58 protein-coding genes (1 of these 58 cut by a window edge) are annotated in these 56,308 nt (G+C 71.5%); 38 read left to right on the top strand and 20 right to left on the bottom strand.

Going from position 1 to position 56,308, the window contains the following annotated elements; genetic code table 11:
- From whiA to IF22_RS0128595, 6 genes are all read left to right on the top strand, one after another.
- On the top strand, positions 1-145 hold the end of the coding sequence (gene whiA, locus IF22_RS0128620; protein ID WP_030337350.1) for a DNA-binding protein WhiA. The gene continues 836 nt to the left of window position 1, outside the view; 145 of the gene's 981 nt are visible here — the last part of the coding sequence; its start codon lies off the left edge, out of view; its stop codon occupies positions 143-145.
- Between the two features lie 267 nt (positions 146-412).
- A complete protein-coding gene (gap, locus tag IF22_RS0128615) occupies positions 413-1,417 on the top strand; it encodes a type I glyceraldehyde-3-phosphate dehydrogenase (RefSeq protein ID WP_030337349.1) in 1,005 nt (334 codons plus the stop codon).
- Positions 1,414-2,613 (top strand): phosphoglycerate kinase, encoded by a 1,200-nt coding sequence (locus IF22_RS0128610; protein WP_030337348.1) that lies wholly within the window; start codon positions 1,414-1,416, stop codon positions 2,611-2,613. The genes gap and IF22_RS0128610 overlap by 4 nt, the downstream gene beginning before the upstream one ends.
- On the top strand, positions 2,614-3,405 hold the full coding sequence (tpiA, locus tag IF22_RS0128605) for a triose-phosphate isomerase (RefSeq protein WP_030337346.1): 792 nt from the start codon (positions 2,614-2,616) through the stop codon (positions 3,403-3,405).
- 96 nt (positions 3,406-3,501) lie between these two features.
- Entirely contained in the window at positions 3,502-3,762 is a 261-nt protein-coding gene (secG, locus tag IF22_RS0128600) for a preprotein translocase subunit SecG (protein WP_030337344.1), read from the top strand.
- Between the two features lie 140 nt (positions 3,763-3,902).
- On the top strand, positions 3,903-4,244 hold the full coding sequence (locus tag IF22_RS0128595) for an RNA polymerase-binding protein RbpA (protein ID WP_030337342.1): 342 nt from the start codon (positions 3,903-3,905) through the stop codon (positions 4,242-4,244).
- Positions 4,245-4,254: 10 nt separating this feature from the next.
- Here the strand turns inward: IF22_RS0128595 and pgl are convergent, their stop codons facing one another.
- From pgl to tkt, 6 genes are all read right to left on the bottom strand, one after another.
- On the bottom strand, positions 4,255-5,025 hold the full coding sequence (gene pgl / locus IF22_RS0128590) for a 6-phosphogluconolactonase (protein ID WP_030337340.1): 771 nt from the start codon (positions 5,023-5,025) through the stop codon (positions 4,255-4,257).
- A gap of 144 nt (positions 5,026-5,169) precedes the next feature.
- A complete protein-coding gene (locus tag IF22_RS0128585; RefSeq protein ID WP_030337338.1) occupies positions 5,170-6,186 on the bottom strand; it encodes a glucose-6-phosphate dehydrogenase assembly protein OpcA in 1,017 nt (338 codons plus the stop codon).
- Positions 6,183-7,697 (bottom strand): glucose-6-phosphate dehydrogenase, encoded by a 1,515-nt coding sequence (gene zwf / locus IF22_RS0128580; RefSeq protein WP_030337336.1) that lies wholly within the window; start codon positions 7,695-7,697, stop codon positions 6,183-6,185. The genes IF22_RS0128585 and zwf overlap by 4 nt, the downstream gene beginning before the upstream one ends.
- A gap of 101 nt (positions 7,698-7,798) precedes the next feature.
- On the bottom strand, positions 7,799-9,448 hold the full coding sequence (locus IF22_RS0128575) for a glucose-6-phosphate isomerase (protein WP_030337335.1): 1,650 nt from the start codon (positions 9,446-9,448) through the stop codon (positions 7,799-7,801).
- Between the two features lie 147 nt (positions 9,449-9,595).
- The gene (gene tal, locus IF22_RS0128570) at positions 9,596-10,771 is read right to left on the bottom strand and encodes a transaldolase (RefSeq protein WP_030337334.1); all 1,176 of its coding nucleotides are present in this window, start codon (positions 10,769-10,771) and stop codon (positions 9,596-9,598) included.
- A gap of 15 nt (positions 10,772-10,786) precedes the next feature.
- Positions 10,787-12,925, bottom strand: coding sequence for a transketolase (tkt, locus tag IF22_RS0128565; RefSeq protein ID WP_030337332.1), 2,139 nt, complete (start codon positions 12,923-12,925; stop codon positions 10,787-10,789).
- 266 nt (positions 12,926-13,191) lie between these two features.
- Here tkt and IF22_RS0128560 point away from each other — a divergent pair, with 266 nt between their 5' ends.
- The 3 genes from IF22_RS0128560 (at position 13,192) to IF22_RS0128550 (ending at position 15,705) form a co-directional block, all read left to right on the top strand.
- A complete protein-coding gene (locus tag IF22_RS0128560; protein WP_030337330.1) occupies positions 13,192-14,145 on the top strand; it encodes a heme o synthase in 954 nt (317 codons plus the stop codon).
- A 290-nt stretch (positions 14,146-14,435) separates the two neighbouring features.
- A complete protein-coding gene (locus IF22_RS0128555; protein ID WP_030337329.1) occupies positions 14,436-14,771 on the top strand; it encodes a hypothetical protein in 336 nt (111 codons plus the stop codon).
- Between the two features lie 13 nt (positions 14,772-14,784).
- Entirely contained in the window at positions 14,785-15,705 is a 921-nt protein-coding gene (locus IF22_RS0128550) for an ATP-grasp domain-containing protein (RefSeq protein WP_030337326.1), read from the top strand.
- Positions 15,706-15,894: 189 nt separating this feature from the next.
- Here IF22_RS0128550 and IF22_RS0128545 read toward each other — a convergent pair whose 3' ends face one another.
- Positions 15,895-16,860, bottom strand: a complete 966-nt coding sequence (locus IF22_RS0128545) for a COX15/CtaA family protein (RefSeq protein WP_167337351.1) — start codon at positions 16,858-16,860, stop codon at positions 15,895-15,897.
- A gap of 98 nt (positions 16,861-16,958) precedes the next feature.
- On the opposite strand from IF22_RS0128545, the gene IF22_RS0128540 reads away from it, so the two are divergent.
- The 12 genes from IF22_RS0128540 (at position 16,959) to IF22_RS0128485 (ending at position 26,736) form a co-directional block, all read left to right on the top strand.
- Complete coding sequence (locus IF22_RS0128540; protein ID WP_374224336.1) at positions 16,959-17,759, top strand: helix-turn-helix transcriptional regulator; 801 nt, start codon at positions 16,959-16,961, stop codon at positions 17,757-17,759.
- Positions 17,756-19,186, top strand: coding sequence for a Fe-S cluster assembly protein SufB (gene sufB, locus IF22_RS0128535; RefSeq protein WP_030337321.1), 1,431 nt, complete (start codon positions 17,756-17,758; stop codon positions 19,184-19,186). The genes IF22_RS0128540 and sufB overlap by 4 nt, the downstream gene beginning before the upstream one ends.
- Before the next feature lie 57 nt (positions 19,187-19,243).
- Complete coding sequence (gene sufD / locus IF22_RS0128530; RefSeq protein ID WP_030337320.1) at positions 19,244-20,389, top strand: Fe-S cluster assembly protein SufD; 1,146 nt, start codon at positions 19,244-19,246, stop codon at positions 20,387-20,389.
- Positions 20,389-20,715 (top strand): non-heme iron oxygenase ferredoxin subunit, encoded by a 327-nt coding sequence (locus IF22_RS0128525; protein ID WP_030337319.1) that lies wholly within the window; start codon positions 20,389-20,391, stop codon positions 20,713-20,715. The genes sufD and IF22_RS0128525 overlap by 1 nt, the downstream gene beginning before the upstream one ends.
- Entirely contained in the window at positions 20,715-21,488 is a 774-nt protein-coding gene (gene sufC / locus IF22_RS0128520) for a Fe-S cluster assembly ATPase SufC (protein WP_030337317.1), read from the top strand. The genes IF22_RS0128525 and sufC overlap by 1 nt, the downstream gene beginning before the upstream one ends.
- Before the next feature lie 20 nt (positions 21,489-21,508).
- Complete coding sequence (locus IF22_RS0128515) at positions 21,509-22,813, top strand: cysteine desulfurase (protein ID WP_030337315.1); 1,305 nt, start codon at positions 21,509-21,511, stop codon at positions 22,811-22,813.
- Positions 22,813-23,286: a Fe-S cluster assembly sulfur transfer protein SufU gene (gene sufU / locus IF22_RS0128510; RefSeq protein ID WP_030337314.1), complete on the top strand. Its 474-nt coding sequence runs from the start codon at positions 22,813-22,815 to the stop codon at positions 23,284-23,286. Before IF22_RS0128515 ends, sufU begins: the two co-directional genes overlap by 1 nt.
- 67 nt (positions 23,287-23,353) lie before the next feature.
- A complete protein-coding gene (locus IF22_RS0128505; protein WP_030337313.1) occupies positions 23,354-23,800 on the top strand; it encodes a metal-sulfur cluster assembly factor in 447 nt (148 codons plus the stop codon).
- 479 nt (positions 23,801-24,279) lie between these two features.
- Positions 24,280-24,912, top strand: coding sequence for a LysE family transporter (locus tag IF22_RS0128500; RefSeq protein ID WP_030337312.1), 633 nt, complete (start codon positions 24,280-24,282; stop codon positions 24,910-24,912).
- Positions 24,913-25,256: 344 nt separating this feature from the next.
- Positions 25,257-25,904 (top strand): acVLRF1 family peptidyl-tRNA hydrolase, encoded by a 648-nt coding sequence (locus tag IF22_RS0128495; RefSeq protein WP_030337310.1) that lies wholly within the window; start codon positions 25,257-25,259, stop codon positions 25,902-25,904.
- A 95-nt stretch (positions 25,905-25,999) separates the two neighbouring features.
- Positions 26,000-26,299: a muconolactone Delta-isomerase family protein gene (locus IF22_RS0128490; protein WP_030337308.1), complete on the top strand. Its 300-nt coding sequence runs from the start codon at positions 26,000-26,002 to the stop codon at positions 26,297-26,299.
- Positions 26,300-26,376: 77 nt separating this feature from the next.
- Positions 26,377-26,736, top strand: a complete 360-nt coding sequence (locus tag IF22_RS0128485; protein ID WP_030337306.1) for a YybH family protein — start codon at positions 26,377-26,379, stop codon at positions 26,734-26,736.
- 89 nt (positions 26,737-26,825) lie between these two features.
- Here IF22_RS0128485 and ypfJ read toward each other — a convergent pair whose 3' ends face one another.
- Positions 26,826-27,746, bottom strand: coding sequence for a KPN_02809 family neutral zinc metallopeptidase (gene ypfJ / locus IF22_RS0128480; protein WP_030337304.1), 921 nt, complete (start codon positions 27,744-27,746; stop codon positions 26,826-26,828).
- Positions 27,747-28,009: 263 nt separating this feature from the next.
- On the opposite strand from ypfJ, the gene IF22_RS0128475 reads away from it, so the two are divergent.
- On the top strand, positions 28,010-29,614 hold the full coding sequence (locus tag IF22_RS0128475) for an ABC-F family ATP-binding cassette domain-containing protein (RefSeq protein ID WP_030337302.1): 1,605 nt from the start codon (positions 28,010-28,012) through the stop codon (positions 29,612-29,614).
- 73 nt (positions 29,615-29,687) lie between these two features.
- Here IF22_RS0128475 and IF22_RS0128470 read toward each other — a convergent pair whose 3' ends face one another.
- On the bottom strand, positions 29,688-30,287 hold the full coding sequence (locus tag IF22_RS0128470) for a cadmium resistance transporter (RefSeq protein ID WP_081884132.1): 600 nt from the start codon (positions 30,285-30,287) through the stop codon (positions 29,688-29,690).
- Positions 30,288-30,503: 216 nt separating this feature from the next.
- On the opposite strand from IF22_RS0128470, the gene IF22_RS0128465 reads away from it, so the two are divergent.
- The 3 genes from IF22_RS0128465 (at position 30,504) to IF22_RS0128455 (ending at position 33,636) form a co-directional block, all read left to right on the top strand.
- Positions 30,504-30,731, top strand: a complete 228-nt coding sequence (locus IF22_RS0128465; RefSeq protein WP_007462679.1) for a helix-turn-helix domain-containing protein — start codon at positions 30,504-30,506, stop codon at positions 30,729-30,731.
- Between the two features lie 46 nt (positions 30,732-30,777).
- Complete coding sequence (locus tag IF22_RS0128460; protein ID WP_030337297.1) at positions 30,778-31,545, top strand: enoyl-CoA hydratase/isomerase family protein; 768 nt, start codon at positions 30,778-30,780, stop codon at positions 31,543-31,545.
- Between the two features lie 114 nt (positions 31,546-31,659).
- Positions 31,660-33,636, top strand: coding sequence for an ABC transporter ATP-binding protein (locus IF22_RS0128455; protein ID WP_030337295.1), 1,977 nt, complete (start codon positions 31,660-31,662; stop codon positions 33,634-33,636).
- An 87-nt stretch (positions 33,637-33,723) separates the two neighbouring features.
- On the opposite strand, the gene mug is transcribed toward IF22_RS0128455, so the two are convergent.
- From mug to IF22_RS0128425, 6 genes are all read right to left on the bottom strand, one after another.
- Entirely contained in the window at positions 33,724-34,311 is a 588-nt protein-coding gene (gene mug / locus IF22_RS0128450; RefSeq protein WP_156057954.1) for a G/U mismatch-specific DNA glycosylase, read from the bottom strand.
- A 29-nt stretch (positions 34,312-34,340) separates the two neighbouring features.
- Entirely contained in the window at positions 34,341-35,102 is a 762-nt protein-coding gene (locus tag IF22_RS0128445; protein WP_030337291.1) for an SDR family oxidoreductase, read from the bottom strand.
- Complete coding sequence (locus IF22_RS0128440) at positions 35,087-35,632, bottom strand: SCO6045 C-terminal-like domain-containing protein (protein WP_245233762.1); 546 nt, start codon at positions 35,630-35,632, stop codon at positions 35,087-35,089. Before IF22_RS0128440 ends, IF22_RS0128445 begins: the two co-directional genes overlap by 16 nt.
- Positions 35,629-36,447 (bottom strand): MbnB/TglH/ChrH family RiPP precursor modification enzyme, encoded by an 819-nt coding sequence (locus IF22_RS0128435; protein WP_030337287.1) that lies wholly within the window; start codon positions 36,445-36,447, stop codon positions 35,629-35,631. Before IF22_RS0128435 ends, IF22_RS0128440 begins: the two co-directional genes overlap by 4 nt.
- Complete coding sequence (locus IF22_RS0128430; protein ID WP_030337285.1) at positions 36,444-37,367, bottom strand: TIGR04222 domain-containing membrane protein; 924 nt, start codon at positions 37,365-37,367, stop codon at positions 36,444-36,446. Before IF22_RS0128430 ends, IF22_RS0128435 begins: the two co-directional genes overlap by 4 nt.
- A gap of 82 nt (positions 37,368-37,449) precedes the next feature.
- Positions 37,450-38,022, bottom strand: a complete 573-nt coding sequence (locus IF22_RS0128425) for a TetR/AcrR family transcriptional regulator (RefSeq protein WP_030337284.1) — start codon at positions 38,020-38,022, stop codon at positions 37,450-37,452.
- Between the two features lie 77 nt (positions 38,023-38,099).
- Here IF22_RS0128425 and IF22_RS0128420 point away from each other — a divergent pair, with 77 nt between their 5' ends.
- From IF22_RS0128420 to IF22_RS0128410, 3 genes are all read left to right on the top strand, one after another.
- Positions 38,100-38,960, top strand: a complete 861-nt coding sequence (locus IF22_RS0128420) for a carbon-nitrogen hydrolase family protein (protein ID WP_030337283.1) — start codon at positions 38,100-38,102, stop codon at positions 38,958-38,960.
- A 65-nt stretch (positions 38,961-39,025) separates the two neighbouring features.
- The gene (locus IF22_RS0128415) at positions 39,026-39,670 is read left to right on the top strand and encodes an HAD family hydrolase (protein WP_030337281.1); all 645 of its coding nucleotides are present in this window, start codon (positions 39,026-39,028) and stop codon (positions 39,668-39,670) included.
- Between the two features lie 178 nt (positions 39,671-39,848).
- Positions 39,849-40,781, top strand: coding sequence for a serine protein kinase RIO (locus IF22_RS0128410; RefSeq protein ID WP_030337279.1), 933 nt, complete (start codon positions 39,849-39,851; stop codon positions 40,779-40,781).
- Positions 40,782-40,825: 44 nt separating this feature from the next.
- On the opposite strand, the gene IF22_RS0128405 is transcribed toward IF22_RS0128410, so the two are convergent.
- Positions 40,826-41,074, bottom strand: coding sequence for a DUF2630 family protein (locus IF22_RS0128405; RefSeq protein WP_030337278.1), 249 nt, complete (start codon positions 41,072-41,074; stop codon positions 40,826-40,828).
- Positions 41,075-41,505: 431 nt separating this feature from the next.
- On the opposite strand from IF22_RS0128405, the gene IF22_RS0128400 reads away from it, so the two are divergent.
- From IF22_RS0128400 to IF22_RS0128360, 9 genes are all read left to right on the top strand, one after another.
- Positions 41,506-42,843: a cytochrome P450 gene (locus IF22_RS0128400; protein WP_030337276.1), complete on the top strand. Its 1,338-nt coding sequence runs from the start codon at positions 41,506-41,508 to the stop codon at positions 42,841-42,843.
- On the top strand, positions 42,840-43,757 hold the full coding sequence (locus tag IF22_RS0128395) for a terpene synthase family protein (protein ID WP_030337274.1): 918 nt from the start codon (positions 42,840-42,842) through the stop codon (positions 43,755-43,757). The genes IF22_RS0128400 and IF22_RS0128395 overlap by 4 nt, the downstream gene beginning before the upstream one ends.
- Entirely contained in the window at positions 43,750-45,366 is a 1,617-nt protein-coding gene (locus IF22_RS0128390) for a prenyltransferase/squalene oxidase repeat-containing protein (protein ID WP_051708842.1), read from the top strand. The genes IF22_RS0128395 and IF22_RS0128390 overlap by 8 nt, the downstream gene beginning before the upstream one ends.
- A gap of 124 nt (positions 45,367-45,490) precedes the next feature.
- Positions 45,491-48,049 (top strand): nitrate- and nitrite sensing domain-containing protein, encoded by a 2,559-nt coding sequence (locus IF22_RS0128385; protein WP_030337270.1) that lies wholly within the window; start codon positions 45,491-45,493, stop codon positions 48,047-48,049.
- Between the two features lie 90 nt (positions 48,050-48,139).
- Positions 48,140-48,562, top strand: coding sequence for a roadblock/LC7 domain-containing protein (locus IF22_RS0128380; protein ID WP_030337269.1), 423 nt, complete (start codon positions 48,140-48,142; stop codon positions 48,560-48,562).
- A 5-nt stretch (positions 48,563-48,567) separates the two neighbouring features.
- Positions 48,568-48,954 carry a DUF742 domain-containing protein gene (locus IF22_RS0128375; protein WP_030337267.1) on the top strand — a complete coding sequence of 129 codons (387 nt, stop codon included), beginning with the start codon at positions 48,568-48,570 and terminating at the stop codon, positions 48,952-48,954.
- Positions 48,935-49,546, top strand: coding sequence for a GTP-binding protein (locus IF22_RS0128370; protein ID WP_030337265.1), 612 nt, complete (start codon positions 48,935-48,937; stop codon positions 49,544-49,546). The genes IF22_RS0128375 and IF22_RS0128370 overlap by 20 nt, the downstream gene beginning before the upstream one ends.
- An 86-nt stretch (positions 49,547-49,632) precedes the next feature.
- Complete coding sequence (locus IF22_RS0128365; RefSeq protein ID WP_030337264.1) at positions 49,633-49,968, top strand: YciI family protein; 336 nt, start codon at positions 49,633-49,635, stop codon at positions 49,966-49,968.
- A gap of 5 nt (positions 49,969-49,973) precedes the next feature.
- Positions 49,974-51,227 carry an RNA polymerase sigma factor gene (locus IF22_RS0128360; protein ID WP_245233761.1) on the top strand — a complete coding sequence of 418 codons (1,254 nt, stop codon included), beginning with the start codon at positions 49,974-49,976 and terminating at the stop codon, positions 51,225-51,227.
- A 100-nt stretch (positions 51,228-51,327) separates the two neighbouring features.
- Here IF22_RS0128360 and IF22_RS0128355 read toward each other — a convergent pair whose 3' ends face one another.
- The 3 genes from IF22_RS0128355 to IF22_RS0128345 form a co-directional block, all read right to left on the bottom strand.
- Positions 51,328-51,702 (bottom strand): type II toxin-antitoxin system VapC family toxin, encoded by a 375-nt coding sequence (locus IF22_RS0128355; RefSeq protein WP_030337260.1) that lies wholly within the window; start codon positions 51,700-51,702, stop codon positions 51,328-51,330.
- Positions 51,699-51,956 carry a type II toxin-antitoxin system Phd/YefM family antitoxin gene (locus IF22_RS0128350; RefSeq protein WP_030337257.1) on the bottom strand — a complete coding sequence of 86 codons (258 nt, stop codon included), beginning with the start codon at positions 51,954-51,956 and terminating at the stop codon, positions 51,699-51,701. The genes IF22_RS0128355 and IF22_RS0128350 overlap by 4 nt, the downstream gene beginning before the upstream one ends.
- Before the next feature lie 106 nt (positions 51,957-52,062).
- Positions 52,063-54,915, bottom strand: a complete 2,853-nt coding sequence (locus IF22_RS0128345; RefSeq protein WP_030337255.1) for an aconitate hydratase — start codon at positions 54,913-54,915, stop codon at positions 52,063-52,065.
- 212 nt (positions 54,916-55,127) lie between these two features.
- On the opposite strand from IF22_RS0128345, the gene IF22_RS0128340 reads away from it, so the two are divergent.
- Positions 55,128-55,952: a DedA family protein gene (locus IF22_RS0128340; RefSeq protein WP_081884130.1), complete on the top strand. Its 825-nt coding sequence runs from the start codon at positions 55,128-55,130 to the stop codon at positions 55,950-55,952.
- Positions 55,953-56,040: 88 nt separating this feature from the next.
- Here IF22_RS0128340 and IF22_RS0128335 read toward each other — a convergent pair.
- The coding region (locus IF22_RS0128335; RefSeq protein ID WP_030337251.1) for a C39 family peptidase at positions 56,041-56,308 on the bottom strand (268 nt) is incomplete at its 5' end.

Below are 56,308 nucleotides of genomic sequence, written 5' to 3'. Positions count from 1 at the left end.
GGGGGCGCTGGCCGACCCCCCGCTGACCAAGGACGCCATCGCCGGGCGGATCCGCCGGCTCCTGGCGCTGGCCGACAAGCGGGCCCGGGACCTCGGCATCCCGGATACGGAAGCAGCCGTCACGCCCGACATGCTCGTGGTCTGATAGGACGGTGGGGCCGCACGGTGCGTCCGGGAGCACGACCCGGCGCAGCGTGGTCTCGCACGCTCGGATAGGGTCGCTGCGTACGGCAAGGGGGCCGACACCGGCACTCCTCGTCGTGCCCCACCGCCTCGGGCGGTCAGGTCCTCAGACCGCGCGGCGGGGTGGCCGAGATGAACCGTCGACGGCCGGCTCCAACGGTCGGCGCACACCATTCCCGCCGGCCCGTTGTGTGAAGCCGGCGGACCAGAACGCGAGGAGATGGGACCTGTGACCATCCGGGTTGGCATCAACGGCTTTGGCCGAATCGGCCGTAACTTCTTCCGGGCAGTGCTGGCGTCTGACGCCGACATCGAGGTCGTGGCGGTCAACGACCTGACCGACAACGGCACGCTCGCCCACCTGCTCAAGTACGACAGCATCCTCGGTCGTCTGCCCTACGAGGTCAAGGCCACCGCCGACGAGATCACCGTCGGTGGCAGGACCATCAAGGCGTACGCCGAGAAGGACCCGTCGAAGCTGCCGTGGGGCGAGGTCGGCGCCGACGTCGTCATCGAGTCGACCGGCTTCTTCACCGACGCCACCAAGGCCAAGGCGCACGTCGACGGCGGGGCCAAGAAGGTCATCATCTCCGCACCGGCGAAGAACGAGGACGTCACCGTCGTCATGGGTGTCAACCACGACACCTACGACCCGGCGAAGCACACCATCATCTCCAACGCCTCGTGCACCACCAACTGCCTCGCCCCGATGGCGAAGGTCCTGCACGACACGTTCGGCATCCAGCACGGTCTGATGACGACGATCCACGCGTACACCCAGGACCAGAACCTCCAGGACGCGCCGCACTCGGACCTGCGTCGGGCCCGGGCCGCCGCGCTGAACATCGTGCCGACCTCCACCGGCGCCGCCAAGGCGATCGGCCTGGTCCTGCCGGACCTCAAGGGCAAGCTCGACGGGTACGCCCTGCGGGTGCCGATCCCGACCGGCTCCGTCACCGACCTCACCGTCAACGTGGGTCGCGAGACCACCGTCGACGAGGTCAACGCCGCGCTGAAGGCCGCCGCGGACGGCCCGCTCAAGGGCATCCTGGTCTACAACGAGGACCCGATCGTCTCCACCGACATCGTGACCGACCCGGCGTCGTGCATCTTCGACGCGCCGCTGACCAAGGTGGTCGGCAACCAGGTCAAGGTCGTCGGCTGGTACGACAACGAGTGGGGCTACTCCAACCGCCTGGTCGACCTCGTCAAGCTGGTCGGTAGCTCGCTGTGAGCATCCGGACCCTCGACGATCTGCTCGCCGAGGGGGTGTCGGGTCGGCGCGTGCTGGTGCGCGCCGACCTGAACGTCCCGCTCGACAAGCAGACCGGTGCCATCACCGATGACGGCCGGATCCGTGCGGTGCTGCCGACCCTCGGCGCGCTGGTCGAGGCCGGCGCGAAGGTGGTCGTCTGCTCGCACCTGGGCCGTCCGAAGGGCGCTCCGGACCCGCAGTTCAGCCTGGGCCCGGTCGCCGGGCGCCTCGGTGAGCTGCTCGGCGCGCCGGTGCACTTCGCCACCGACACCGTCGGCGACTCCGCCCGTTCCACAGTGGCCGGCCTGGCCGACGGTCAGGTCGCCCTCCTGGAGAACCTGCGCTTCAACGCCGGTGAGACCAGCAAGGACGAGGCCGAGCGGGGTGCCTTCGCCGACCAGCTCGCCGCGTTCGGCGACGCCTACGTGGACGACGCGTTCGGTGCCGTGCACCGCAAGCACGCCAGCGTCTTCGACGTGCCGGCCCGGTTGCCGCACGTCGCGGGCCGGCTGGTGCTGCGTGAGGTCGAGGTCCTCTCCAAGCTCACCGGTGAGCCCGAGCGGCCGTACGTGGTGGTGCTCGGTGGGTCGAAGGTGTCCGACAAGCTCGCCGTGATCGAGGCGCTGCTGCCCACCGTCGACCGGCTGCTCATCGGTGGCGGGATGTGCTTCACCTTCCTCAAGGCCCAGGGCCTGGAGGTGGGCACCTCGCTGCTGGAGAAGGACATGGTCGAGACCTGCCGTAACCTGCTGGAGCGGTCCGGCGGCAAGATCATGCTTCCGGTCGACGTGGTGGTCGCGGACGCGTTCGCCCCGGACGCGGCGCACGACACGGTGCGGGTCGACGGCATCCCGAGCCACCGGCTCGGCCTGGATGTCGGCCCGGAGACGGTGGCTGGCTTCAGCGCCGCGCTGTCCCAGGCGAAGACGATCTTCTGGAACGGCCCGATGGGCGTGTTCGAGATGCCGGCCTTCGCGGCGGGCACCCGGGGGGTCGCGGAGGCGATCACCAAGGCCGACGCGTTCAGCGTCGTCGGCGGCGGTGACTCGGCAGCCGCGGTCCGTGCGTTGCGGCTGGACGAGACTGATTTCAATCACATCTCCACCGGTGGTGGCGCCTCCCTGGAATACCTCGAGGGCAAGACCCTCCCCGGCATCGCGGCCCTGGAGAACTGAATGTCGAGCACCACCCGCCGGCCGTTGATGGCCGGCAACTGGAAGATGAACCTCAACCACCTCGAGGCCAACCTGCTGGTGCAGAAGTTGGCGGCGAGCCTCACCGAGAAGCAGCTCACCGACGTCGAGACGGTCGTGCTGCCGCCCTTCACCGACCTGCGAACCGTGCAGACCGCGGTGGACGGCGACAAGCTGCTGATCGGCTACGGCGCGCAGGACCTCTCCCCGCACGCGTCCGGCGCGTACACCGGGGAGATCTCCGGGCCGATGCTGGCCAAGCTCGGCTGCACGTACGTCGTGGTGGGGCACTCCGAGCGGCGGGCCTACCACCACGAGGACGACGCGTTGGTCAACGCCAAGGTCAAGGCGGCGCTGACGCACGGCCTGACGCCGATCCTCTGCGTGGGGGAGGGGCTGGACGTCCGCGAGCAGGGCACCCACGTGGCGCACTGCTCCGACCAGCTCGACGGGGGCCTCGCCGGGCTCACCCCCGAGCAGGTGCGGCAGGTAGTGGTCGCGTACGAGCCGGTCTGGGCGATCGGCACCGGCAAGACCGCGACCCCTGACGACGCTCAGGAGGTCTGCGGGGCGGTGCGTCAGCGGCTGGCGGCCCGCTTCGACCAGGAGACCGCCGACCAGGTCCGGGTCCTCTACGGCGGCTCGGTCAAGGCGTCCAACATCGCCTCGATCATGGGTCAGGCGGACGTGGACGGGGGCCTGGTGGGGGGCGCCAGCCTGGACGCCGAGGAATTCGCTCAGATCTGCCGGTTCCCGGAGCACCTCGCTCGCTGATCGCTCGGTATCCTTGACACCGCCCGTCCGCCGGTCGGTGCCGCCGTGCCCGATCAGACCGGGCGAGGATCGCTACGAGAGGAACTGACCCCAGCCATGCCGATCTGGTTCGCATACACGTTGATCGTGTTGCTGGTCATCACGAGCATTCTGCTCACCCTGCTGATCCTGCTGCACCGCGGCAAGGGCGGCGGTCTGTCGAGCATGTTCGGCGGTGGCGTCAGCTCCAGCCTCGCGGGCTCCTCGGTCGCGGAGAAGAACCTGGACCGCTACACCGTGCTGGTGAGCGTCGTCTGGTTCGCCGCGATCGTCGGGCTCGGGCTCTGGCTGCGCCTCCAGATGAACAGCGGCGCCTGAGCAGGCCCAGTAAGTCGTACAATCTGCGCGCGGTTCGTCACTCGACGGACCGCGCGCAGGCTTTTCCCCGCTGCACCGCGTCGCCCGCCGCTCCACCCCCGAAGACGGCGGGTCCCCTCCGACGACAGGAGCGAGCAGCCGTGCCGAGTGGCAACGTTATCCGGGGAGCCCGGGTCGGGTCCGCACCCATGCGCCCGGACGAGCGGCACCAACCCGCCCCCCGACAGGACGTCACCTACTGGTGCCGTAACGACCACCGGGTCGACATCCGGATCGCCGCGGACGTCGAGCCGCCGGCCCAGTGGGACTGCCCCCGCTGCGGCCTGCCCGCCGGCCCGGACGCCCAGAACCCGCCGGGCCGGGCCCGCGCCGAACCGTACAAGAGCCACCTGGCGTACGTGAAGGAGCGGCGCACCGCCGAGGAGGGCGAGGCCCTGCTGAACGAGGCGCTCGCCGCTCTGCGGCGCCGACGCGGCGAGTAGCGGGCCGCGCTCAGCGCAGGCTGCGCAGCCGGGCGGGCACGTCGGCGGCCGCCGCCCGGTCCAACAGCCAGCGGGTGCGGCCCACACCGCGCACGCCGGCCGCCGGCAACTGCACCGGGCCCGCGCCGGCCAACGCCATACCCACCGCGCGAGCCTTGTCGGCGCCGGCGGCCACCAGCCAGACCTCTTCGGCGGTGTTGATCGCCGGCAGGGTGAGGGTGGTCCGCGTCGGCGGCGGCTTCGGGCTGCCCCGCACCGCGCTGACCGGCCGCGTCTCGTAGCCGACCGGGTGCTCGGGGAAGACCGACGCCACGTGGCCGTCCTCGCCGACGCCCAGCATCAGCACGTCGAAGTGCGGCAGGGTGGCGTGCCCGGGCCGGGCGGCGCGGGCCAGCTCCTCCGCGTACCCGGCAGCCGCCGCCTCGGGGTCGTTGCCGGCCGGGCCGTCCGAGGCCGGCATCGCGTGCACCCGGGCCGGGTCCAGCGGCACCACGTCCAGCAGGGCGGCGCGAGCCTGGGTCTCGTTGCGGTCCGGATCACCGGCGGGCAGGAACCGTTCGTCGCCCCACCACACGTCGACCCGGGACCAGTCCACCGCGTCGCGGGCCGGCAGCGCCGCCACCGCCCGGTACACGGCGGCGGCGACCCGACCGCCGGTGAGCACCACCGAGGCTTCGCCCCGGTCGGCCTGGGCGTCGAGCAGCTTCACCAGCAACCGGGCCGCCACGGCCTGCGCCAGCAGGTCGGCGTCGGCGTGGACGGCGACACTCGCCTCACTCATGGTTGCGCCTTCGTTTCCCGACCGCCCGGCGGTCGCTGTCGTGCCCGGGACGGTCCGCCCGAGGTGGTTGGGGCGAAAACCCCAGAGGTTGCGGGGCAGGGCCGGTGGGTACTGGCCCTGCCCGACGTCGTACCCCGGCTGGGCTCAGCCCTCGCCGCTGGTGCCGGCGTGCGCGGTGACCCCGGCCTCGGCGCGCTGCGCGGTGGCCGGATCCTTCCAGACGTGGACCCGCTGCGGCGGGCGCTGCTCCAGCCCGCGCAGGCCGGCCGTCGCGCCCAGCGCCTCCGCGTACACCTGGTCGGCGTCCAGCCGGCGCAGTTCCTCGGCCAGTTCGTCGCCGAGCGGGCGGCGGACCAGCGGCAGAGCCCGGTCTTCCTGACCCGTGCGCCGGAAGACGGCCATGCTGTCCTCGCGGGTCAGCGTCAGCTGGTCGCCGTTGGCGCAGCTGAGCTGCACCTCCCGCATGCGGGGGAACTCGTTGCTGTCCACCCGGTGCGGGGTGATGCCGAGCCGGCTGGACAGCCAACCGGCCATCAGCGCCGCCGTCGGGTCGCTGGGCGGCGCGACGATTCTCGCCTCGGTGACCTGGGCGCTGGTGGTGTCGAACGCCCCGGCGACCAGGGTGCGCCACGGGGTGATGCGGGTCCACGCCAGGTCGGTGTCGCCCGGTGCGTAGTCCCGGGCACGCTGCCGCAGCGCCTCCACCGGGTCGGCGGCCTGCGCGCAGTCGGTGATCCTCCGGTCGGCCACCACCCCGAGGAAGTCGGTGGCGATCTCCGCCGGCGGCTCGCCGTGCCACCAGGTGACCACCGGCACGTCGGGCACGAGCAGCGGCATCACGACCGACTCGGCGTGCAGCGACAAGCGGCCGTACATCCGGGTGACCACCGCCTCGCACGGGCCGAGCCGGCCACCGACCACGATCTCCGCGTCCAGTCGGTTGCGGTCCCGCTCGATCTCCGAGCGCACCACCACCAGGAGCCGGCACGGGTGGGCGGCGGCGGCGATCGTCGCCGCCGCCTCCGCCTCCCGGACCCGCTTCTCGTCCACGACCACGATGAGGGTGAGCGCCATGCCGCTGGCCACCCCGCCGGCGCTGCGCCGCTCGGCGGCGAGCGCCTTGACCACCTCGTTGCCGGTGGTGTCCCACAGCCCGATCATGCTCGTCTCCAGGCGCGGCCCTCGCGGGCCAGCATCTCGTCGGAGGCCCGTGGGCCCCACTCACCGGCCCGGTACGGCTCCGGGGTGGTGCCCGCCCAGGCGTGCTCCAGGGGGTCGATCACCTGCCAGCTCTGTTCGACCTCGGCCGCGTCCGGGAACAGGGTGCGGTCACCGATCAGCACGTCCAGCACCAGCCGCTCGTACGCCTCGGGGCTGGACTCGGTGAACGCCTCGCCGTACTGGAAGTCCATCGCGATGTCGCGGACCTCCATGGTGGTGCCCGGCACCTTCGAGCCGAACTTGAGCACCACGCCCTCGTCCGGCTGCACCCGGATGACCAGCTGGTTGTTGCCCAACGACTCCATGTCGGCGTCGTTGAACGGCAGGTGCGGCGCCTTCTTGAACATGATGGCGACCTCGGTGACCCGCCGGGGCAGCCGCTTGCCGGCCCGGATGTAGAACGGCACCTCCGCCCACCGGCGGTTCTGGATGCCCAGCCGCACCGCCACGTACGTCTCCGTGGTGGAGTCGGCGGGGACGTCCTGCTCGTCCCGGTAACCGACAGCGCGTTCGCCGCCCACCCAGCCGGGCAGGTACTGGCCGCGGACGGTGTCGCGGGTGACGTCCTTGGGCAGGGTGATGGCCTTGAGCACCTTCAGCTTCTCGGCCCGGATCTCGTCGGCGTCGAAGCTGGTCGGCTCCTCCATCGCCACCAGGGCGAGGAGTTGCAGGAGGTGGTTCTGCAGCACGTCACGGGCGGTGCCGACGGTGTCGTAGAAGCCGGCGCGGGTGCCGATGCCGACGTCCTCCGCCATGGTGATCTGCACCGAGTCGACGTACTTGGAGTTCCACAGAGGCTCGAACAGGTTGTTGGCGAACCGCAGGGCAAGGATGTTCTGAACCGTCTCCTTGCCCAGGTAGTGGTCGATCCGGAAGACGTCCTGGCGGGTGAACACGTCGTCGACGAGGTCGTTGAGCGCCTTCGCCGACGGCAGGTCGTTGCCGAAGGGCTTCTCCACCACGACCCGCCGCCAACCGCCGGACTTCTCGTTGTCGGCCATTCCGGTCCGTGCCAGCTGCTTGAGCACCACGGGGAACGCGGCCGGCGGGATGGAGAAGTAGAACGCCGCGTTGCCGGTGATGCCGTGGGTCTGACGCAGGTCGTCCAGCGTCGACGCGAGGTGGTCGAACGCGGCGTCGTCGTCGAACGACCCGCCGACGAACTTGATGTTGCCGGCCAGCCGCGCCCACACCTCGTCCCGCCACGGGGTGCGGGCGTGCTTCTTGGCCGCCTCGCACGCCAGGGTCTCGAAGTCGCCGTCACCCCAGTCGCGGCGCGCGAAACCGAGCACCACGAAGCCCGGCGGCAGCAACCCCCGGTTGGCCAGGTCGTAGACCGCGGGGAGCAGCTTCTTGCGGGCCAGGTCGCCGGTCACCCCGAAGATCACCAGAGCGCACGGCTCGGGGATCCGGGGCAACCGGCGGTCCTGCGGATCGCGCAGCGGGTTCACCGAGCCACCTTCGGTTCGCGACTCCGGGGCTCGCAACCCCGGCTCACTCCTCGCGCTCACGGAACCGCCTCCTCGCTCCGCTTCAGTCACGTCGTCCATCCTCACGCCCGCAGATCACCGACCGCGTCCAGTAGTTGGGCGACACCGGCGGCCCGGTCGGTCAGGTGCAACCGCAGGACCGGCCGGTCCCGACCGGCGAGCGCCTGCCGGTCCCCGGCGGCCTGCGCCGCCTGCAGCTCGCCGAAGGTGTACGGCTTGCCCGGCACCGCCAGGTCCTCGGCCACCGCGCCGGTCACCTGGAGGTAGCTACCCACCTGCGGACCGCCCTTGTGGTACTGGCCGGTCGAGTGCAGGAACCGCGGCCCCCAGCCGAAGGTGACCGGCCGCCCGCTCGCCTGCGCCAGCAGCGGCCGCAGCTTGGCCGTGTCGGCGTCGGCGAACCGGTCGAGGTACGCCATCACCGCGAGGTAACCGTCGTCGCCCAACCCGTCGAGCAGCCAGCGCAGCACGCCGGCCAGGTCACCCGGGGCGCCCTGCGGGGCGTACACCTCGATCGCGCCCTCGGTGAACGACGGCGTCTCCGCCGGCAGGCCCGAGGCCAGGATCTTGTTGGTGTTCTCCTTGGACTCCGTGACGTTCGGCTGGTTGAACGGGTCGATCCCGAGCACCACACCGGCCACCGCGGTGGCGTACTCCCAGGCCAGGAACTGCGCGCCCAGCGGGCCGTTGACGGCCACGTCCGGGGTGGCGCCGCCGCCCGGCACGTCACCGGGGGCCAGCGCGCCCCCGTAGCTGACGGTCAGCACGTCCGGGCCGGTGGCACCGGGGCTCTGCGGGGACTCCACCACCACCGGGAGGATGCCCACCCCGGCCTTGCCGGTCGACTCGGCGATCAACTGCTCGGCCCAGTCGCCGAGCCCGTCGATGCCGGTGCCGTCGGAAACGAGGGCGACCTTGTCCCGGGCCACAGTGGCCGCGGCGCCCAGGGCCGCGCCCAGGGCCAACGCCGGGTTGTTCTGGTCCGCGCCGAGCGACGTGGCCAGCGCGTCGGCCTGGTCGAGCAGTTCCGCGACCTCCACGCCGGCCAGCGCCGACGGCACCAGACCGAACGCGGTGAGCGCCGAGTACCGGCCGCCGACGTTCGGGTCGGCGAGCACTGTGAACGCGCCCATCTCGGTCGCGGTGGCCTCCAGCGGCGAACCCGGGTCGGTGACGATGACGAAGTGCCGGCCGGCCTCCGCCTCGGTCATCCCGGCGTCCAGGAACGCCTGCCAGTAGGCGCGCCGGTGGCTGTCGGTCTCCACCGTCGACCCGGACTTGCTGGCCACCACCACGACGGTGCGCTCCAGCCGGTCACCGAGCGCCGCCCGGACCTGGCCCGGGTCGGTGGTGTCCAGCACCGTCAGCGGACGACCCAGCGTCTGGGTGATCACCTCGGGCGCGAGCGACGAACCGCCCATGCCCGCGAGCACCACGTGATCCAGGTCGGCCAGCTCGGCGGTCAGCTCGGCCAACTGCGCGAGCAGCTCGCGGCTGCGCCGGTGGGTGTCCACCCAGCCCAGGCGGATCTTCGCCTCGGCCTCGGCGTCCGGACCCCACAGGCTCGCGTCCTTGCCCGCCAGCTTGCCCGGGACGCCGGCCTTGACCAGCGCCTCCCGGGTTGAGGCGGGCGCGGCCTTGTCGACCGCGTCCGCGCCGTACACGGAGAGCCCGGCGGCTCCCTCCACCGCCCCAGCAGGCAGGTCGCTCATGCCATCACTCCGCTTCGCTGCGTGCCGTCATGAGGCCTCATCGCACTGAGCTTGCTGATTCGCTCGCTGCGCTCGCTCATGCCGTCACTCCGCTTCGCTGCGTGCCGCCATGAGGCACCGTTGCACTGAGCTTGCTGATTCGCTCGCTCATGCGCCACCAGCCTTCTCGGCGGCCTTGGCGTTGCCCTTGGCCGCCTTGTTCGGCGAGCCCTTGCCGGTGCCCGCCGCCGCCAGCGACTTGCTGACACCGTCGAGCAGCTCCTGCCAGCTCGCCTCGAACTTCTCCACACCCTCGCGCTCCAGGGTGGCGATCACGTCGGACATGTCCACCCCGACCGACTCCAGGTCCGCGAAGACCTTCCGGGCCGCGTCGTAGGCGCCGGTCACGGTGTCGCCGCGCGTCTCGCCGTGATCGGCGTACGCGTGGATGACCGCCTCCGGCATCGTGTTGACCGTGCCGGGGGCGATCAGCTCCTCGACGTAGATCACGTCCCGGTAGTCCGGGTTCTTCGTCGAGGTGGACGCCCACAGCGGCCGCTGCGGGTGCGCGCCGGCCGCCTCGAGCGCCTTCCAGCGGTCCGAGGAGAACACCTCGGTGTAGCGCTCGTACGCCAGTTGGGCGTTGGCGACGGCGGCCTTGCCCTTGAGGCCCTTGGCCTGGTCGGAGCCGACCTTCTCCAGCCGCTTGTCGACCTCGGAGTCGACCCGGGAGACGAAGAACGACGCGACCGAGCCGATCTTCGACAGGTCGTGACCGTTGGCCTTGGCCTGCTCCAGACCGGCCAGGAACGCCTCCATGACCGCCGAGTAGCGGTCCAGACCGAAGATCAGCGTCACGTTGACGCTGATCCCCTCGGCGAGGGTGTCGGTGATCGCCGACAGGCCCTCCTCGGTGGCCGGGATCTTGATGAAGAGGTTGGGCCGGTCCACCAGCCACCACAGCGCCTTGGCCTCGGCGACGGTCTTGTCCGCGTCGTGCGCGCTGCGCGGGTCCACCTCGATCGAGACCCGGCCGTCGACACCGGCGCTGCCGTCGTACGACGGGCGCATGACGTCGCAGGCCCACCGTACGTCGTACGTGGTGAGCATCCGTACGGCCTCTTCCACGTCCACGCCACGGGTGGCGAGGTCGCGCAGCTGCCAGTTGTACTCGTCGGCGTCGCTCAGCGCCTTGGCGAAGATCGTCGGGTTGGTGGTGACGCCGGCCACGTGCTTCTCGCGGCGCAGCTGGTCCAGCCCGCCGGAGCTCAACCGCACCCGGGAAAGATCGTCGAGCCAGACCGCCACACCCGCGGCGGTGAGCTCATTCAGCTTGTCCGTCATGCCATCCACGCTCCCTCAGTTGCCGGTCGTGAAACCGGTGATGTCGCCCACCCGGGCCAGCGAGGCGTGTGCTGCCGCCACGATCCGGTCGGGGGTGAACCCGAACTGCTCGAAGAGCACGGTGTGCGGGGCGCTCGCTCCGTAGTGCTCCAGGCTGACGCTCTCGCCGAGGTCACCGACGATGCCGCGCCAGGACATCGCGATGCCCGCCTCCACGCTCACCCGTGCCTTTACCCCGCGCGGGAGCACCGACTCCCGGTACGCCTCGTCCTGCTCGTAGAACCATTCCTGGCAGGGCATCGAGACGACCCGGGTCGGGGTGCCGTCGGCCTCCAGCCGCTCCCAGGCGGTCAGGCAGAGCTGCACCTCGGAACCGGTGCCGATGATGATCACCTGAGGCTTGCCGTTGGACGCCTCGGCCAGCACGTAGCCACCGTTGGCCACGCCTTCCGCGCTGCCCAGGACGTCGCGGTCCAAGGTCGGCAGCGGCTGACGGCTCAGCGCCAGCGCGGTCGGCCGGTCGGTGTGCTCCAGCGCCTTCCGCCAGGCCCAGGCGGTCTCGTTGGCGTCCGCCGGACGGACCACGTCCAGGCCCGGGATGGCGCGCAGCGCGGTCAGGTGCTCCACCGGCTGGTGGGTCGGGCCGTCCTCGCCGAGGCCGATCGAGTCGTGCGTCCAGACGTAGGTCACCGGCAGCTTCATCAGCGCGGCCAGCCGCACCGACGGGCGCATGTAGTCGCTGAAGACCAGGAACGTGCCGCCGTACGGGCGGGTGCCGCCGTGCAGGGCGATGCCGTTGAGGATCGCGCCCATGGCGTGCTCACGGATGCCGAAGTGCAGCGTGCGGCCGTACTCGTGGCCCGGGAAGTCCTTGGTGGCGTGGGCGGCCGGGATGAACGACGGCTCGCCCTTCATCGTGGTGTTGTTGCTCTCGGCCAGGTCGGCCGAGCCACCCCACAGCTCCGGGAGCACCGGCGCGAGCGCCTCCAGCACCTTGCCGGACGCGGCCCGGGTGGCCACCCCCTTGGCGTCCGCGGGGAAGACCGGCAACGCGTCGGTCCAGCCGTCGGGGAGTACGCGGCCCGCCAACCGCTCGTAGAGCGCGGTGCGCTCCGGGTTGGCCTTCTTCCACGCGTCGAACGCGGTGGTCCACTCCTGCTGGGCGTCGGAGCCGCGTCCCATCACCGTGCGGGCGTGGCTGAGCACCTCCTCGTCGACCTGGAACGTCTGCTCCGGGTCGAAGTCGAGGATCCGCTTGGTGGCCTTCACCTCGTCGGCGCCCAGCGCCGAGCCGTGGATCTTGCCGGTGTTCTGCTTGTTGGGGGCGGGCCAGCCGATGATGGTGCGCAGCGCGATGAAGGAGGGGCGGGCGGTCTCCGCCTTGGCGGCCAGCAGCGCCGCGTAGAGCGCCTCGGCGTCCTCGTGGTAGTCGCCCTGGTCGGCGTCGCCGCTGCGCCAGTCGACGGTCTGCACGTGCCAGCCGTACGCCTCGTAGCGGGCGGCCACGTCCTCGCTCTTGGCGATCCGGGTGTCGTCCTCGATGGAGATCTCGTTGTCGTCGTAGATCACCGTGAGGTTGCCCAGCTGCTGGTGCCCGGCGAGCGCGCTGGCCTCGTGGCTGATGCCCTCTTCGATGTCACCGTCGGAGACGATGCACCAGATGTCGTGGTCGAAGACGGACGCGCCGAGCTCGGCCTCGGGGTCGAACAGGCCGCGCTCGCGGCGGGCCGCCATGGCCATGCCGACCGCGTTGCCCAGACCCTGCCCGAGCGGGCCGGTGGTGGTCTCGACGCCCGGCGTGTGCCCGTGCTCGGGGTGCCCCGGCGTCTGCGAGCCCCACTGCCGCAGCGACTTCAGGTCGTCCAGGCTCAGCGGGTAACCGGAGAGGAACAGCTGGATGTAGAGCGTCAGGCTGGAGTGCCCGGCGGAGAGGACGAACCGGTCGCGGCCGGGCCAGTTCGGGTCGGCCGGGTTGTGCCGCATGACCCGGTTGAAGAGGAGGTACGCCGCGGGCGCGAGGCTCATCGCGGTGCCCGGGTGACCGTTGCCGGATTTCTCTACGGCGTCCATGGCCAGCACGCGGACGGTATCGACGGCCCGGCGATCGAGGTCGGACCAGTTCAGTGCGGAGTGCTCGGGTCGTTTAACAGCCACGATGGTTGTGCTCCTCGGCAGATGGGCGGAACCCTCACCGATGACCTTATCGAGCGTCCCTAAACGTGCGCCCGGGGATCTGCGCATGGTGTGCGCTACGTGACCATCCGGATGCTCGGTTCAACCCGGTGGTGTGACGACCCGCACCGTTGTCGGGTCGGCCGGGCAGCCAAAACGACGACGCGTAGTGTGTGGGTCGGTATGCGGACCCTCCCGGTCCCGACCGATCCGATCTCCCCGTGCCCGATGCCGGAAGGTGGCAATCCGTGAGCATGATCACCGAGCGCCCCGCGAGCAACCCGGCCGGGCAGCATCCGGCGCGGGCGGCCGAGGGCACGGTGGCCCGGCGGGACGTACGCGCGGTCATCTCGGCGTACGTGACGCTCACCAAGCCTCGGATCGTCGAGTTGCTGCTGGTCACCACCATCCCGGCGATGATGCTCGCCGAGGGCGGGCTGCCGTCGCTGTGGCTGATGGCCGTCGTCCTGATCGGCGGCTCGCTCGCCGCCGGCGCGGCCAGCGTGCTCAACTGCTACATCGACCGGGACATCGACCAGTTGATGCGGCGTACCAAGCGTCGGCCGCTGCCGGCGCACACCGTCTCGCCGCGCAGCGCGTTGATCTTCGGTCTGGTGTTGGCGGCGGTGTCGGTCGCCCTGATGGCGGCGTTCACCAATCTGCTGGCCGCCGCGCTGACCCTCGCCGCGATCGCCTACTACGACCTCGTCTACACCCTGTGGCTCAAGCGCTCCACCCCGGCGAACACCTTCTGGGGCGGCGCCTGCGGGGCGGCCCCGGTGCTGATCGGGTGGGCGGCGGTGACGGGCTCGTTGGCGCCGGCCGCGTGGGGGCTGTTCGCTGTGGTCTTCTTCTGGCAGATGCCGCACTTCTACCCGCTCGCCATGAAGTACAAGGACGACTACGCCCGGGCCGGCATCCCGATGCTGCCGGTGGTGGCCTCGGTCCGCCGGGTGAACGCCGAGATCCTGATCTTCGCGTGGCTCACCGTGCTCACCTCCCTGGCCGTCTGGCCGCTGGGGCTCAGCGCGATCTACGGGGTGCCGACCCTGGTGGTGGGTGCCATCTTCGTGGTCGAGGCGCACAAGCTCTGCCGGCGTGCGACGCGCGGCGAGGCGGTCAAGCCGATGCGGCTGTTCCACTGGTCAACGACGTACCTGACGATCGTATTCGTGGCCGTCGCGCTCGACGCGCTGATCTGACCCGTCCCCACCCCGCCCGGTCGGCGCTTGACGGCGATGATCCACTGACTAATCATGAACGTGGATGAGTTGTCCGCTTTTAACGTCACATCAGAGTAACTTTCAGCATGAGCCAGGTCGGCTCAACTCAGGATGGTTCGGGGGCGTTTTGCCCACGTGGTTTGAGCGCAAAAGTCCTGATATAAACGGACAGCAAACCTGTGGTCGTCCTTAAACCTGTAGGTAATTGGCATCACAAAAGGTTCATGGTTCTCGCGCGACCGGGTGCAACTCTGCTTAGGCTTCGCGTCATGGCAGATGGTTCCGATACGACGCTGACGGCCGAGCAGACCACCGGCGAGCAGGCGCCCCACGGCCTGGTCGCGGGCCTCAAGGCGTTCGCCGCCGGGCACGGCGGCGCGAAGGCGGTCATCGAGTACGTCGGCAAGCGTGGCGCGCGGATCGTCCTGGTGGGTTCCGACGGTGAGTGGGGCGACCAGTTCGCCGACGACACCGTCACCGCCCGGGAGGCGTGCGCCAAGGCGGGAGTCACCGTCGAGAACGCCTGGGAGCGTGAGCTGATGGACCAGATGCGTCCGAGCAACGACCTCTGGCGGTCGATGGCCCGCCGCACGATGTCCCGCTGAATAGACAGTTGAATTGACCACATATCACCAGTCGGCCCGGGGGGAACCCCGGGTCGCTCTCGTCACCTGCTCCGAGCTGGCCGACCTCGACCCGGACGACCGGTTGGTCCTCGCCCCGCTCGCCGCCCGCGGCGTCGCCGCCCAATCCGTGGTCTGGGACGACCCCGACGTCGACTGGTCGTCCTACGACCTGGTCGTGCTCCGCTCACCCTGGGACTACGCGTTGCGCCGCGACGAGTTCGTGTCCTGGGCGGCGGGCGTCCCGGCGCTGGTCAACCCGGCCGACGTGGTCCGCTGGAACACCGACAAGCGCTACCTCGGTGAGCTGAGCGCCGCCGGGGTGCCGACAGTGCCGACGACCTGGATCGAGCCGGGGGAGAGCTGGCAAGCACCCGCCGAGACCGGCGAGTACGTGCTCAAGCCCGCCGTCAGCGCCGGCAGCCAGGACACCGGCCGCTACGACCTGGCCGACCCGGAACACCGGGAGTTGGCCGCCGCGCATGTTCGCCGGCTCTCCGACGCCGGCCGGGTGACCATGGTCCAGCCGTACCTGCGTGCCGTCGACACCGAGGGCGAGACGGCGCTGCTCTTCCTGGCCGGTCCGGAGGGGCTCGCGTTCAGCCACGCGATCCGCAAGGGTCCGATGCTGACCGGGCCGGATCTCGGCCCGGACGGGCTCTACAAGGCCGAAGAGATCACCGCGCGCACCGCCCGAGCCGACCAGCTGGCCGTGGCCGAGCAGACCCTCGCGGCGGTGCCCGGCGGCACTCGACAGCTGCTCTACGCGCGGGTCGACCTGATCCCCGGCCCGGACGGCAAGCCGGTCCTGGTCGAGCTGGAGCTGACCGAACCGTCGCTCTTCATCGGGTACGCCGACGGCGCCCCCGACCGGCTCGCCGACGCGATCACCACCCACCTGACCCGCCCCGGCTGACGGGGCGCCGGCCGGAAGATCGTGCTCGTTCATTGTTGTAGTGGTGTCCGCGCCTCGTGAGGCCACTACTTCCTGGTTCGAGCACGATCTTCGGCGCGGGGCGCGGGGCGCGGGGCGCGGGGCGCGGGGCGCGGGGCGCGGCGGTTACCGGCCCGTCGGGCGGTTGCGTGCCGGGGCGCGCGGGGGTTGTCAGGCGGGGGTCGGGACCGGGGTGGCCTCCTCGGCCGGGGTGGCCCGGGGCGCCGGGGTGACCGGCCGGCGTTCCCGGGTGGACCACTGCACCGCCAGGGTGGCCAGCAGCACCAGGCACGAGCCGAGCATGTGTGCCCCGACCAGGAGCGCCGGCACGTGGGTGAAGTACTGCACGAAACCGATCAGGCCCTGACTCAGCTCCACAACCAGCAGGATGACCGCGGCGCGGGTGGCCCGCTGCGCACCGACGGCGCGGAACGCGAAGATGAGCGCCACCGTGAGGCCGATGAGCAGGAAGACCGCGTCGGCGTGCACCTGGGAGATCGACTCCGGGTCCAGGCCGTTGCGGGCGGCGCCGTGGTCGCCGGCGTGCGGGCCGCTGCCGGTCACCCAGGTGCCGATGACCAGCACCGCGACGCTGACGCCGGTGGTGATCCGAGCGAGGGTGCGCAGCGGGGCGGGCACGACCGCCACGACCGGGCCGTCGGGGTCGACGATGCGCCGCCAGAGCGCGTACGCGGCGGCGATCACCGCCATCGAGGCGAGGAAGTGCAGCCCGACCACCCACGGGTTGAGATTGGTCAGCACGGTGATGCCACCGATCACCGCCTGCGCGGGAATGCCGAGGAAGACGGCGACGGCCAGCGCGAGGAGCCCGGGCCGGCGCGGCCGGTGGACCAGCACCGCCAGCACGGTGGCCAGCGCGATGAGGCCCACCGCGAAGGTCAGCAGCCGGTTGCCGAACTCGATCACCCCGTAGATGCCCATCTCGGGGGTGGTGACGTACGAATCGTCGGTGCACCGCGGCCAGGTGGGGCAGCCGAGGCCCGAGGCGGTCAACCGGACGGCCCCGCCGGTGACGACGATGCCCACGTTCGCGATGATCGAGGCGAGCGCGAGGCGGCGCAGCAGGATGCCGGAGACCGGACGGACGATTCGGTTCACGGCGCAAATCCTACGCACCGTAGTGATCGAGGTCCGTCCGACTCCGGCAGCTCGGTGGTTGGGATCACCGGGGCCCGGGTTTGCGGCCCTCCGGGTAATTACGTAACGTTGGCGTTGTGAAAAACGCGGCGGCGCTCTCCGGGCACCAACCGACGGCCGTAGCGGCCGTCGGTGCGCCGGTGTCCGCGCCCGCCGTGGGCACGTCGGCCGGCCTCGCCGGTCCGGCGGTGGCCGAGATCTCCACCCGGGATCGGGTCACCCGACTGCTGCTGGAACAGGGTGCCGCCACCGCCGCGCAGCTTGGCGCGGCGCTCGGGCTCAGTCCGGCGGCGATCCGCCGGCACCTGGACGCGATGCTCCTGGACGGTGACGTCTACGCCCGCGAGCAGACCGTGCAGGGCAGCCGTGGTCGGGGGCGCCCGGCCAAGGTGTTCCTGCTGACCGAGGCCGCCCGGGTCCGCTGTGGCACACACCACTACGACAACATGGCCACCGCCGCGCTGCGGTGGATCGCCCGCAGCGGCGGCTCGGACGCGGTCGAGGCGTTCGCCACCGAGCAGGTCTCCGCCCTCGAGTCCCGTTGTCGGACGGCCATGGAGGACGCCGGCGATGACCCTCTCGCCCGAGCCGAGGCACTCGCCGCAGCGCTCACCGCCGAGGGTTACGCTGCCAACGCGACCACGATCGCCTCCGGCGGCCAGCTCTGTCAGAACCACTGCCCGGTGGCGCACGTGGCCGCCGAGTTTCCTCAGCTGTGCGAGGCCGAGACCGCGGTCATCTCCCGTCTGGTCGGCACCCACGTGCAGCGTCTGGCCACCATCGCGCACGGCGACGGGGTGTGCACCACGCACATCCCGGCTCAGCCGGGCCGCGCTCAATCCGGTAATCCCGTCACCACTGTGAGGACAGATAGATGACCGAGCAGATCGTCCAGCCCCTGACCCAGGAAGAGCAGCTCGCCGCCCTGGGCCGGTACGAGTACGGCTGGTCCGACCCGGACGCCGCCGGCGCGGTCGCCCAGCGCGGCATCAACGAGGCGGTGGTGCGGGACATCTCGGCGAAGAAGAACGAGCCGGAGTGGATGCTCGACCTGCGGCTGAAGGGCCTGCGGCTGTTCGGCCGCAAGCCGATGCCGGCGTGGGGCGCGGACCTCACTGGGATCGACTTCGACAACATCAAGTACTTCGTGCGGTCCACCGAGAAGCAGGCCACCAGCTGGGAGGACCTGCCCGAGGACATCAAGAACACCTACGACCGGCTGGGCATCCCGGAGGCGGAGAAGCAGCGCCTGGTCGCCGGTGTCGCGGCGCAGTACGAGTCCGAGGTCGTCTACCACAAGATCCGTGAGGACCTTGAGGAGCAGGGCGTCCTCTTCCTGGACACCGACACGGCGCTGCGCGAGCACGAGGACGTCTTCAAGGAGTATTTCGGCACGGTGATCCCGGTCGGCGACAACAAGTTCGCCGCGCTGAACACCTCCGTGTGGTCCGGTGGCTCGTTCATCTACGTGCCGAAGGGCGTGCACGTGGAGATCCCGCTGCAGGCCTACTTCCGGATCAACACGGAGAACATGGGCCAGTTCGAGCGGACGCTGATCATCGTCGACGAGGGTGCGTACGTCCACTACGTCGAGGGCTGCACCGCGCCGCTGTACTCCTCCGACTCGCTGCACAGCGCGGTCGTGGAGATCATCGTCAAGAAGAACGCGCGCTGCCGCTACACGACCATCCAGAACTGGTCGAACAACGTCTACAACCTGGTCACCAAGCGCGCCGTCTGCCACGAGGGCGCGACCATGGAGTGGGTCGACGGCAACATCGGCTCCAAGGTGACCATGAAGTACCCGGCGGTCTACATGACCGGTGAGCACGCCAAGGGCGAGGTGCTCTCGGTGGCGATGGCCGGCGAGGGTCAGCACCAGGACGCCGGCGCCAAGATGGTGCACGCGGCCCCCCACACGAGCAGCACCATCGTGTCGAAGTCGATCGCCCGTGGCGGCGGCCGCACCTCGTACCGCGGTCTGGTGCAGGTGCTGGAGGGTTCGCACCACAGCCGGAGCACCGTCAAGTGCGACGCGTTGCTGGTCGACACCATCTCCCGTTCGGACACCTACCCGTACGTCGACATCCGCGAGGACGACGTGTCGATGGGGCACGAGGCGACCGTCTCCAAGATCAGCGACGACCAGCTCTTCTACCTGATGAGCCGGGGCCTGAGCGAGGACGAGGCGATGGCCATGATCGTGCGCGGCTTCATCGAGCCGATCGCCAAGGAGCTTCCGATGGAGTACGCCCTGGAGCTCAACCGTCTGATCGAGCTTCAGATGGAGGGCGCGGTCGGCTGACGCCGCCCGCCCTACCGAGCACCTGACACCGTCGTCGTTGAACAGACCAAGGAAGAAATGACTACCCAGGCTTCCGCGCCGCCGCCCAGCACCAAGTCGCAGGCGCTGCGCTCGTACGACGTCGCCGACTTCCCGGCCCTCACCGGCCTGGAGGAGGAGTGGCGCTTCACCCCACTCAAGCGCCTCCGCGGCCTGACCACTGAGGCGCCGGCCGTGGCCGGCGCGGTCCGACACGAGTACGGCGACCTGCCCGAGGGCGTCGCCATCACCCGGGTCGGCCGGGACGACGAGCGGGTCGGCAGTGTGCTGACCCCGGTCGACCGGGTCAGCGCGTTGGCCTACGGTGCCGCCGCCGACGCCCTGCTGCTGCGGGTGGCCCCCGACGTGGTGCTCGGCGAGGCGGTGCGGCTGCGGGTGGTCGGCGAGGGTGTCGAGCAGCCGGTCTTCGGTCACACGTTCGTCGAGGTGGGCCGGTTCGCCGAGGCGACGGTGGTGGTGGAGCACGTCGGGTCGGCCACCCTGGCCGACAACGTCGAGGTCGCCGTGGCCGACGGGGCGAAGCTGACCCTGGTCACTGTCGCCGACTGGGCCGACGACGCGGTCCAGGCTCAGCACCTGAAGATCAAGCTGGGTCGGGACGCCAAGGTCATCCACATCCAGGTCACCCTCGGCGGCGACCTGGTCCGGCAGTTCACCAGCGTGGAGTACACCGGGCGGGGCGGCGAGGCCGAGCTGTACGGGGTCTACTTCGCCGATGCCGGCCAGCACCTGGAGCATCGGCAGCTGGTCGACCACAACGTGCCGGACTGCCGCAGCTACGTCGGCTACCGGGGCGCCCTGCAGGGCGAGAGCGCGCACACCGTCTGGGTGGGCGACGTGCTCATCCAGGCCGAGGCGACCGGCACCGACACGTACGAGATCAACCGGAACCTGCTGCTCACCGACGGCGCGCGGGCGGACTCCGTACCCAATCTGGAGATCGAGACCGGCGAGATCGCCGGCGCCGGTCACGCCAGCGCGACCGGCCGCTTCGACGACGAGCAGCTGTTCTACCTGATGGCCCGGGGGATTCCGGAGAGTGAGGCCCGCCGGCTGGTGGTCCGTGGCTTCTTCGCCGAGCTGATCAACAAGATTCCGGTGGAGTCGCTGCGCGAGCAGCTCGGCGACGCGATCGAGGCCCGGCTCACCAAGGCCGGCGCCTGATGATCCGGATCTGCTCGACCGAGGACGTGCCGAAGGGCACCGCGATCAGCGCGGACGTCGACGGCACGCCCATCGCGCTGGTGCACGGCGAGGACGGCGAGTTCTACGCCGCGTACGACGAGTGCTCCCACGCCGCGGTCGCCCTCTCCGAGGGCGAGGTCGACGGCTGCACGCTGGAGTGCTGGCTGCACGGCTCCCGTTTCGACCTGCGCACCGGCGAGCCGACCGGCCTGCCCGCCACCGAACCCGTCCCCGTCTATCCCGTCGACGTTCGCGACGGAGACATCTACCTCAGCCTGACGCCGAGTAATGGAGTGACCCGATAATGAGCACCCTGGAGATCCGCGACCTGAAGGTGTCGGTCAAGCTGCCCGAGGGTGAGCTCAAGCCGATCCTGGCCGGCGTCGACCTGACCGTGAAGTCGGGCGAGACCCACGCCATCATGGGCCCGAACGGCTCCGGTAAGTCCACCCTGGCGTACTCGATCGCCGGTCACCCCAAGTACGAGATCACCGGCGGCACGGTGACCCTCGACGGCGAGGACGTGCTCGCCATGACCGTCGACGAGCGGGCCCGCGCCGGCCTCTTCCTGGCCATGCAGTACCCGGTCGAGGTGCCCGGCGTCTCGGTGGCCAACTTCCTGCGCACCGCGAAGACCGCCATCGACGGCGAGGCACCGAAGCTGCGCACCTGGGGTGGCGAGCTGCGCGGCGCGATGGAGCGCCTCCAGATGGACCCGGCGTTCGCCCAGCGCAACGTCAACGAGGGCTTCTCCGGTGGTGAGAAGAAGCGCCACGAGATCGTCCAGCTGGAGCTGCTCAAGCCGAAGATCGCCATCCTCGACGAGACCGACTCGGGCCTCGACGTGGACGCGCTGCGCGTGGTCAGCGGGGGCGTCAACCGGGTCCGCGACACCGGTGACACCGGCGTGCTGCTGATCACCCACTACACGCGGATCCTGCGCTACATCAAGCCGGACTTCGTGCACGTGTTCATCGCCGGCCGGATCGTCGAGCAGGGCGGCCCGGAGCTGGCCGACAAGCTCGAGGCCGAGGGCTACGAGCGGTACGCCGCCGGGGCCGGCACGGCCAAGGCCTGAGTGGGAGAGGCGCTGCCGAGATGACCAGCATCGCGATCCCTTCGGGGATGCCGCAGTACGACGACGCGCCGCGTTTCGACGTGGCCCGGGTGCGCGCCGACTTCCCGATCCTGGACCGGGAGATCAACGGGCATCCGCTGGTCTATCTCGACAGCGCCAACACCTCGCACAAACCCCGGCAGGTGCTCGACGTGCTCGGGGAGCACTACGCGCTGCACAACGCCAACGTGTCGCGCTCGGTGCACACCCTGGGCACCGAGGCCACCGAGGCGTACGAGGGGGCACGGGCGAAGATCGCCGCGTTCATCAACGCGCCGAGCGCCGACGAGGTGGTGTTCACGAAGAACTCCACCGAGGCGATCAACATCGTGGCGTACGCCTTCTCGAACGCCTCGCTGCGTCCGGACGGCGACCCCCGGTTCCGGCTCGGTCCGGGCGACGAGGTGGTGATCTCCGAAATGGAGCACCACTCGAACATCGTCCCGTGGCAGCTGCTCTGCGAGCGGACCGGCGCGACCCTGCGCTGGTTCCCGGTCACCGACCAGGGGCGGCTGGACGAGTCGGGCCTGGAGGACCTGGTCACCGAGCGGACGAAGATCGTCTCGCTGGTGCACATGTCCAACATCCTCGGCACCGTCAACGCCACCTCCCGGATCACCGCGCGGGTCCGTGAGGTGGGCGCGCTGCTGCTGCTGGACTGCTCGCAGTCGGTGCCGCACCTGCCCATCGACGTGGTCGACCTGGACGCCGACTACATCGTCTTCACCGGGCACAAGATGTGCGGTCCGACCGGCATCGGCGTGCTCTGGGGTCGCGGTGAGCTGCTGGCGGTCATGCCGCCGGTCTTCGGCGGCGGTTCGATGATCGAGACGGTCACCATGGCCCGCTCGACGTTCGCGGCGCCACCGGCCCGGTTCGAGGCGGGCACCCCGCCGATCGCCGAGGCGGTCGCCCTCGGTGCGGCGGTCGACTACCTGACCGGGATCGGGATGCGGGCCATCCAGTGGCACGAGAAGGAGCTGACGGCGTACGCGCTGGACGCGCTCGGCTCGGTGCCGGACCTGCGGATCTTCGGCCCGACCGTGCCGGTGGGCCGGGGCGGCACCATCTCGTTCGCGCTCGGTGACGTGCACCCGCACGACGTGGGTCAGGTGCTCGACTCGCTCGGCGTGCAGGTGCGGGTGGGCCACCACTGTGCCAAGCCGGTGTGCAGCCGGTTCGGCGTCCCGGCGATGACCCGGGCCTCGTTCTACCTCTACACCACCACCGAGGAGATCGACGCTCTGGTGGCCGGTCTGGAGCAGGTGCGGAAGGTGTTCGACTGATGCAGCTCGACCAGCTCTACCAGGAGATCATCCTGGACCACTACAAGCACCCGCACGGGCGTGGCCTGCGCGACGCCGACGACCCGGGCGACCGGGTCGCGGAAGCGCACCATGTCAACCCCACCTGCGGCGACGAGGTCACCATCCGGGTGGCCACCGACGGCACCGTGCTGCACGACATCTCGTACGACGGGATGGGCTGCTCGATCAGCCAGGCGTCGGCGAGCGTGCTGCACGAGTTGCTGCGCGGTCGGGGCACCGGGGAAGCTTTCGAGGTGCACGAGGCGTTCGTGGAGTTGATGTCCGGACGTGGCCAGGTCACGCCGGACGAGGACGTGCTCGGTGACGGGGTGGCCTTCGCGGGCGTGGCCCGCTACCCGGCCCGGGTCAAGTGCGCGCTACTGCCGTGGATGGCGTTCAAGGACGCTGCGGCCCGCGCCGGTGTGGGCGTGAGCCCGGAGGTGAAGGCGTGACCGTGCGTCAGCGAGCGAATGACACAGTGGTGCCTGGTGGCATCACGAAGCGATGCGGAGGGACGGCATGAGCGAGAACACCGCTACCGAGGCGACGCCGGAGGCCGGTGACACCAGCGTGGTGCCGCAGACCGACGCCGCGACGACCGATGGCGGCGCTGACGCCGCTGCCGCTGCGGGCGGCGTCAGCAAGGCCATGCTCGCCGACATCGAGGAGGCGATGAAGGACGTCGTCGACCCGGAGCTCGGCATCAACGTGGTCGACCTGGGCCTGGTGTACGGCGTACACGTCGACGACGAGAACGTCGCCACCCTGGACATGACGCTCACCTCGGCGGCCTGCCCGCTGACCGACGTCATCGAGGACCAGACCCGGCAGGCGTTGACCACCGGCCCCGGCGGCGGCCTGGTCAACGACATCCGGATCAACTGGGTGTGGCTCCCGCCGTGGGGCCCGGACAAGATCACTGACGAGGGTCGGGACCAGCTCCGCTCCCTCGGCTTCAACGTCTGACCCGAACCACTTCGTCGAGCGCGGCACCCGTCCGGGTGCCGCGCTCGACGTGTTGAACGCCGACGTGAACAAGCACGGGTCGTTCCGGTCTGACGCTGACGGTCGACCGTCAACAGCTCAAGATCGCGCTCGATCATTGACTCAAGATCGCGCTCGATCATCGATGTAGTGGCCTCGGTGCGTCGCCGAGGCCACTAGATCCTGGTTCGAGCACGATCTTGGCGGGGCGAGCCGAGCCGGGCCGGGGCGAGCCGGGGCCGGGGGCGAGCCGAGCCGGGGCCGGGGCGGGGGCGCGGCGAGCCGGGCCGGGGGCGAGCCGGGGCGGGGCGCGGGGGAATTCGGTGGCGGGGGCGCGGGTTCGGCGCGCAGGATGCGCTTGTGATTGAGGCGTACCCGATGCAGGTCCCTGTCCGTGCGGCCACTGCCGTGCGTCGACAGCGGCCGGTTCCCGGACGAGCCTCGACCTGCCACCGACGTCCGTGACCGGGGCGTTCCTCGCCGGCCTGGTCGCCGGTTACGGCGTCGCCATTCCGGTCGGCGCGATCGCGATCCTCATCCTGGGGCTCAGTGCCCGTACCTCGTTTCGGGTCGGTGCGGCCGCGGCGCTCGCCGTGGCGACGGCCGACGGGCTCTACGCGGCCGTCGCCGTGCTCGGCGGTGCCGGGCTGGCCGATGTCATCGCGCCGGTCGCCGGGCCGCTGCGGGTGGTCGCCGCCGTGGTCCTGTTGGGGCTTGCCGGGCACGGCCTCTGGCGGACCTGGTCCGCGCACCATTCGCAGCGGCCACCGGCGGAACGCGCCGGTCGGGGCATGAGCACTCCGGGGCGGGCCTACGCGGCGCTGCTCGGCCTGACCCTGCTGAACCCGATGACGGTGCTCTACTTCGCCGCGCTGGTGCTCGGTCGCAGGGACACGGCCGAATCGGGCGTGGTCCCCATGGCACTCTTCGTGGCCGGGGTGTTCCTGGCGTCGGCGAGCTGGCAACTGGTCATCGCCGGCGGCGGCACGGTGGTCGGCCGGGCGTTGACCGGGCCGCGTGGCCGGCTGGTCACCGGCCTGGTCTCCAGCGCGCTCATCGCCGCGTTGGCGGTGGCCGCGCTACTGCCCAGCTGAACGGTCGCCGCGCCGTGCCGCGCCACGCTGGTCCGTGCCGGGCCGTGCTGCGTCTTGCCGGGCTGGGCCGTGGCGGGCCGTGCCGTGCCGCGCTGCGCCGCGCCGTGCCGTGCCGTGCCGGGCTGGTCCGTGCCGTGCCGTGCCGTGCCGCGCTGTGCCGGGCTGTGCCGTGCCGTGCCGCGCTGTGCCGGGCTGGGCCGTGCTGTGGCGGGCCGTGCTGCGTCGTGCCGTGCTGCGTCGTGCCGGGCTGGGCCGTGGCGGGCCGCGTCGGGTCGGGTCGGGCTGTCGGGCCGCGGAGCCCGCCCGGGGGTCCGGGCGGGCTCGCGGTGCCGTACGGTCGGGCGGTGACCAGTCGACCCGCAGCCGGCGGAGGTCGGTGGGTCGAGGTCGATCCGGCCCGCGTCGGCCGCTGGGTCGAGGGCTTCGCCGACCGGCACGGCCCGCCCATCACCAGCACACAGGAGTACGGCCTGCTGCTCGCCGCTCCGGACGGGGCGACCGCCGAGCTGTACGCCCCACCGGGCGCGCCGGTCGGCACGGATGTGGCCGGGTTCGTGGCCTCCGCCGTGACGCCGCGCCGGATCGGTCTGCTGCTGGCCCGCAAGGGCGCGGTGGCGATCGGGGTGGCCGAGGGTGCCGACCTCGTCAGCTCCAAGGTGGACACCCGGTACGTGCAGGGGCGCACCGCCGCGGGGGGATGGTCACAGCACCGGTTCGCCCGCCGGCGCGACAACCAGGCGAAGGCCGCGCTGGGCGACGCGGCGGACCTGGCCGTACGACTGCTGTTGCCGGCGGCGGCGACGCTCACCGCGCTGGTCTGCGGTGGTGACCGCAGGGCCGTGGACGGGGTGCTCGCCGACCGGCGGTTGGCCCCGCTCGTGCCGTTGCGGGCAGAGCGGTTGCTCGACGTGCCGGAGCCCCGGCACGCGGTGCTGCTCGCGGCGGTGGGCGCGGCCCGCGCGGTCCGGATCCGGTTGCGCGACCCCGATTGACCTCGCCCTCCGCCGACCAGGTCCCAGGGGAGACGGCCGCCACGCAAAACGGGGTTCCCGCCGTGCTGCCCGGCTGGCGGCCGGAGGATGGGCGCGTGGAGTTTCTGGTTGACATGGTGACGACGGTGCCGCCCGGAACGTCGGACGACGGGGTTGCTGAGATGCGCGCGCGTGAGGCGGCCCGCTCGGCCGAGCTGACGGCGCAGGGCAGTCTCCTGCGGCTGTGGCGGCCACCGCTGGCGCCGGGGGAGTGGCGTACGTGGGGGCTGTTCCGGGCCGACGACGCCGACGAGTTGGAGGCGGTGCTCGCGTCGATGCCGCTGCGTGCCTGGCGGCGCGAGACCGTGACGCCGTTGACGCCGCACCCGAACGACCCGGGACAACCGCCGCGCTGAGCCTGACGGGGCTCGCCCCGTGGGTCGGTGAGCACGACAGGCACGTTACGCGGCACGCCGCCAACAGGGAGATCATCATGTCCGAGGCCCAGATTCTGCGTACCGTCCTCGACCGGTGGAAGTCGGCTGTCGACGCCCACGAGCCCGATCGGGTCGCGGCGTGCTTCACCGACGACGCGATCTTCCAGGGGTTGCAGCCGTACTCGGTCGGTCGTGCCGGCGTCGCCGCGTACTACGCCGGCCAGCCGCTCGGCCTCACCGCCGCGTACGACGTCCGGGAGATCCGCCGTCTCGCCGACGACGTGGTCCTCGGCTACCTGGAGGTGGAGTTCGGCTTCACCGACCGGCCGGCCCTGACCGTCAACCTCGGTGTGCTGCTGCGGCGGGTAGGCGACGACTGGCTCATCGCCCACTACCAGGTGTCGCGGCTCACCTGACCAGGGAGGCGCCGTCGGCGACAGCGTCTGGTGCCCGAAACAGATCGTGGCAGGCCCGCCGGAGGGGCCTGCCACGATCTCGGAACTGGTCAGAGCTGGTCGGTGCCGAAGGTGTCACAGCTCTTCGGGTCGCCGCGGTCGTAGCCCTGGGTAAACCAGCGCTTGCGCTGCTCGGACGTGCCGTGGGTGAACTGGTCGGGGTTGACCCGCCCGCCGGAGCGTTCCTGGATGCTGTCGTCGCCGATCGCCTCGGCGGCCTGCACCGCCTCGCTGATGTCGGACTGGGTGATGGACGTGAACAGCGGCTCCTGGCCGGTCTTGTCCTTGCTCTCGGTGGCGTGCTTGGCCCAGGCGCCGGCGTAGCAGTCGGCCTGCAGCTCGAGCCGTACGGAGGCGGAGCGGGGGCCGCTCTGGTCGCCCTGGCCGGCCTTCGCGTTGGTGCCGAGCAGGTTCTGGATGTGGTGGCCGTACTCGTGGGCGAGCACGTAGGGCTGGGCGAACTCGCCCTTGGCGCCGAACCGGGAGGCCAGCTCGTCGTAGAAGCTCAGGTCGATGTACACCTGCTTGTCGGCGGGGCAGTAGAACGGGCCGACACCCGAGTCGGCCTGCCCGCAGCCGGTGTTCACGGCCGCCTGGAAGAAGTTGGTGTCGGTCGGCTCGTACTTCCCGTTGCCCACCTCCGGGTACGCCTTCTGCCAGTAGGCCTGGATGCTGTTGACGTAGAGCGCGTTGCGGCAGCGCGCGTCGTCGAGGCGCTGCGGGTTGTCGCGCGAGCAGAGCTGCTCCAGGTCGGTGCCGCCGGCCTGACCGCCCTCGTCGCCGTTGGTCATGGCGTTGAGGCCGAAGCCGCCGCCGAGCAGCGCGACGAGCACTGCCACCACGATGCCGATGATGCCGCCTCGACCGCCGCCGCCGGGGATCGGGATGCCGAAGCCGCCGCCGGATCCACCACCCCGGCCGACGTCGTTGACCTGGGAGGTGTCGATTTCGGCCCGCTCGTTGAGTTCCATGGTGACCCCGATCGCCGTATGCCGGTGAGTGTCTTTTATGTGTTTTTTCGTCCCTCAAGTGCCGGACGGGGTCCGGACAGGCGTTCCCGTACCCGATGATCTTGATCGGTAATCCGGGCGGGCCGCCCGGCGGCGCCCGGTACACTTGCCAGGTGCTGCGCTGCGAAGGCTGAACCGCCCCGCGCCGTCGGGCCCCTTGAGCCCGCCGGCCGTTTCGCGTGCCCCGAGTCAGCCTTCCGAACCCCGAGAGCGAGCCCGCAAACATGATCACTGCCACCGGCCTGGAACTGCGCGCCGGTTCCCGGATCCTGCTGTCCGACACCACCCTGCGCGTGCAGCCCGGTGACCGGATCGGCCTGGTCGGTCGTAACGGTGCCGGCAAGACCACCACGCTGAAGGTGCTCGCCGGTGAGGGGCAGCCGTACGGCGGCCAGATCGACCAGCGCAGCGCCATCGGCTACCTGCCGCAGGACCCGCGCACCGGCGACCTGGAGGTCACCGGCCGCGACCGGGTGCTCTCCGCCCGTGGCCTGGACGTGCTGATGGCGCAGATGCAGGAGATCGAGGCCCGGCTCGCCGAGGACGCCGACGAGAAGCTGGTCCGCCGGTACGGCGCGCTGGAGGACCAGTTCGCCGCCCTGGGCGGGTACGCGGCCGAGGCTGAGGCCGCGCGGATCTGCGCCAACCTCGGCCTACCGGACCGTGCGCTCGCGCAGACCATCGGCACCCTCTCCGGTGGTCAGCGTCGGCGCATCGAGCTGGCCCGGATCCTGTTCCGCGACGCGGGCGAGAACGGCGGCGGCATCCTGCTGCTCGACGAGCCCACCAACCACCTCGACGCCGACTCGATCACCTGGTTGCGAGGCTTCCTCGCCAACCACAAGGGCGGCCTCATCGTGATCTCCCACGACGGCGCGCTGCTGGAGTCGGTGGTCAACAAGGTCTGGTTCCTCGACGCCACCCGGTCGGTCATCGACGTGTACAACCTGGGCTGGAAGGCGTACCTGGAGGCCCGCGAGACCGACGAGCGGCGGCGGCGTCGGGAGCGGGCCAACGCGGAGAAGAAGGCCGGCGCTCTGATGGCGCAGGCCGACAAGATGCGGGCCAAGGCCACCAAGACCGTGGCCGCGCAGAACATGGCCCGCCGTGCCGAGAAGCTGATCTCCGGCCTGGAGGAGGTGCGGGTCGCCGACCGGGTGGCCAAGGTGCGTTTCCCCAGCCCCGCGCCGTGCGGCAAGACCCCGCTCACCGCGACCGGCCTGTCCAAGTCGTACGGCTCACTGGAGATCTTCACCGACGTCAACGTGGCGGTGGACCGCGGCTCCCGGGTGGCCATCCTCGGGCTCAACGGCGCCGGCAAGACGACCCTGCTGCGGATGCTCGGCGGGCTGCTCACCCCGGACACCGGCGAGGTGCACGCGGGGCACGGCCTGCGGTTGGGCTACTACGCCCAGGAGCACGAGACGCTGGACGTGGAGCGGACGGTGCTGGAGAACATGCGCGCCGCCGCCGTCGAGCAGTCCGACACCGACCTGCGCAAGATCCTCGGCGCGTTCCTCTTCTCCGGTGACGACGTGAACAAGCCGGCCGGAGTGCTCTCCGGTGGCGAGAAGACCCGGCTGGCGCTGTCCACCCTGGTCTGTTCCGGCGCCAACGTGCTCCTCCTCGACGAGCCGACGAACAACCTCGACCCGGTCAGCCGGGAGCAGGTGCTCGACGCCATCGCCAACTACCCGGGCGCGATCGTCCTGGTCACCCACGACCCGGGTGCGGTGCTCGCGCTCAAGCCCGACCGGGCCATCCTGCTGCCCGACGGCGACGAGGACGCCTGGAGCGACGACCTGCTCGAACTGGTCGAGCTGGCCTGATCGAGGCAGCTCGACGTGCGCTCGACCTCAACGTGCGCTCAAGCTCGACCTGCGCTCGACCTCGGCGCTGCGGTCAGCCGAGCAGGTCGACCAGCCGGCCGAGCACGCCGGAGCTGACCAGGATCACCAGCCCGATGGCGATGAAGATCGCCGGCACCAGCCAGGCGCCGGCGCGTTCGACGAGCCGGACCACCCTCCGATGCCCGCCCAGCCAGGCCCCGGCCACACACCACAGGGCGATCAGCAGCACGAAGACCAGCAGGAACACCGCGCTGTCGGCCACCCCGAGGGCCCGGAAGACGGGTACGTAGACCGCGACGTTGTCGGCACCGTTCGCGATCGTCACCCCGGCCACGCCGAGCGCTCCGGTGACGACAGCGGGTGGCTCGTCGTCGCCCGAACCCCGCAGTGCGCGGACACCGAGCGCGATCGGCAGCAGGCCCAGCAGACCCGTCCACGGGTCGGGCACCACCAGGAGCCCACCCGCGATCACCGCGCTGGCCAGCGCGAGCGCGCCGATGCCGAGGTATTGCCCGGCGACGATCTGCCAGGTGCGGGGTTGGCCGGTGGTGCGGGCCGCGACGAAGAACAGCGTCAGGATGACGATGTCGTCTATGTCGGTGGCGGCGAAGACGACGGCCGCTGCGCCCGCGGTGCTCAACAGGTCGATCACGACCGAAGGCTACGGGTCGTCGGCAGCCGCCAGCGTCCAGCGGTGGTACGCCCGGACGCCGCGGCGGGCCGGATCGCCAGGATCACTCTATCGGGAAGCTGACATTGCATAGCGTGTCGGTTGGCGAAGAGTTGATATCTGGCGCATGATCGTCCGAGGCGGTCTAATAGGTGGGACCGTATCCGAACCGCACAGTCTGGGACGTGAGGACACAGCATGGCAGCCACTGGCACAGCCACCAGCACTGAGAAGGGTCGCCGGATCGTCGGAGCCGAGCGTCAGACGCTCGCCAAGGACCTGGTAAAGCGGTACACCTCGGGGGAGAGCATCCGCGCGTTGGCGGCCTCGACCGGCCGTTCCTACGGGTTCATCCACCGAGTGCTCACCGAGTCCGGCGTGCAGCTGCGTCAGCGCGGTGGTGCCCGGCGCCGCAAGAAGGCGTGACCCGCCCCCCAGCGTCGTCCATCAGCGCCGCGCCCCGGGACGTCCGGTGACCGCCGAGGCGACCGGGGTTCGGCTGACCTGCGACGGGCCGGTCGCCACGGTGACGTTGTGCCGGCCCGACGTGCTCAACGCCCAGACGCCCGCGATGTGGCGAGCGATGAGCGACTTCTCCCGTGACCTGCCCGGCGATGTCCGGGTGGTGGTGGTCCGCGGTGAGGGTCGGGCGTTCTCGGCCGGCCTCGATCTCGCGGTGGCGGGTGCCTCCGGTCCGGGGTCGTTCGCCGAGTTGGCCACGCTGTCCGAGCAGGAGTGCGCCGAGCGCATCGCGGAGTTCCAGGCCGGTTTCACCTGGCTGCACCGGCCGGACGTGATCTCCGTCGCGGCCGTGCAGGGCCACGCCATCGGTGCCGGCTTCCAGCTGGCGCTCGCCTGTGACCTGCGGGTGCTCTCCGCTGACGCGAAGCTGTCGATGGCCGAGGTGACCCTCGGCCTGGTGCCCGACCTGGCCGGCACGAAGCGCCTCGTCGAGCTGGTCGGCTACGCGCGGGCGTTGGAGATCTGTGCGACCGGCCGCCGGTTGGACGCCGCCGAGGCGGACCGGATCGGCCTGGCCACCCTGGTCGTGCCGCCAGCCGAGCTGGACGGTGCGGTGCGGGACCTGACCGCCGGCCTGCTCTCCGGAGCCCGCGACGCGGTGGTGGAGATCAAGGCGTTGCTCGCCGGCGCGGCCGGGCGGTCGCACGCCGACCAGCAGCGCGCCGAGCGGGAGGCGCAGACCCGTCGGCTGCGTGACCTTGCCGGCACTGGAGAATAGGTAAGGACCGCACGGGAAGATCCGGGTTACGGCTGGGGTTGTCACACTCGTCGGGAGAATTGACCTGACGGTGCGGTCTGCCCGGCAACCCGGAGGTGAGCGATGTCCAACCCGATGTCCGGCGGTGGCATGGCCGGGTGGAGCATGCTCCGGTCGATGCGCAACAGCGACGAGGTCTCCACCCACCGCCTCAAGCGGGGGGTGGCCCGCCGCATCGTGGCCTTCGCGCGCCCCTACCGGCGCGACATCGTCATCTTCCTGATCACCGTGGTGCTGGCGGCCGTCATCGGCGTGGCCACACCGGTGCTCGCCGGCGACGTCATCAACGCGATCAACCGAGGCGGCGACGAGGCCGGCCGACTCGTGGTGCGGCTGGCCCTGTTCATCGCCGCGCTGGCGGTCGCCGACGCACTGCTCTCACTGGCCCAACGGTGGTATTCGGCCCGGATCGGCGAGGGCATCATCTTCAACCTGCGCACCCGGGTCTACGACCACGTGCAGCGGATGCCGTTGCAGTTCTTCACCCGTACCCAGACCGGGGCGCTGGTCAGCAGGCTCAACAACGACGTCCTCGGCGCCCAGCGGGCGTTCACCTCGACGTTGTCCGGCGTGGTCAGCAACGTCATCCAGTTGGTGCTCACCGCGGCGGTGATGTTCACCCTCTCCTGGCAGATCACCGCGCTCTCGCTGGTGCTGCTCCCGATTTTCATCATTCCGGCCCGCCGGGTCGGTCGGCGGCTGGCCGAGATCACCCGGGAGTCGTACAACCTCGACGCCAAGATGAACGCGACCATGACCGAACGGTTCGGGGTGGCCGGCGCACTGCTGGTGAAGCTCTTCGGTCAGCCCGAGATCGAGGCCCGCCGGTTCGCCGGGCGGGCCGAGCGGGTCCGCGACATCGGCATCCAGTCCGCCATGTACTCCCGCACCTTCTTCGTGGCGATGCTGTTGGTCGCCTCGCTGGCGCAGGCGCTGACCTACGGCCTCGGCGGCTGGCTCGCGGTGACCGGCGGTGTCAGTGCGGGCACCGTGGTGACCCTCGCGTTGCTGCTCACCCGCCTGTACGGTCCGCTCACCGCGCTCTCCAACGTCCGGGTGGACGTGATGAGCGCGCTGGTCTCCTTCGACCGGGTCTTCGAGGTGCTCGACCTCAAGCCGGGCATCGTGGAGAAGCCCGACGCCGTGGCGGTGCCGCGTGGCAGCGGCCGGGTCGACTTCCGCGACGTGCGGTTCCGCTACCCGAGCGCCGCCGAGATCTCCCTCGCCTCGCTGGAGGAGGTCGCCACCCTCGACCGGACGATCAACGAACCGGTGCTCAAGGGCGTCTCGTTCAGCGTCGAGCCGGGGCAGATGGTCGCGCTGGTCGGCCCGTCCGGGGCGGGCAAGTCGACGCTGTCGATGCTCATCTCCCGGATCTACGACGTCAGCGACGGCCAGGTGCTGGTCGGCGGGGTGGACGTGCGCGACGCGACGCTCGCCTCCCTGCGCGACGAGATCGGTGTGGTCACCCAGGATTCGCACCTGTTCCACGAGACGATCGCCGAGAACCTGCGCTACGCCAAGCCGGACGCCACCGACGACGAGATCTGGGCCGCGCTGGCCGGAGCGCAGGTCGCCGACCTGGTCCGGTCGCTGCCCGACGGGCTGGACACCACCGTGGGGGAGCGCGGCTACCGGTTCTCCGGCGGCGAGAAGCAGCGCATCGCCATCGCCCGCCTGCTGCTCAAGGCCCCGTCGATCGTGATCCTCGACGAGGCGACCGCACACCTGGATTCGGAGAGCGAGGCGGCGGTGCAGCGTGCGCTGTCGGTGGCGCTGACCGGGCGGACCGCCCTGGTGATCGCGCACCGGCTCTCCACGGTGCGCGATGCCGACCAGATCCTCGTTCTCGACGGCGGGCGGATCGTCGAGCGGGGGCGACACGACGAACTGGTGGCGGTCGGCGGGCTCTACGCCGAGCTGTACCGGACCCAGTTCGCTGTCGCCGACTCGCCCACCCCGTTCGTCGACGCGACCGGCCCCGAGCCGGTGGTCATGCCACTGGGCACGTACGTCGCGGACGAGGCCATGCCGCCCGCCGCCGCCAACTGACGGCTGCCGGCCTTGATCGACTCGGGTTCCCTGAAGTCGGGGTGTCCTGGTCGCGTTGACCGCCCGACTTCCTGAAAACCGAGTCGATCAAGGGGCGGTTACCTCGGTGGCCTCCCGCAACTCGGCGAACGCCAGGCCCAGGGTGACCGGGGTGAAGTGGGCGTTCAGGCCGCTCGGGTTGGGCAGCACCCACAGCCGCGCCCCGGCCAACGACTCCGGTTGCGGCCCGAAGGTTGCCTTGGGCCGTTGGAAACCGATCCGGTACGCGGTTACCCCCACCACCGCCACCCAACGCGGCCGGTACCGGGCCACCTTGTCGGTCAGGATCGCCGCTCCGTCGAGGAGTTCCTCGGTGCTGAGTTCGTCCGCGCGGGCGCTGGCCCGGGCGGCCATGTTGGTGATGCCGAGCCCGAGCGCGGGCAGCTCGTCCTGTTCGCTGGGGTGCAGCAGTCGGGGAGTGAACCCGCCCCGGTGCAGGGCAAGCCAGAACCGGTTGCCGGGCCGGGCGAAGTGCCAGCCGGTGGCAGCCGACCAGAGGCCGGGGTTGATGCCGACGAAGAGCACCGCCAGCCCCGGCGCGAGCACGTCGGGGATGGTCCGGTCAGCGGCCGCCGCCAACTCCGCCCGGGTCGGCCCGGCCGCTCTGTCGGTGCGGGCCGGCTTCGACGGTGTCACGGCCCGGGTGGGCCGGGCCCTGTCGGGGGTCACAGCCCGCGTAGCGCGCCGCCGTCGACCGGCACTGTGATCCCGGTGAGGTAGCTCGCGGCGGGGGAGAGCGCGAACGCGGCCACCCGACCGAACTCGGCCGGGTCGCCGATGCGGCGCAGCGGGATGCCGGCCTCCGCCTCGGCGCGGGCCCGCTCCGGGTCGCCGGTAGCTCCGAACAGCTCCCGGTTGCGATCGGTCATGATCCGGCCGGGCAACAGGCCGACCACGCGGACGCCCCGAGGGCCGTAGTCGTCGGCGATGTCCTTGGCGGCCCCGACCAGGCCGGGCCGCAGACCGTTGGAGATGCCGAGACCGGGCACCGGGCCACGCGCCGAGGTGGAGAGCACCAGCCCGATCGCGCCGCCCTCGGGCAGGGCGTTGGCGACAGTGCGTACGGCGCGGATGGTGCCCAGGAAGACCGTCTCGAAGGAGAGCCGCCACTGCTCGTCGGTGACCGCTGCGGCGTTGCCGGGCGGTGGCCCACCGACCGAGATCAGCGCGCCGTCGAGCCGGCCGAAGTGCTGCTGGGCGGCGGCGACGAGCTGCCCCGGGGTCTCCGGGTCGGCCAGGTCGCCGGTCAGCCCGATGGCGTGCTCCGGCCCACCCAGCTGCTGCGCGGCGGCGGCCACGGCGTCCGCGTCCCGGGCCGAGAGGACCACCCGTGCACCGTCGGCGACCAGGCACTGCGCTGTCGCGAAACCCAGGCCGCGGGAGGCGCCGGTGAGGACGTACACGCGGTCGGTCAGTCCGAGATCCATAATGCCGATCCTGCCGCATCCGAAACGCCGTCGCCAGCACGGGTGGATACCCGCGGGGCGGGGCGCAGCAGGCGTACCCGGCCGGCGATCTGCACCGCGACGGCCCCGCCGGCGCGGCCCACCGCCGGCAACCGGCGCGGACGTGGCGGCCGCAGCCCGTCGTAGCGCAGGAGTGCCTCCCGGGCGGCCAGCTCCTCGGCTGCCGGCGGCGGCAGCGCACGTTCGGCGTGCAGCGCGCGGGCCAGGTCCCAACCGTCGCGCAGCGACCCGGCGGTGGGTCGCCGCTCGGCCCAGCCGGCGAAGGTCGTCGTCCACCTGGCACCGAGGCTGGCGGCGAGCAACGGCCAGTGCCGGGCGACGGCACCGGCCCGTTTGCGCAGCAGGGCCGCGCGGGTGGCGGCCAGCGGGCCGGGCGCGAACCCCGGCGGGGGTGGCCCTCCGGCGACGAGCGCGGCGACCAGTTCGGCCTGCCGTTCGGCGAGCCCGGCGCGGGGCGCGGCTGTCGGGTCGCCGTGGGGCGCGCCGGTCATGTGACGGCCGGGAAGCCCGCGGCGGCGGCCAGGGCGTCCAGTTCGGCGCGGAGTTCAGGGGCCGGCGGGTAGTGGCCGTCGCGTTCCAGCAGCAGCGCCGGTGGCCGCTGCCGGGCGCAGAGCGCGCCGACCAGCTCCAGCACCGCTGACGGAACCGGGTCGGTGTGGGTGTCGTGGTAGAAACCGCCGTACTCCGCGCCGCCGGCCACATGGGCGTACGCGATCCGCTCCAGCGGCAGACGGTCCAGCAACGCCAGCGGGTCGGCGCCCCGGTTGCGGGCGTTGGCGTGCACGTTCGCCACGTCCAGCAGCAGCAGGGCCCCGGTCCGGTCGAGGATCTCGGTGAGGAAGTCCGCCTCGTCCAGCTCGTCGTCGGGCCAGTCGACCAACGCGGCGATCGGTTCCAGCGCGATGGGCACCGGCAGGTCGGCCTGGGCCCGCGCCACGTTGGCGCAGACCGCGTCGACGGCTTCCCGGCTGCGCGGCAGCGGCAGCAGGTGCCCGGCCTCCAGACCGCCGGCCCTGACGAACGCGATGTGTTCGCTGATCAGCGGGGCGTCCAGGCGTTGCGCCACCGCGGCCAGGTGGCCGACCCGGGCCGGGTCGACCGGCTCGGCGCCGCCGAGGGAGAGCCGCACCCCGTGCGGTACGACTGTCACCGCGCGTTCCCGCAGCTGTGTCAGCCCGGGTGGGAGCGGCCCGGACGCGGGCACCCCCTCGGCCACCACTTCGACGAAGCGCAGGCCGGGCAGGTCGGCCACGAAGCCGGCGATCTCCGGACGCCAGCCGATGCCGACCCCGGACGGGCCGGTCATCCGCCGCACCCCCCGCCGCCGCACCCGCCACCACCGCCGCAGGAGCTGCCACCGTCTCCACCGGAGCTGTCCCCGCCGCCGGAGGACCCGTCGGACCCGCCCGTCCATCCGCTGCCGGAGGCGGCCTGGCGCTGAATCTCGGCCTGTTCGGCGAAGCCCGGGTCGAGTGCCCAGAGCGAGGCGGTGCCGTACAGGGCGACGCCCATCGCCGCGCCGGCCGCCCCGTAGGTGGCGTAGGCGGGTGCGGAGGCGGGCGCGAGGTGGGTGTGCTCGCGGCGGACGGAACGCACTGCCGATCGGCCGGCCCGGGTGAGCATGGGCGCCCGGCGCAGCACGAGCGTGATGATCAGCAGCGGAACCAGTGTCAGCAGCAGGTAACCGACCGGGTGACCGTTGAACAGGCCGGAGACCAACCGGAGCACACCGAGGCCCAGCAGGGCGATCAGGATCGTGGCCCAGAAGCGGGCGCGGGCGCGCTGCGCGTCGTCGGTGAGCAGTCCGCGCTGCTCCAGGCCGTTGCGGATCTGGTGCAGCGCGGTGCGTACCCGCTCGTCCTGCGGGAGGTCCCCGACCCGGGCGTGCTGGTGGGCCGCCCAGTGGATGGCCTGATCCAGCGGGGTGAGCCCGGTCGGCGCGGCCCCGACGGTGGTCAGCCGGCGGTCCGGTCGCACGCCGATCGCTCCGCTGGCGCGCAGCCCGCCGAGCGCGGCGTGTACGGCCAGCCGAGGCCCCCCGTTGAGGTACGCGACCTGCTGGGGCCCGAGGGGGTCGGTGGTCATGGCGCCGGTCGATCCGGCGGCGAGCCGGACCCGGTGGTACGCCGCGATCACCACCACCAGGATGGCCGCTGCGAGGTAGTACCGGAGGAAGGTCGGGCCGGAGATGCCCCAGGTGTCACCGGACGCGGCGTGGACGCTCATCGACTGCTCCTGTCACCGGAGGGGATCGGCGGCCCCATTGTGGAGCAGCCTCGCCACGGTCGACCGACCGGTGCCCGCGCGGTCAGTGCCGGCGGACCGCCTCCTCGACCAGGTCGAGCACCGGGCCCAGGTCACCGGCCGGTCGACCCATGGCCAGGTGCAGCACCAGACCGTCGTAGGCCAGCTCCAGGAACTGGGCCAGCACGTCGATCGGTACGTCCTCACGCAGCACCCCGGCGTCGCGCTGGCGGGCCAGCCGGTCCCGGGTCGCCTCCGCGATCGCGGCGGACCGCTCGGCCCACCGTTTGGCGAACGCGGGGTCGGTGCGCAGCCGCCGGGAGACCTCCAGTTGGCTGCCCAACCAGCCGGTGGTGTCGGGGGAGACGGCGCGGGCCAGCAGATCGCGCATCACCTGCACCAGACCGTTGCGGGCCACCGTCTCGACCATGGCCGCGGCGTCGTCCTCGGCGACGGCCAGGAAGAGCGAGTCCTTGTCGCGGAAGTGGTGGAAGATCGCGCCGCGGGACAGACCGGTGGCCTCCTCAAGGCGGCGTACGGTCGCGCCCTCGTAGCCGAGCCGGGCGAAACACGCCCGGGCGGCGGCGAGGATCTCCTGCCGGCGCGCGTCGAGCTGGTCCTGACTTACTCTGGGCACACGTCGATCGTCGCAGGTCAACCCGGGGCACGCAAACCGTACGTACGGCTTGGGATGTTGCCGTTTACCATCGCCCGGTGACCCAGCCCCACACCGTGCCCAGCTCCCCGCTGACAGTGGCCACCGTCCAGGCCACCCCCACGCCGGGCGACGTCGCCGGCAACGCGCTCGTCGCCGCCGACCTGGTCCGCCAGGCGGGCGAACGGGGCGCCCGGGTGGCAGTCCTGCCGGAGTTGTTCCTCTGCGCGTACCACCCGCCGGCCCTCGCCGCCGACCCGGCCGGCACGGACGTCGCCGCCGATCAGGGCGGGATGGTCGCGGATCCCCGGCTCGACCCGCTGCGCGTCGCGGCGCGCGAGGCCGGCGTCACCGCGCTGGTGGGCGCGGCCGTGCGGCACCCGGACGGCCGGCGGACCATCGCGGCGCTGGTGGTCGACCGGGCCGGCGAGGTGCGGGTCGGTTACGACAAGCAGCAGTTGTGGGGTGACGAACGGGAGCTGTTCGTCCCCGGCGATCGGGGTGCCACGCTGCTCGTCGACGACTGGCGGCTCGGGCTGGGCATCTGTTATGACGGTTGTTTCCCGGAGCACGGCCGGGCCGCCGCCCTCGACGGCGCACACGCCTACCTGTGCCCGAGCGGGTACCTGACCGGCTCCGAACACCGCCGGGATCTCTACTACGCCGCGCGGGCCCTGGACAACACGATGTTCGTGGTCTTCGCCAACGCGGTCGGCGGCGTCGACCCGTGGCGGTTCAACGGTGGCGCGGCCATCTACGACCCGGAGGGGCGGGTGCTGGCTCGCGGGGCCGACGACGGCACGGCGGTGCTCGTGGCGTCGCTGGATCCGGCCGTGCTCGCGGCCACCCGGGCGGCCCACTCGATGCTCGTCGATCGGCTGCCGGAGCAGGGCGGCGCGCGGGTGTCGATGCCTGGCTGAGCCCTTCGTCAGGTCGATACCCGCCGCATCTGTTGGCGGACACGTCGGTCCCGTAGGGTGCCCGAGTGCCACTGCTCCTGCTGGACCTGGACAACACCCTGCTGGATCGGGCCGGGCCGTTCCGCCGCTGGGGTGAGCGCTTCCTGGACAGCATCGGCGCGCCCCACACCGACATCGACTGGCTGGTCTCCATCGACGCCGACGGCCTGACCGACCGCTGGGACCTCGCCGACGCCATCCGGGACCGCTACGAGCTGCGCATTCCCTCGATCGACCTGGTGGAGGAGCTGCACGACGGGGTGGTGGCGCAGACCCGGCTCGACCCGCTGACCGCCTGCGCGCTGCGGATCGCCGACGACGCCGGCTGGGTGCCGGTGGTGGTCTGCAACGGCACCGTACGCGTCGAGGACGCCAAGATTCGCCGGACCGGGCTGGACCAGTACGTCGCCGACTGGGTGATCTCCGAAGAGGCCGGCGTCAGCAAGCCCAACCCGAGAATCTTCGCGCTCGCCGCCCAACGGGTGCGGATGCCGCTGCGCGGGTCGTGGGTGATCGGCGACAGCCCGGAGGCGGACATCGGCGGCGCTGCGGCCGTCGGGCTGCCCAGCGTCTGGCTGCACCGTGGGCGCACCTGGTCGGACGTCCGGTTCGCGCCGAGCCGCACCGTGGACGGGTTGATCGCCGCGGTCGCCACCGTCCTCGCCCGCTGAGGGTTCGCGCACTGGGCTCGGTTATTCGGTTGACCGGTCGCCGTGCTGCGACGAGCATTGTCCGCGCATCGTGCGTCCCGGGTGTGTGCCCGGTCGAGGAGAGGGGGTCGGTCATGGCCGTCTTCGCAGGTCGCTTCCAGCTGCCTATCTCAGCCTCGACCAAGGGAACCTCACCACAGTGCGCGATCATGATCTTCCGGCGCTTGAGCGCCGAACCCGCGGCAAGAGCCGCTTCGACGACGACGAACCGCAGTTTCTGAAGCGCGGGCGGCCCACCGAGCCGCTCGCGGACCCGGACAGCGAGCCCGACCCGGACACCGGCGAGCGCTGGTCGTCCTGGGACGACGCCGTGCACGGGCCGCAGCCGCACCCGGCCTGGCTGGTCACCGAACTGGCCGCCAAGGACACCGAGCTGGGTGTGCTGAAGACCGGCAAGGAGGCGGACGTCCACCTGGTCCGTCGGGCGGTGCCCGACACCGACCGGTCCTGTCTGCTGGCGGTGAAGCGCTACCGCGATCCCGAGCACCGGCTGTTCCACCGCGATGCCGGTTACCTGGAGGGCCGTCGGGTGCGCCGGTCCCGGGAGAACCGGGCGATGGCCGGCCGGACGGCGTTCGGCCGGCAGATGATCGCCGGGCAGTGGGCGGCGGCCGAGTTCGCCGCGCTGAGCCGGCTCTGGGAGATCGGCGCCGGCCACGACCGGATCGCCGTGCCGTACCCGGTGCAGTTGCGGGGCACCGAGTTGATGCTGGAGTTCGTCGGTGACGCCGAGTCGGGGGAGGCGGCGCCGCGACTGGCCCAACTGCGTCCCGGCCCGGCCGAGCTGAGTGACCTGTGGGCCCAGTTGGTGGAGGCGCTGCGGGTGCTGGCTCGGGCCGGCTACGCGCACGGCGACCTGTCGCCGTACAACCTGCTCGTGCACCAGGGGCGGCTGGTCGTGATCGACCTGCCGCAGGTGGTCGACGTGGTGGCGAACCCGCAGGGGCCGGAGTTCCTGGCCCGCGACGTGCGGGTGGTCGCCGCCTGGTTCGCGGCCCGGGGCCTCCCGGGCGAGCAGGCCGACAGCGGTCGGTTGACCGGAGAGCTGCTGCGCGAGGCGGGCCTGCGCTGACCGGAGCGGGTCGGGCGACCGTGTCGCCCGACCCGCCGCGCTGGCTATTGCAGGTAGCGCTCCACCTCGGGCTTGGGGCGTTCGCCCTGGGCGTCCGGGTCGCCGTGGGTGTCCCGGGCGGCCCGCCGACGGCGCAGCAGGTCCCAGCACTGGTCGAGGGACTCCTCCAGGGCGCGCAGGCGCTCGCTGGCCTCGCCCTCGGTGCCCGACTCGTGGGCCTGGGCCTCGGCCCGCAGCTTGTGCTCCTCGTCGACCAACTCGGAGATCCGGTTCAGGATGGTCTTGTCGTCCATGCCCCAGAGCCTGGCACAGGGTGCCGGGCGTCGCCCGGATTCGGGGGTACCGGTGCGTTCCGGGTCACTGACCGGCCCCGACCGGGCTGGCCTCGCCAAGCTGGTGCCGGTGCCGCAGGGACCGCCTCGGCGGGCCCGGGCCGTGACGCCCCGCGTACCGGCCTTATCGTCCTGCTGAGTGTCCACTCAGGATTCGCCAAAACAAAAATATCGACGCCGGTAGGTTTGTGTAGACGGAAATTGCGCTGTCCGCAAGTCTGGAGGTACCCCTCGTTTGGTGAGATGCTTCCCGTCGGCCCAGAAGGTGAAAGTTTCATCAGCCTGTCCGACCGAAGTGGATCGCTGCGGTCGACGGGACGACGAGGAGACGTGGTTCGATGTCGCAGGTGTCCGAGGCGCGCTCCGCCACCGTCAGCACCGAGCCCCGGACGATCCCGGCACGACGCGCGCTGCCCGCGCTGGTCCGTGATCCGCTGGGCGCGCTCGTCGACTTCGCGGATGCCGCCGCCGGCGAGGTCGTCCGGCTCAACCTCGGCTCGTTCCGCCCCTACCTGGTCAGCCATCCTGAGCACCTGCAACGCGTCCTGCGCGACAACGTTGCCAACTACATCCGGGACGGCGACGGGCTGCTCTGGCGACCCGTTCGCCGGATCGTCGGTGACGCCATCCTGGTCGCCGAGGGTGCGGTCTGGGAGTCCAGCCGAGGCGCGCTGCAGCCGTTGTTCACCGCCAAGCGGGCCGAGACGCTCGTCGACAAGATGGCCGAGGCGATCAACGAGGCGGTCGACGAGTGGCTCGAACCGGCCCGCACCGGTCGCCCGATCGACGGCGGCGCCGAACTGACCCGGATCGTCCTGCGTACCACCATGCGGGTGCTCTTCGCCGACCGGATCTCGGTCCCCGACGCGCTGCGGATCAGCGCCGCGCTGGACACCCTCACCACCGCGATGCTCCCGCGACTGGTGATGCCCGCCGTGCCGTACGCGGTGCCGATGCCCCGCGACCGGCAGTTCCGCGAGGCGGTGCGCACCATCGACGAGGTGGTGCTGCCGATCATCCGGCAGGCCCGGGCCCACCCCACCGACGGCGACGACATCATCTCCACCCTCTGCCGGCCGCGCGCCGACGGCAGCGAACCCGACGAGTACGCGATCCGCGGCGACGTGGTCGCGATGTTCTCCACCGCCACCGAGACCACCATCGCCCTGCTCTCCTGGCTGTGGCCGGTGCTGGCGTCCCGCCCCGACGTGGCCGAGCGGATGACCGACGAGATCGAGCAGGTGGTCGGCGCCGAACGGGTCGGCCGCGAGCACCTGCCCCAACTGCGCTACGGCCGGATGGTGCTCGACGAGATGCTGCGGCTCTACCCGGCGGGTTGGATGATCCCGCGCACCGCGGTCGGCGACGACATGCTCGGCGGGGTGCGGATCAAGGCCGGCGGCACCGTGCTGGTCAGCCCGTACGTGACCCAGCGGATGTCGACGTTCTGGGACAACCCGTCGCTCTTCGACCCGGAGCGGTTCGCGCCGGAGCTGCCCCGGCGGCGTTACCGGTACTCCTACTTCCCGTTCGGCGGGGGCCCGCACCAGTGCCTCGGGCAGTACCTGTTCCTGCTGGAGGCCCAACTCATCGTCAGCACCGTGCTGAGCCGCTACCGCTTCCGGCTGCGCGAACCGGTGGGCCTCACCCCTCGGATGGGTGCCTCCCTGCAACCCAAGCAGCGTGCCGAGGTCATCCTCACCGCGGTCGAGCGCCCGGCCGCATCGTGACCGAGACCCCGCGACCGGCACCGGCAGCTCATGACGCGATCGCCGAGCAGGGCCGGGTGTGCGCGCTCGCCGTGCGGGGCGTACGCGACCTGCAGGAAGTCACCGCCGACCATCCCGAGCTGTTCGACGCCGCGCCGTTCGACCCGGCGCTGCTCAGCTCGGTGGCCACCACCGTCGCCTTCATCGCACCCTGGCACAGTGCCGCCGAACTGCGGATCACCACCCGTACCGTGCTCTGGGTCTTCGCCACCGACTGGCAGGTCGACTACCTCGCCCGGTCCGTCGACGACATCCGGAAGGTGGTGACCGACTGCCTCGCGGTGGCCGACGGCGCCACGCCGGCACCCGGGCGGCACCTGGCCCGGCTGCTGGCCGACCTGCGCGACGAGCTGGCCACCGTGCCGGCGTTCGCCCGGCTGCGCCCGATCTGGCGCGACGAGCTGGCCCGGATGCTCGCCGCCATGGCCCGGGAGTGGGACTGGAAGAACCTGCCGACCGACCCGACCACCGGGCGACGCCTGCCGGACCTGGACCGCTACCTGGACAACGCCGACAACTCCGGCAGCTCCTTCGTCAACGTCACCCACTGGATCGCCACCGGCGACGAGAAGACCCTCGCCCAGTTGACCGACCTGCTGGACGCCGGACGTGGCGTGCAGCGGGTGCTGCGGCTGGTCAACGACCTCGCCACCCAGGGGCGCGACGCCGAGTGGGGTGACCTGAACGCCCTCTCGCTGGTCGACGGCCCGGCGCAGGTGCACGACCGACTGGCCGAGCTGACCGCCCGGTCCCGGGGGGACCTGGCCGCCCTCGCCGAGCGGTGCCCCCGCCAGGCGGATTACCTCAACCGGCAGATCTCCTTCACCGGCGGCTTCTACCAGCTGTCGGACTTCTGGGGGGTGCGTGATGAGTGACGGTGCCACCCGGGTGTTCGTCGACGCGGCGGCCGCGGCCGACCCGGTCGCCGACGCCGCCCGCGAGCTGATCGCCGGGCTCGGCCTGCGGCCGTGGGGGCAGGTCGCCGCCTCGGTGTACGAGACCGGCCGGCTGGTCGCCGTCGCTCCCTGGCTGACCGGGCACCACCAGCGGATCGCGTTCCTGGTGCGCAGCCAACGCCCGGACGGGGCGTGGGGCCCACCCGAGGGGTACGCGCTGGCGCCGACGCTGAGCGCCACCGACGCGTTGCTCGCCGCGCTGGCCGACGGCCGGACCGGAACGGAGCTGCTCGCCCCGGTGGCCGGTGGGCTCGGCGCGCTCGCCGACATGCTGCTCCGCGCCGACGCCCGGACGCTGCCGGACACCCCCGCGTTGGACCTCATCGTTCCGGCGCTGGTCGACACGATCAACGACCGGCTCGCCGGGCTGGAGCGGGCCGTCGCCGACCGGCTGCCCCGCCCGCCGTTGCCGCTGCCCGCCGGGTTGCACCGGGACCGGCTGCGCGCGGTGCGGTCCGCGGTGGCCGCCGGAGCGACGCTGCCACCGAAGGTGGCCCACTTCTACGAGCTGCTGGACGCGGTACCGGCCGACGCCGGCCCCACCCTCACCGCGGTTGGCGCCTCACCCGCGGCGACCGCGGCCTGGCTGACCGCCGTCGGGCCGGCCGCCGGCCCCGCCGCGCACGCCTTCCTGCGGACGTTGATCCGTGACGGGGGTGGCCCGGTGCCCTGCCCGGCACCGATCACCGTCTTCGAGCGAGCGTGGGTGCTGAGCGGCCTGCGCCGCGCCGGCATCGCCGTCAACCCGCCGGCCTCCGTGCTGGAGAGCCTAACCGCCGCCACCGCCGGCCAGGGCATCGCCACCGGTGACGGCCTGCCGACCGACGCCGACACCACGTCGGTGTCCCTCGACGCGTTGGCCCGGCTCGGCCATCCGGCGGACCCGGCCAGCCTGTGGGCGTACGAGACGGCCGACGGTTTCTGCACCTGGCCGGGGGAGGACGGCTTCTCGGTCACCACCAACGCCCACGTGCTGGACGCCTTCGGCCAGCACCTGACCCGGCACCCGGGCGCGGACGCGCGCTACCGCCGGGCCGTCGACCGGCTGAGCGGGGTGCTGGCCGGGCATCAGCGCGCGGACGGCGCCTGGCAGGACCGGTGGCACGCCTCGCCGTACTACGCCACTGCCTGTTGCGTGCTGGCGCTCGCCGAGTTCGGGCGCGGTGCGGCCGCCGCAGAGGCGGTGGACCGGGCTGCTGGCTGGGTGCTGAACAGCCAGCGCCCGGACGGCTCGTGGGGGCGGTGGGACGGCACCGCCGAGGAGACCGCGTACGCCCTGCAGGTGCTGTTGGCGGTGCCGACGACGGTGCCCCGGGTCGACGACGCGGTCGCCCGTGCGCACGCCTACCTGCACGAATCCGCCACCCGGGACCACCGTCCACTGTGGTATGGCAAAGAGCTGTACTGTCCGACAGTGATCGTTCGCGCGGCGGTGCTCGCCGCCTGCCGGTTGGCCACCGATCGGGTCTCCGGCGTGGACCGATCGGTGGTGGATTGCGGTTACCAGGCTACAAAAACAACAACTTGAGGGGTTGTGTGGACACTGCTAGCGTACGCAGAGCCTCAGCCCCGGATGCCCCACCGTGGTGGGACGTCGCCCCCTCTGATCATTCGTTGATGAGCTGAGTCAACGCCCGGCCTGGGACGGTTCAATGCGTTCTCGCGGTACGAGTATCCGCACCAAGGTTGTCGCCCTGCTGCTCTCCCTGGTCGCGCTGTGGATGTTCGCGGCCTGGGTGACCCTGCGCGACGGCTTCAACCTGCTCGGTGTCCAGGTGATCAACAGCAAGGTCTACGCGCCGACCGAGCCGTTGTTGCAGGAGCTCCAGTTGGAGCGGCGGCTGACCCAGGCGTACCTGAGCAACCCCGAGGCCGCGCAGCGGACGGCGCTCGAAGCCGAGCAGCGCAAGAGCGCGGGGCTGGCCGCCGACTTCGCCGACTCGGTGCGTGACTGGCAGGTCGACATCGCCGGCAGTTCCGCACTGGACACGCAGCTCGGTCTGACGATCGCTCAGGTCAACGCGTTGGAGCAGACCCGCGCCGAGGTGCTGGACCGCAAGATCGACCGGGTCGCCGCCGCCGAGGCGTACACCTCCGCGATCGAGTCGATCTTCCAGATCTACGACGTGACCGGCAGCCTGGACGACAAGCAGATCGCCGGCGAGGCGGCAGCCCTGATCCAGCTCAACCGGATGAAGGAGCTGATCTCCCAAGAGGACGCGCTGCTCAGCGGGCTCTTCGGCAACGGCCGGATGAGCGGGCCGGAGTACGCCCGCTACGTCAGCCTGGTCGCCGCCGAGCGGTTCCTCGGCGACGAGGTCCGGACCCGCCTCGCCGACGCCGACGAGCGCCGCTTCCGGCAGCTCGTCAGCGGGGAGGCGTTCACCAGACTGCGCGCCGTACAGGACAGCATCATCCGCGAGGGCCGGCCGTCGACCCAGCTACCGATCGGCGCCGAGCAGTGGCGGGGCACCGTCGAGCCGGCGTTGACCGAGGTGAACGACGCCGTCACCGCCGGCGGTGAGGGCATCGTTGATCGAGCCACCGGCGTGGCCGTGATGGTCGTCGTCCGACTGGTGCTCGCCACCGGTCTGGGTCTGCTCGCCGTCATCGCCTCCGTCGTCATCTCGATCACCACCGCGCGGAACCTGCTGCGCCAGCTGGACCGGCTGCGGGAGGCCGCCTGGCAGCTCGCCGACGAACGGCTGCCCCGGGTGGTGGAGCGGCTCGGGCGCGGCGAGGAGGTCGACGTGGCCACCGAGGCGCCCCCGCTGGAATTCGGCACCGACGAGATCGGGCAGGTCGGTAAGGCGTTCAACGCCGTTCAGGAGACCGCGCTGCGGACCGCCGTCGAGCAGGCCGACCTGCGTCGCAACGTTCGCGAGGTCTTCCTCAGCCTGGCCCGACGCACGCAGGCACTCGTACACCGTCAGCTCACCCTGCTCGACGCGATGGAGCGCCGCGAACACGACGCGGAGGAGCTGGAGGATCTGTTCCGGGTCGACCACCTGGCCACCCGGATGCGGCGCAACGCGGAAAACCTGATCGTGCTCTCCGGCTCCACCCCCGGTCGGGCCTGGCGGCGCAACGTCCCGATGGTCGACGTGGTGCGCGGCGCCGTGGCCGAGGTGGAGGACTACACCCGGGTCAACGTGCTGCCGCTCGGGCCGGTCTCGCTCGCCGGCCGCGCGGTCGGCGACGTCATCCACCTGCTGGCCGAGCTGATCGAGAACGGCCTGTCGTTCTCCCCGCCACACACGACCGTCGAGGTCCGCGGCCAGCTGGTCTCCAACGGGTTCGCCCTCGAGATCGAGGACCGGGGCCTCGGCATGAGCGAGGAGGACCTGGCCGCGGCGAACCACCGGATCGTCGACCAGTCCGAGCTGAACCTCGCCAACGCCGCCCGCCTCGGGCTCTACGTGGTGAGCCGGCTGACCGAACGGCACGGCGTGCGGGTCCGGCTCAAGGAGTCCGCGTACGGGGGCACCACGGCGGTCGTGCTGATCCCGCTGGAGCTGGTCACCGAGGCCGACGCCTCCCCGGAGGACTCGGGCTCGTTCCGGGCCGGTTCGGCCATCCCGATGCCGTCGACGCCGGCCGCGGAGAGCGGCAGCCCAACCTCGCTCGCACCGGTCGCCCTCGCCGCACCGACGACCACCGCGCCGGACGTGGCCGCGACGTCGTCGGCGCCGACGCCAACCGACACCACCACCCCGACGTCGGACGAGGAGGCCGAGGCGGACACCGTTCTCCCCACCCGACAGCGGACCACCCCGACGACCGGCACACCCGACCTGCCCACCCGCGCCCGGCGCGGCCCGGGTCAGCCAGCCCTGGAAGCCCCGACCGTGCCCACCGGCCTGCCCGCCGTCGAGCGCACCCGCCCGGAGACCCGCGACGCGGAGTCGGTCGCGGCTGGTGACGGTGGCCCGGTGCCCGCCCGCGCCGACGCGGAGCGGACCGACTCCGGCCTGCCCGTCCGGGTCCGACAGGCGAACATCGTTCCCGAGTTGCGAGACGACCCGGCGATGTCGGAGACCGACGACGAGGATGTGGTGCGCCCACCGGAGCAGGTCCGCCGGATGATGAGTTCCTACCAGACCGGCACCCGGCGTGGGCGAACCGACGCGGCTCGGCTGCTCGGCGGCGCCTCCGGCGCCCCGGCGGCGACGCCGTCCGAGCCGACCGACGAGGATCCACAAGCGACCTGACCGAGCACCGATGACGCGGGTTCCCGCGCGGTGTGACGGTCAAGCCCCAAACGAACACGGCGCACAGCCGGGCGAGAAGAGGACGACGAAGTGACCCAGAAGACGGCTTCGAGCGCCGACCTGACGTGGTTGCTGGATGACCTGGTGGGCCGGGTGAAGCAGGCCGAACACGCGGTCGCGCTCTCCACCGACGGCCTCTTGATGGCCTCCTCCCAGGGGTTGAGCCGAGACGACGGCGAGCACCTCGCGGCGATGGCGGCCGGCATCCAGAGCCTCGCCCGAGGCGCCGGCAAGCGTTTCGGTGGCGGGCAGGTGCAGCAGACCATCATCGAGATGCAGTCGTCGTTCCTGTTCGTCACCGCGGCCGGCCGCAACGCCTGCCTGGCGGTGCTGGCCACCGAGGACGCCGACGTCGGTCTGATCGCCTACGAGATGGCGATGCTGGTCACCCGCGTCGGCAAGTACGTCGCATCACCATCGCGTGGCACTGATCAGCAGGTCGGCGAGAGGTAACGGCGATGACGGTCCAGGGGGAGTCCGCAGACCATCAGTGGGTGGATGACCATGCGGGTCCGGTGGTGCGCCCGTACGCGGTGACGCGCGGTCGGGCCCGCCCGGTCACCGGCACATTCGACCTGATCTCCCTGGTCACGGCGACCCGAGCCGAGGTCACGCCCGAGGTGGGTCTCGGCCCCGAGCATTTGGCGATCGTCGGGCTGTGCCAACGCATACAGTCCGTCGCCGAGATCGCCGCCCATCTCGACCTGCCGGTGGGCACCATCCGGGTGCTCCTCGGTGATCTGGCAGCCCGCAGCCTGGTGCAGGTCCGCGAGCCGCAGACCACGGCCGGTCTTCCCGACAACAGCATCTTCGAGGCGGTAATCAATGGACTACGGGCACTCTGACCGGCCGGCGGGAGCGACGCCACTGCCCACCGCGATCAAGATTCTGGTCGCGGGCGGCTTCGGCGTGGGCAAGACGACCATGGTTGGCGCGGTCAGCGAAACCCGGCCGTTGCGGACCGAGGAGGTGCTGACGGAGTCGGGGGTCGGCATCGACGACCTCTCCGGTGTGGAAGGCAAGACCACCACCACCGTGGCCATGGACTTCGGCCGGATCACCATCAGCGACGACCTGGTGCTGTACCTGTTCGGCACTCCGGGACAGGACCGGTTCTGGTTCGTCTGGGACGAGTTGGCGTTGGGGGCGATCGGCGCCGTGGTGCTGGCCGACACCCGCCGGCTCGCCGACTGCTTCCCCTCGATCGACTACTTCGAGGGTCGCGGCACGCCCTTCGTGGTGGCGGTGAACTGCTTCCAGGGCGCGCGGACGTACCGGCTCGACGAGGTGCAGGCCGCGCTGAACCTGGACCCGGGCGTGCCGGTGCTGCTCTGCGACGCCCGGCAGCGTGAGTCCAGCAAGGAGGTGCTCGTCACGCTGATGGAGCACGCCATGAAGACCCGCGAGGCCCGCCGCCGCGCCGCCAGCGGAGACTGACCCGAGGTTTTTCGGGGGAGGGTGTCCGGAACGCTGTCGGCCGATCGTCATGCTGGTGATACCCCGAGAAACAAGGGAGCGACCAGATGAAGTTCATGATGTTCGTGTGCAGCGACGCCGAGCCGGACACCGACCCCACCGAGTTGCCCGACATCCACAAGTGGGTGGCGGAGAACGACTCACGGGGTCGCCGCCTGACCGGCGACGCGCTGGCGCCGACCAGCGCGGCCACCACCGTCCGGGTTCGCGGCGGTGAACTGCTCGTCTCCGAGGGCCCGTTCGCGGAGACCGCCGAGGTGATCGTGGGCTTCGACCTGCTCGACTGCGCCGACCTGGACGAGGCGATCGAGGTGGCCCGCACGCACCCGATGGCCCGCGAGGGGCGGCTGGAACTGCGCCCGTTCGCGGACCTACCCGACTGACGACGATGTTCACCTCGCCGCGCCGGCCGATGCCTACCCAGGCACCGGCCGGCGCGGCGGCGGCCGTCGCGGCCGCCAGCGTCGAGGCGTACCCCCGGATCGTCGCGACCCTGATCCGGGTGACCGGGGACTGGTCGTTGGCCGAGGACTGTGCCCAGGAGTCGTTGACCGCCGCGCTGGAGCGCTGGCCCGCCGACGGTGTGCCCGCCAACCCGGGCGGCTGGCTGATGACGGTGGCGCGTAACCGGGCGATCGACGTGCTGCGCCGCGCCACCGTGGAACGACGCAAGCTGCACGACCTGGCGTTGCTCACGCCGGATGAGGCGTCGCCGGAGCCGGAGGTGGGCCAGGACGTGGTGGACGACCGGCTGCGGCTCATCTTCACCTGCTGCCATCCGGCGCTCGCGATCGAGGCCCGGGTGGCGTTGACGTTGCGAACGGTCTGCGGCGTGCCGACCGCCGACATCGCCCGCCTCCTGCTGGTCAGCGAGTCGACGATGACCCGCCGGTTGACCCGGGCCCGCACCCGCATCACCCAGGCGGGCATCCCGTACCGGGTGCCGAGCGGGCCGGCGCTGACCGAGCGACTACCCGGCGTCCTCGCCGTGCTGTACCTGCTGTTCACCCGGGGCTACGTCGCCGACGGCGAACCGGCGTTCGCCGACGAGGCGGTCCGGCTGGCCCGGCTGCTCGACCGGCTGATGCCCGAGCAGTCCGAGGTCGCCGCGCTGCTGGCGCTGTTCCTGTTCCACCACTCCCGTCGGGATGCCCGCCGCGACGCCGCCGGCACCCTGCTCACCCTGCACCGGCAGGACCGCGACCGGTGGGACCGCGCCGCCATCGCCGAGGGCCTGGCCACCCTCGATCGGGTACGCCACGACGGGCCGTACGCGTGGCAGGCCCGGATCGCCGCCTGCCACGCCACCGCCGTCTCGGTCGACGACACCGACTGGCCGACGATCGCGCGGGCCTACGACGCGCTGGCCGACCTCCGCCCCTCGCCGGTGATCGCGCTCAACCGCGCGGTAGCGCACGGGTACGCGTACGGGCCGGCCGTGGGGCTGGCCCTGCTCGACGCGGCACGAGCCGGGGGCGGACTGGGCGGCTATCCGCTCGCCGTGGCGGTGGAGGCCGACCTGGTGGCCCGGCAGGGTGACCGGTTGCGCGCGGCCAGCCTGTTCCGGGAGGCGGCGGCGGCGGTCGCTTCGACCGCCGAGCGCCGTGCCCTGCTCGGCCGGGCTGACGAACTGGCCGGGTAGGCCGGCGGGGTCCAGCCGGGCCCGGCCAGCACCAGGAATCGGGTCCAGACCGCGAGGCCCTGGTCGACCGGGCCGACGACCTCATCCGCGAGGTTGACAGTCACGCCACAAGGATCGGTACGTCGTACTTGTGGATGCGGTCGTCCCGGGTGACCAGGGTCAGCCCCTCGTGCAGGGCCTGCGCGACAAGCATCCGGTCGAAAGGGTCCCGGTGGATCGCCGGCAGCCGACCAGCCGCGATGGCGTGATCGTGGAGGATCGGGAGTTCCCGCAGTTCGGCGTCGCGAATCCGCTCGGCGAGGTCGGCAGGGCCGGCCAACTTGCCCAGCGACTGTTTGATCGCGACCTCCCACAGCGTGACCGGGCTCAGATACACATCGGGTTCGGCGTCGATGCGGTCCTTGACGTCCGTGGCGAGCCCCGGGTCGTCGGTCAACCACCAGAGCACCACGTGCGTGTCGAGCAAGAGCCTCATCCGGACAGCCCGAAGTCGCGAGCAACCTCGTCGTTGACCTCGTCGGAATCCCAGTCTCCGGTGAGATCCAGCGCACCGCGCAGAGAGCCGCGACCAGTGCGTGTCGTACGACGAAGAGGAATGACTTTGGCGACCGGGTTACCGGCCCGACTGATCACGATTTCCTCGCCGTGCTCGACCCGTTCGATGATGCGTGACAGGTTCGTCTTCGCATCGTGGATGTTGAACTGTGCCGCAGCTTCACCGGCCACCATGACACCTCCTTAGCTAAGAGGTTAGCCCGGGGCGGGGTGTCGGGACGGGAACGACGCAGGCTCCCTCCCGCCGAAGGGCGGGAGGGAGCCTGGTGACATCGGTACGTCAGCTGGCGATCATGCGGCGCAGCACGAACTGCAGGATGCCGCCGTGCCGGTAGTAGTCCGCCTCGCCCGGGGTGTCGATCCGCACCACGGCCTCGAACTCGACGCCGGTGTCGGTGGTGACAGTCACCGTGCGCGGGGTCTCGCCGTCGTTGAGCGCGGTCACCCCGGTGATGCTGAACGTCTCGGTGCCGGTCAGGCCGAGCGACTCGGCGGTGACGTCCACCGGGAACTGCAGCGGCAGCACGCCCATGCCGATCAGGTTGGAGCGGTGGATCCGCTCGTACGACTCGGCGATGACCGCCCGGACGCCCAGCAGCATCGTGCCCTTGGCCGCCCAGTCCCGCGACGAACCCGAGCCGTACTCCTTGCCGGCCAGGATGACCAGCGGGATGCCGGCCTCCTGGTAGGCCATCGAGGCGTCGTAGATCGAGGTCTGCTCGCCGGTGAGGTGGTTGACGGTGAAGCCGCCCTCCACCCCCGGAACCAGCTGGTTGCGCAGCCGGATGTTGGCGAAGGTGCCCCGGATCATCACCTCGTGGTTACCCCGGCGGGAACCGTACGAGTTGAACTCGTGGCGCGGCACGCCGTGCTCGGCCAGGTACGTGCCGGCCGGGGAGTCCGCCTTGATCGCACCGGCCGGCGAGATGTGGTCGGTGGTCACCGAGTCACCCAGCTTGGCCAGCACCCGGGCGGCGGAGATGTCGACGACCGGGCTCGGCTCCTGCTGCATGCCCTCGAAGTACGGGGGCTTGCGCACGTAGGTGGAGTCGTCCGCCCAGGCGAACGTGTCGCCGGTCGGGGTGGGCAGCGACTGCCAGCGCTCGTCACCGGCGAAGACGTCCGAGTACGCGGCGCTGAACCCGGTGGCGCCGATCGCCTGGGCGATGACGTCCTGAATCTCGGCGCTGTTCGGCCAGATCTCCCGCAGGTACACCGGGTTGCCCTCGGAGTCCTCACCGATCGGCTCGTTGGCCAGGTCGATGTCCATCGTGCCGGCCAGGGCGTACGCGACAACCAGCGGCGGCGACGCCAGGTAGTTCATCTTGACGTCCGGGTTGATCCGGCCCTCGAAGTTCCGGTTGCCGGAGAGCACCGAGACCACCGACAGGTCGTGCTCGTTGACCGCGGCGGACACCTCCTCGGGCAGCGGGCCCGAGTTGCCGATGCAGGTGGTGCAGCCGTAGCCGACCAGGTTGAAGCCGAGCTTGTCCAGGTACGGCGTGAGGCCGGCCCGCTCGTAGTAGTCCATGACGACCTTCGAGCCCGGGGCCAGGGTGGTCTTCACCCACGGCTTGCGGCTCAGGCCCTTCTCCACGGCGTTGCGGGCCAGCAGCGCGGCACCGATCATCACCTGCGGGTTGGACGTGTTGGTGCAGGACGTGATCGCGGCGATCACCACGGCGCCGTGGTCCAGCTCGTACTCGACGCCGTCGGCGCCGGTGACCCGGACCGGGTTGGTGGCCCGGCCACCCGCGCCGACCGCCGCCGTCTCCAGGTCACGCGGCTCGTCGGCCGGGTCGCTGAATTCGTTGGCCGGCGGGTCGCTGGCCGGGAAGGACTCGGCGCTGGCCTCGTCGGCCGGGCCATTGGCGCCGCGCGGCAGCTCCTCGCGGGGGACACCCGGCTTGATGTCACGCTCGTTGGTGGAGTCGTCGGCCACGTAGTCGGTCAACGCCGAGCGGAACAGCGTCTTCGCCGCGCCCAACGGCACCCGGTCCTGCGGGCGCTTCGGGCCGGCGAGCGACGGCTCGATGGTGCTGAGATCCAGCTCCAGGCGCTCGGAGTACTCCGGCTCGGCGTCCGGGTCGTGCCAGAGGCCCTGCTCCTTGGCGTACGCCTCGACGAGCGCGACCTGCGCGGCGTCGCGGCCGGTCAGCTCCAGGTAGCGGATGGTCTCACCGTCGATGGGGAAGATCGCCACGGTGGAGCCGTACTCCGGGGACATGTTGCCGATGGTGGCCCGGTTGGCCAGCGGCACGGCGCTCACGCCCGGGCCGTAGAACTCGACGAACTTGCCGACCACACCGTGCTTGCGCAGCATCTCGGTGATGGTCAGCACCAGGTCGGTGGCGGTGGTGCCGGCCGGCATCTCGCCGTGCAGCTTGAAGCCCACCACACGGGGGATCAGCATGCTGACCGGCTGGCCGAGCATCGCGGCCTCGGCCTCGATGCCGCCGACGCCCCAGCCCAGCACGCCCAGGCCGTTGACCATGGTGGTGTGCGAGTCGGTGCCGACGACGGTGTCCGGGTACGCCTGGCCGCCCCGCTCCATGATCGTGCGGGCCAGGTACTCGATGTTGACCTGGTGCACGATGCCGGTGCCCGGCGGGACGACCTTGAACTCGTTGAACGCGGTCTGGCCCCAGCGCAGGAACTGGTAGCGCTCCTTGTTGCGCTCGTACTCCAGCTCGACGTTGCGGGCGAACGCGTCCTCGCGGCCGAACAGGTCGGCGATGACCGAGTGGTCGATGACCAGCTCGGCGGGGGCGAGGGGGTTGACCTTGCTGGCGTCGCCGCCCAGCTCGCGGACGGCCTCGCGCATGGTGGCCAGGTCGACCACGCAGGGCACACCGGTGAAGTCCTGCATCAGCACCCGTGCCGGGGTGAACTGGATCTCCACGCTCGGGGCGGCGGTGGAGTCCCACCCGCCGAGCTGGCGGATGTGGTCGGCGGTGATGTTCGCGCCGTCCTCGGTCCGCAGCAGGTTCTCCAGCAGGATCTTCAGGCTGTACGGCAACCGGGCGTGGCCGTCCACCTTGTCGATCTTGAAAATCTCGTAGCTCGCGTCTCCGACGCGTAGCTGGGTCTTCGCACCGAAGGTGTCGAGGCTCGCCACGTCGTACTCCTTCACACCAGCGACCGTGAGTAGTCCTGAGCAGTCTGTCGCACCGGTCGGGGTGCCGCCGAGGTTAGGTGACACTTACCGCCGATTCCGCTTCCAACAAAACCGTACGTCCGTCTTGCTATATGTGCAACCCGGCGTACCGACCCGGCGGGCCCACGACCGCACCGCGCCGACAGACCGGCGGGGTAGGGTCGGGAACCGATCGGAAGGGGTGCCGAGTGATCGACGTTCAGCACTGGCTCTCGGCGCTGCCTCCAGGCGTGGTCTACCTGCTCGTCGCCGCAGTGATCGGCGTGGAGAGCATGGGCGTCCCCCTGCCCGGCGAAATCGTCCTGGTCAGCTCCGCACTGCTCGCCGCCACCGGCGTGGTGGAACCGGAGTGGGTGGCCACCGCGGCGGCGTTCGGCGCCATCGTCGGCGACTCCATCGGGTACGCCATCGGCAGACGCGGCGGCCGTCCGCTGCTCGTCCGGCTGGGCAGGCGCTTCCCCAAACACCTGGGCCCGGCGCAACTCGCCCGCGCCGAACAGAGCTTCGCGCGGCACGGCGTCTGGGCGGTCTTCTTCGGTCGGTTCGTGGCACTGCTGAGGATCCTGGCCGGGCCGCTCGCCGGGGCGCTGCACGTGCCGTACCGCCGCTTCCTGGTGGCCAACGCCGCCGGCGGGTTGGTCTGGGCCTTCGGCACGACGTACCTGCTCTACTCGGTGGGTCGCGCGGCCGAACACTGGCTGAAGGACATCTCCTGGGCCGGGCTGGTCCTCGCGGTGCTCGCCGGGCTCGGCAGCACCTGGTGGCTACGCCGACGCGCTCACCGCATCGAGGCGGCCGACGCCGGTAGGGGCCCGGCCGACGCCGGCAGTGGCCCGGAAGTGGCCGAGGTGGCCGAGGTGGCCGCCGGCGGTCCGACGGCTACGGTGGCCTCGGGCGGTCGGTCGGCTGGGGTGGCCTCGGGCGGTCGGTCGGCTGGGGTGGCCCCCGACCTCGGTCCGGTCCGTGTCGACCCGGTCCGTGTCGACCCCGTCCGCGCGGGCGACGAGCACTGACCTCTGGCGCTGACCTCTGGACATGCTGAAGGGCCGGCCCCGTGGTGGGGTCCGGCCCTTCGGCGGTGTGTGTGTTGGTGTGCTGGTGTCAGCTGGTGGCGTAGCCGCGGGTGGCGATCCAGTCGGCGAGGTGCTCGACGGTGACCTCGTAGGAGGCGGTGTTCGGGTTGGCGGAGTCGGCGATCTTGACGGTGTTGCCGTTGTCGCGGTAGCCGACGACGCTGATGTAGTGCCCGCCCTCGAAGGAGTGGGTGTTGCCGTCGGTGTCGGTGGTGGTGCCGGCGATGTTGGCGACCACGGCCCGGCCGTCGTCGACGGTCTTCACAACGTCGGCGCGCAGCTTGTCGGTCTGCTTG

The organism is Micromonospora parva (genome assembly GCF_000718515.1).
GTDB lineage: Bacteria > Actinomycetota > Actinomycetes > Mycobacteriales > Micromonosporaceae > Micromonospora > Micromonospora parva.
Note: the sequence above shows the minus strand (reverse complement) of the source record. Positions and strands in the feature narration are given on the sequence as shown.

Bases quoted from the DNA above. Each gene is read 5' to 3' on its own strand.
- IF22_RS0128485 (WP_030337306.1), top strand. From the start codon at position 26,377: ATGTCCGAGGCCCAGATTCTGCGTACCGTCCTCGACCGGTGGAAGTCG.
- sufB (WP_030337321.1), top strand. From the start codon at position 17,756: ATGACCGAGCAGATCGTCCAGCCCCTGACCCAGGAAGAGCAGCTCGCC.
- IF22_RS0128505 (WP_030337313.1), top strand. From the start codon at position 23,354: ATGAGCGAGAACACCGCTACCGAGGCGACGCCGGAGGCCGGTGACACC.
- IF22_RS0128365 (WP_030337264.1), top strand. From the start codon at position 49,633: ATGAAGTTCATGATGTTCGTGTGCAGCGACGCCGAGCCGGACACCGAC.
- IF22_RS0128555 (WP_030337329.1), top strand. From the start codon at position 14,436: ATGGCAGATGGTTCCGATACGACGCTGACGGCCGAGCAGACCACCGGC.
- IF22_RS0128475 (WP_030337302.1), top strand. From the start codon at position 28,010: ATGATCACTGCCACCGGCCTGGAACTGCGCGCCGGTTCCCGGATCCTG.
- IF22_RS0128455 (WP_030337295.1), top strand. From the start codon at position 31,660: ATGTCCGGCGGTGGCATGGCCGGGTGGAGCATGCTCCGGTCGATGCGC.
- IF22_RS0128405 (WP_030337278.1), bottom strand. From the start codon at position 41,074: ATGGACGACAAGACCATCCTGAACCGGATCTCCGAGTTGGTCGACGAG.
- sufU (WP_030337314.1), top strand. From the start codon at position 22,813: ATGCAGCTCGACCAGCTCTACCAGGAGATCATCCTGGACCACTACAAG.
- IF22_RS0128360 (WP_245233761.1), top strand. From the start codon at position 49,974: ATGTTCACCTCGCCGCGCCGGCCGATGCCTACCCAGGCACCGGCCGGC.
- IF22_RS0128430 (WP_030337285.1), bottom strand. From the start codon at position 37,367: ATGAGCGTCCACGCCGCGTCCGGTGACACCTGGGGCATCTCCGGCCCG.
- IF22_RS0128350 (WP_030337257.1), bottom strand. From the start codon at position 51,956: ATGGTGGCCGGTGAAGCTGCGGCACAGTTCAACATCCACGATGCGAAG.
- IF22_RS0128465 (WP_007462679.1), top strand. From the start codon at position 30,504: ATGGCAGCCACTGGCACAGCCACCAGCACTGAGAAGGGTCGCCGGATC.
- IF22_RS0128375 (WP_030337267.1), top strand. From the start codon at position 48,568: ATGACGGTCCAGGGGGAGTCCGCAGACCATCAGTGGGTGGATGACCAT.
- IF22_RS0128440 (WP_245233762.1), bottom strand. From the start codon at position 35,632: ATGACCGGCGCGCCCCACGGCGACCCGACAGCCGCGCCCCGCGCCGGG.
- IF22_RS0128445 (WP_030337291.1), bottom strand. From the start codon at position 35,102: ATGGATCTCGGACTGACCGACCGCGTGTACGTCCTCACCGGCGCCTCC.
- IF22_RS0128585 (WP_030337338.1), bottom strand. From the start codon at position 6,186: ATGATCGGGCTGTGGGACACCACCGGCAACGAGGTGGTCAAGGCGCTC.
- IF22_RS0128575 (WP_030337335.1), bottom strand. From the start codon at position 9,448: ATGAGCGACCTGCCTGCTGGGGCGGTGGAGGGAGCCGCCGGGCTCTCC.
- IF22_RS0128435 (WP_030337287.1), bottom strand. From the start codon at position 36,447: ATGACCGGCCCGTCCGGGGTCGGCATCGGCTGGCGTCCGGAGATCGCC.
- IF22_RS0128515 (WP_030337315.1), top strand. From the start codon at position 21,509: ATGACCAGCATCGCGATCCCTTCGGGGATGCCGCAGTACGACGACGCG.
- sufC (WP_030337317.1), top strand. From the start codon at position 20,715: ATGAGCACCCTGGAGATCCGCGACCTGAAGGTGTCGGTCAAGCTGCCC.
- secG (WP_030337344.1), top strand. From the start codon at position 3,502: ATGCCGATCTGGTTCGCATACACGTTGATCGTGTTGCTGGTCATCACG.
- sufD (WP_030337320.1), top strand. From the start codon at position 19,244: ATGACTACCCAGGCTTCCGCGCCGCCGCCCAGCACCAAGTCGCAGGCG.
- IF22_RS0128390 (WP_051708842.1), top strand. From the start codon at position 43,750: ATGAGTGACGGTGCCACCCGGGTGTTCGTCGACGCGGCGGCCGCGGCC.
- tal (WP_030337334.1), bottom strand. From the start codon at position 10,771: ATGACGGACAAGCTGAATGAGCTCACCGCCGCGGGTGTGGCGGTCTGG.
- ypfJ (WP_030337304.1), bottom strand. From the start codon at position 27,746: ATGGAACTCAACGAGCGGGCCGAAATCGACACCTCCCAGGTCAACGAC.
- IF22_RS0128385 (WP_030337270.1), top strand. From the start codon at position 45,491: ATGCGTTCTCGCGGTACGAGTATCCGCACCAAGGTTGTCGCCCTGCTG.
- pgl (WP_030337340.1), bottom strand. From the start codon at position 5,025: ATGAGTGAGGCGAGTGTCGCCGTCCACGCCGACGCCGACCTGCTGGCG.
- IF22_RS0128355 (WP_030337260.1), bottom strand. From the start codon at position 51,702: ATGAGGCTCTTGCTCGACACGCACGTGGTGCTCTGGTGGTTGACCGAC.
- tpiA (WP_030337346.1), top strand. From the start codon at position 2,614: ATGTCGAGCACCACCCGCCGGCCGTTGATGGCCGGCAACTGGAAGATG.
- IF22_RS0128525 (WP_030337319.1), top strand. From the start codon at position 20,389: ATGATCCGGATCTGCTCGACCGAGGACGTGCCGAAGGGCACCGCGATC.
- IF22_RS0128370 (WP_030337265.1), top strand. From the start codon at position 48,935: ATGGACTACGGGCACTCTGACCGGCCGGCGGGAGCGACGCCACTGCCC.